The sequence below is a fragment of the Photobacterium sp. SP02 genome (genome assembly GCF_038519165.1).
Taxonomy (GTDB): Bacteria; Pseudomonadota; Gammaproteobacteria; order Enterobacterales; family Vibrionaceae; genus Photobacterium; species Photobacterium halotolerans.
Genome location: NZ_JASJOJ010000028.1, coordinates 1 through 57671 on the forward strand (window position 1 = coordinate 1; position 57671 = coordinate 57671).

Below are 57671 nucleotides of genomic sequence, written 5' to 3' on the forward strand. Positions count from 1 at the left end.
GGGCCATCAGTCGCAGCAACAACCAGGATACCACCGTCCATCTGAGCAGCACCGGTGATCATGTTCTTAACGTAGTCAGCGTGTCCTGGGCAGTCAACGTGCGCGTAGTGGCGAGTCGGAGTATCGTACTCTACGTGAGAAGTAGAGATAGTGATACCACGCTCACGCTCTTCTGGCGCATTATCGATAGATGCGAAGTCACGTGCAGCACCACCGTATACTTTAGCCAAAGTAGTACAGATAGCAGCAGTCAGAGTGGTTTTACCGTGGTCAACGTGGCCGATAGTACCAACGTTAACGTGCGGTTTCGTACGTTCAAATTTTTCTTTAGACACGATCGTGTTCCTTCCTAGTTGTGATTCGCCCCACATATTGGCGGGACGCGTCAGAAGTTGTATTTTATGCGGCAACCGAAGCTGACGCAATATTTCTGCTAATGTTTAGCCGCGTTCAGCGATGATTCCATCGGCGATATTCTTCGGAACTTCAGCATATTCGCTGAACTCCATCGAATAGGAAGCACGGCCTTGGGTAGCAGAACGAAGATCCGTTGCGTAACCAAACATCTCAGAAAGCGGAACATGGGCACGGATAATCTTCAGCCCAGCCGGGCCTTCATCCATACCGCCAATGATGCCGCGACGACGGTTCAAGTCGCCAACCACATCACCCATCCAGTCTTCCGGAGTGGTTACTTCAACTTTCATCATAGGTTCAAGAATGACAGGTTGCGCATCAAGTGCACCCTTCCTGAACGCCATAGAACCGGCGATCTTAAACGCCATTTCGCTCGAGTCAACATCGTGGTATGAACCATCGAACAGCGTCGCTTTGACGTCCAGTACCGGGTAACCGGCAAGAACACCATTTTTCATCTGCTCTTCGATACCTTTGGCAACTGCACCGATATATTCTCTCGGCACTGTGCCACCGACGACTTCGTCTACAAAGACGAAACCTGCATTCGGCTCGGAAGGCTCAATCTTCAGCCAGACGTGACCGTACTGGCCGCGACCACCAGATTGACGTACGAACTTTCCTTCCACTTCCGTTTTACCACGGATAGTTTCACGGAAAGCAACCTGAGGCTTACCAACGTTACATTCAACGCTGAACTCACGCTTCATACGGTCAACGATGATATCCAGATGAAGCTCACCCATACCCGAAATCAGGGTTTGGCCAGATTCTTCATCGGTTTCTACCCGGAATGATGGATCTTCTGCAGCCAGTTTACCCAGCGCAATACCCATTTTTTCCTGGTCGGCTTTCGACCTTGGTTCAACAGCAATCTGAATCACTGGCTCTGGGAATTCCATCCGCTCCAGAATCACTTTGTGTTCTGGATCGCAAAGAGTATCACCGGTAGTAACGTTCTTCAGGCCAATTGCTGCCGCGATGTCGCCAGCTCGAACTTCTTTAATTTCTTCACGCTTATTGGAATGCATCTGAACGATACGGCCAAAGCGCTCACGCTTATCTTTCACCGTGTTGTAGACGCTATCGCCTGAATTCACAACACCGGAATAAACACGCATAAATGTCAGGGTGCCTACGAACGGGTCAGTTGCGATCTTAAACGCCAGCGCAGCGAAGGGTTCTTCGTCGCTTGAGTGGCGGATCACTTCATTGCCATCCATATCTTCACCACGGATTGCTTTTACTTCCGTTGGCGATGGCAAGAATTCCACAACCGCATCCAGTACAGCCTGAACACCTTTGTTCTTAAATGCAGAGCCACAGGTTGCCAGTACGATTTCATTATTCAGCGTACGTTGGCGCAGACCGGCTTTGATTTCATCTTCTGACAAGGTACCTTCTTCTAGGTACTTATCCATCAGCTCTTCTGTTGCCTCAGCCGCTGACTCAACCAGATTAGTGTGCCATTCTTCGGCCAGCTCTTGCATGTCTGCCGGAATGTCTTCATAAGTGAAGCTCATGCCCTGATCGGCTTCATTCCAGTTGATCGCTTTCATTTTAATCAGGTCGATCACACCTTTGAATTCTTCTTCCGCACCAATATTCAGTTGAATAGGTACCGGATTTGCGCCAAGACGAACTTTGATTTGCTCAATCACACGCAGGAAATCAGCGCCTGCACGGTCCATCTTGTTTACGAAGACCATACGCGGTACTTCGTATTTGTCAGCCTGACGCCATACTGTCTCAGACTGAGGTTCAACACCGGATGAGCCACAGAAAACAACCACTGCACCATCAAGTACGCGTAGGGAACGCTCTACTTCGATAGTGAAATCAACGTGTCCTGGGGTGTCGATAATATTGATGCGATGCTCAGGAAACTGAGCGTCCATACCACGCCAGAAGGTTGTAGTGGCAGCAGAGGTTATGGTGATCCCACGCTCCTGCTCCTGTTCCATCCAGTCCATGGTAGCTGCACCATCGTGTACTTCACCAATTTTATGGGAAAGACCTGTGTAAAACAGGATACGCTCGGTCGTGGTTGTTTTACCGGCGTCTACGTGAGCGCAAATACCGATGTTACGGTAACGCTCAATAGGAGTTTTGCGAGCCACGGTTGAATCCTCTTACTAAGGTTATCCTTAGAAAATGGTACGGGCGCAGCAGGCCAAGCCTGCTGCGCCCATTCGCTAATAATGAAATTACCAGCGGTAGTGTGCGAACGCTTTGTTCGCTTCTGCCATACGGTGAACGTCTTCACGTTTCTTAACAGCAGAACCTTTGTTGTCGGCAGCATCCAGCATTTCAGCAGCCAGGCGAGCAGCCATAGATTTTTCACCACGCTTACGCGCAGCTTCAACCAACCAACGCATAGCCAGAGCATTACGACGCACAGGACGTACTTCTACTGGTACCTGGTAAGTTGAACCACCTACACGGCGAGATTTAACTTCTACCGCTGGGCGAACGTTATCAAGAGCTTTTTCAAAAATTGACAGGTGCTCTTCACCAGAGCGCTCAGCCATTGAATCCAGTGCAGTGTAAACAATTTTCTCTGCAGTAGATTTCTTACCGTCAACCATCAGGATGTTGACGAATTTTGCCAGCAATTCAGATTTGAATTTAGGATCTGGAAGGATCTTACGCTGACCAATTACGCGACGACGTGGCATGGAAATTCTCCGTTGTCTTCTTCAGGTTTTATCCAAAACTTTTCAGTTTTTTCAAAATTACAAATAATTTAGTGTTTGGCCTTACTTAACGGATTCCATTAAGACTTAGGACGCTTCACACCGTACTTAGAACGACCTTGTTTACGGTCGTTAACACCCGCACAGTCAAGTGCACCACGAACAGTGTGGTAACGAACACCTGGAAGGTCTTTAACACGACCACCACGGATAAGAACAACACTGTGCTCTTGCAGGTTGTGGCCTTCACCGCCGATGTATGACGTTACTTCAAAACCATTGGTCAGACGTACACGACATACTTTACGCAGTGCGGAGTTTGGTTTTTTTGGAGTAGTAGTGTATACACGAGTACATACACCACGTTTTTGTGGACACGCTTCTAGCGCAGGCACGTTGCTCTTAACAACTTGCTTTGCACGTGGTTTGCGTACCAGCTGGTTAATAGTTGCCATTAAATAGCTCCTGATTATTTACTTTCGTAAAGGTGAAAAATCTGCCTCCCAACAACAGGAGGACGCGAAATTTTAGGCGTCGGACTATAAGGTGTCAAGATATATACAGCGATCACATCTATGATCATTTCTTAACCACCCTCTTTCCGGCCGGTTGAATCCTTTTTAACCGCGTTTATTCAGGCCCATTTCATGCAGTTAGGATGGCGGACCGTCAACGCCACCAACATGTTGTGATCTATCACTTCCACATCCGCGGTAACCCGCCCGGCCAGGCCTCTCGCCAGTAAATCCGTCTCCAGTACGTACACGGCCGCCGCTTGCTTGAAGGCAGATTCAAGTTGTCCCGGCGAGGTGGCGGCGACAACGCCATCTTGCAGCAACACAATTTCATCACCGGGTAAAAGTTGAGCAACGCACTGCTGTAATGCCCGATTTTGAAAAGGAGAAGAAAAAATCATGTGTAACATAGGCAGTCCTGAAAGCTGCACGCAGCTTGAGTCGCTGAAAAACTAGTAACTGAGAATTTTCTGACAACGGTGAAGTTTGGCGGTCAGCTCCTGCGGCGAAAGCAACTCCGCCTCGATCAGCAAATCATCCAGTGTGAGCCCGCGCTCTGCCATGGACTCGCGGCACACAAACACCTCTTCAAGATCATACAGTGGCAGCATTTTAAAGGCGGCGCTGTATTCACGCCCCAGCACCGCTGCACCCTGCTGGCCTTTGAGCAGTTGCCATACTCCATCGCCAATAAAGAACAGTTGCAGCTCTTCGCTGTAAGCAGAAGTTGCCAGTACGGCATCTAACCCTTCACGGCCGCTGTTGAGACCGTGCGGCACAGTGGTGAAAACAAATCCGACAGACATAATACTTTCCGGCACAGTTAAAACTGAATCACGCGATCGGCGCTCAATAACACTTCGGCCAATCCGCCCAGCCCGGCCTGTTCAAAGCCAGCGGCCAGATTATGACCCGGCAGTGCATTCTGGCTGGCTTCGAGTTCGCTGACCACCCCGCGGCGCAACGCGGCGGCCACGCAGGTTTGCAACTCGACCTGATGCTCACGGCCCAGTTGCTGCCAGGCGGCCAGTAAGTCAAACTCATCCGACGCCGGCGCGGCCAGCACAGAGCCGTTGTGAACCCCATCCTGATAGAAAAATACCCGTTGCAACCTGTGCCCATTGGCGATGACGGCCTGAGCAAACTGATAGGCACTGCGCGCATTCTGCGACCCGTAGGCCGGCCCATCGACCACCAGGGCAAACGTCAGGCTCATTTTTCGCCATCCTCCGTTTTACGCTGGCGTATATATAGGTAGACAGTGTGTTTGGAGATATTCAGGCGGTCAGCAACCCGGTTGATGGCATCTTTAATATCGAAGATCCCTTTGTCGTACAGCTCCATCACTATCTGACGGTTTTTGGCATTATTCGAGACATTCTTGTCGGCATTGATTTCTTCGATCGTGCGCTCAACCGTCTGATCCACCAGCTCATCAACGTCGCTGGCAAAATTCACGCTGGAAGCGGCCTGCTTGGCCTCATCGGTCGGCATGAAAGATTGCAGAATCTGGGAAAAAGGGGCATCCAGGTTAACGTTGATACACAGCAAACCTATTATATTGTCATCGGCATTGCGAATCGCAATGGTGATGGACTTCATCAATGCGCCACCCTTGGCACGGGTGAAATAGGCGCGGGAGAAATTGCGCTCTGACCCTTCAATGTCACGCAGCATACGCAATGCCAGATCAGTGATCGGCGAGCCCACTTTGCGGCCGGTATTTTCGCCATTGGCAATTTTGATCGCCGAGGTATTCAGATCGGCCAGTGAATGCAGCACAATTTCACAAAAAGGCCCTATCAGGGTGGCCAGTCCATCAACCACGGCTTCGTATGAGCGCAATATAACAAAGTCGTGCTCAGTAAAAGTACGGGTCTCTATTAAGTCACTTTCCACCATGACGTCAGTGCCAAAGTTATCGGTCGATACCACTTTCAGTCTTCCTTGCTTGTTCCCGCTCCACTGATGTTGAAGGCAAGCTTCGATTTAAACGAAACGGGGAAAAATTCAATTCTTGCTTGCAAGTTTATCAGAATATGGAAACAGGTCTTCAGAAAATGAAATTTGCAGCGCACAAAAATGATCCTAAATCAGCGCTATAAATGCAAAAAGCCCGGCATTTGCCGGGCTTGGGTGTCTTATTAACGCAAGGCTTACTGTTCAGCCGTGGCTTCTGCGTCCTGATCCGCTTTGACGATTTCCAGCAGCTCAACCTCAAACACCAGGGTAGAGTTGGCCGGAATACTTGGGTTGGCTTGCGAACCGTAAGCCAGCTCTGGCGGGATAACAAACTTGAACTTAGAACCGACCGGCATCAGCTGCACGCCTTCCGTCCAGCCCGGAATCACCTGATTCAGCGGGAAAGTGGCCGGTTGATTGCGCTTGTATGAGCTGTCAAACTCCGTGCCGTCAATCAGCGTACCGCTATAGTGCACCTGCACTGTATCGGTTGCTTTTGGCATTTCGCCTTTACCTTCAGTCTCGACCTGATACAACAGGCCGGATTCAGTTTTCTTCACGCCTTCCTGTTGTTCGAAATCAGCACGGAAATCATCGCCAGCTTTGGTGTTCTTTTCCGCTTCTTCTTTGGCTTTGCTCGCCATCATGTCAGAGACACGCTGATCCAGATCCTGCAGCGCCTGCTGCGTTTCTTCCTGGCTCATACGGCTGTTACCGGCAAAGACATCGCTCACCCCAGCCAGTACATCTTCTTTTTTCAGATCCAGACCCAGCTCTTTTTGCTGTTCCAGGTTAGCTGACAGGTATTGCGCCAGTGAAGCCCCGATAGCATAAGCCGCTTTCTGATCATCAGACTCGAATGCCTTTGCATCTGTCGCAGCCTGCTGCTCAACTGCCACTGGTTCAGCCGTCTCTGCCGGTGCTGACGTTTTCTCATCCTGACAGCCTACCGCCAGCAGAATCGTTGCTGCCAACACAGACATTTTTAGAACTGGTTTCAGAACTGGTTTCATGTATCTCTCCATTTATTCAGAGTCTAAGCTCTTAATTTTACGCAAGGTTCTACACAGCTATGTTAAAACCATGCCATATCAATATACTAATACCAACTATTTTCTTACCGTCATTCACTGCGTCGGACACAAATGCGCCACAGTCGGGACGCAATAGTCTTAAAACGGAAAGTACGATCCATGCGCCAATCATTTTTAGCAGCAACTTTCATTCTGGCACTCTTTACGCTGGCCGGTTGTGATATTTCCGGCCCGGAGCGCCAGCGCTGGGATCTGGCCGCTGACGGCGCCACCACATTCAGCCTGAGCCGGGATGGTCGCTTTGCGTTATTTTATTCAGTCCAACAAGGTATCGTGCTCTGGGATCTACAGCAAAACAAAAAGTTAGCTGATTTAGGTTCTCAAGATCCACATCACACAACGGTGACAAACAGCGAGATATCCGACAATCAGCGGTTTGCCATTACCGTAACCGCACAAAACTTTGCGGTCTGGGATCTGGCCTGGAGCCAGGCGCAGGGACTATGGTCAGTCTCTGACGGCATCATACGTGATGCGGCGATCGCCAATGACGGCAAACAGGTACTGCTGGCTCTGTCAAACGGCAAAGCGCTGTTCGTCGACTTGGGCAGCGGAAGACGGCTGGAGTTCCTTGCCCACAGAGAAAAAGTCAATGCCGTCGCCCTCTCCCCCAACGGCCGTTATGCCCTTTCAGGCGGCGATGACAACCTGGCCTACCTCTGGGATACGGACAGCGGCCAGATTCTGTACCGGTTTGAGCACCCGACGCGAGTCAACCAGGTCGCCCTGCAGCGAGACGGCAAGCTGGCTTTCACCGCAGACAGCGGTAACCAGGCGGTTCTCTGGGATCTGTCCGACGGCCATCAACAGTCGGCACTGACCATACGCCTGAGACAGCAAAACTTTTCCAGTGCACGTTTTTCTGATGACGGCAGCTATCTGGCAACAGGTACCCCTTCCAAACGGGTAGAACTGTGGAACACCTCAACCGGCGAGAGAGAAGCTTACTGGCAAGCCGCCACACAAGAAAACGAGCGCCCGGGGTCGGCGGTGGTGTATGATGTCGCCATCACACCAGACGGTGACGTTCGCTCAGGCAGCTCAGCCGGCATCGCCCAGGACTGGTATCTCACTGACTGAACACAGTAAACAGCAGCCGACATTGACAATGACAGATATCGAACAAAAGCTACAGGCTCAGATTGATGAGCTGGAAATGAAACAGGCTTTTCAGGAACAGACCATTGAAGAGCTGAACAGCGCATTGACCCAGCAGCAGTTTCTGCTCGACAAGCTGCTGGTACAGGTACGCTATTTAGCGGGCAAAGTGCAAGGCTCTCAGGTGTCCAATCTCGCCAGTGAAAGTGAAGAGACCCCGCCACCGCATTACTGATGCCGCGCAGAAGGCACTGATAAACTGATGATACAAAAACGGGAAGCCCAGGCTTCCCGTTTTGTCGTCATGACAAGATGACTTAGTGGTTGCAGCAACCGCCATCATGATCATGGTCGTGATCATGGTCATGACCACAACCGCCTTCCTGATGGATATGGCCGTGAGCAACCTCATCTTCGGTCGCCGCACGGGTAGCAACGATTTCAACGTTGAAAGTCAGTGTCTGACCCGCCAGCATGTGGTTACCGTCAACCACCACTTCATCACCATCCACTTCGGTGACTTCAACAGGGATAGGGCCCTGATCCGTATCTGCCAGGAAACGCATTCCCACAGTAATTTCATCCACACCCTGGAAGACTTCAGCCGGTACACGCTGAACCATTTCGTCATGGTGCTCGCCGTAAGCATCTTCTGGCGCCACAGTCACTTCGAATTTGTCGCCAACTTCACGACCTTCCAGTGCATTTTCCAGACCAACGATCAGGTTGTTGTGGCCGTGCAGGTAATCAAGCGGCGCCTCAGTGGTTGACTCGTCAACAACGACGCCCTCTTCAGTTTTCACTTGATAAGCCAGGCTTACTACTGTGTCTTTAGCGACTTTCATGTTTACTCCGAATTTGAGCAGGGATTTAATCCGCCATCATACCGGATCTGCCCGCTATGACGCCAATTTTGTTCGCGCCGACAGTTTTATTCCGGCTTGAAAATGCCGATCACCTGCTCTGATGTCGAGCCCGCAACATGTTTGCTGTCTTCAACCGATTTAGGCAGGCGCGTGTCGGTATGATGGCAAGCCACACACTCGACTTTCTCTACCTCATTTTCCAGCCACCAGCGAAGAGTGTCTTGCTGCTGGCATGCCGGGCATACCGCCCCGGCGATAAAACGTTTCTTACTCATGGTTCCTTTCCTGCTACTGCCAGGTTCTGTTAATCCGAGGGCCGGTCAGTCCCAGCCATTGTGCCGCTCGCGTTCGCCCCGCATTTCCCGATCGAAGATCTCTTCCAGCTCTTTACGGGCTTCTCTGGCCCGGGTGGCTAAGTGGACATCTTCCGAGTGCTGGGGTAACAAGTCCCGCAAAGCGGTGGTATCTAATTTGCGAAAATGTGCCTCTGCCCGTTTGGCTTTGTAGGGGTGCATGCCCAGTGCAACCAGTGCCTGGCGTCCCAGATCCAGCGCGCCGGCAAAGGTCTCACGCGAAAACCTGTCCACGCCGTGGCTGAGCAACTGGTGCGCTTCCACCCGGCTGCGGGCGCGTGCCAGTATTTTCAGGCGCGGGAAATGTTGCTGACAAAGGACCACCACCTGCATCACCTCTTCCGGATTGTCGGTACAGATAATGATAGCTTCTGCTTTTTCCGCCCCGGCCGCGCGCAGTAAATCGAGCTGGCTGGCATCGCCATAATACACCTTATAGCCAAACTTACGCAGGAACTGAATCTGACTTGGATCCCGTTCTAATATAGTGACCCGGATTTTATTGGCAAACAGCAGCCTGCCGACGACCTGACCAAAACGGCCGAACCCGGTAATGATCACCCTGGGTTCGCGATCGACCACATCGGATTCCGGTTCATCGCTGGCTTCAGCCTTAAAAGTGCGTACGAACCATTTGTCCTGCAAACGTAAGATCAAAGGCGTGGTCATCATAGACAGACTCACCACCACCAGCAAAAAACTGCTCAGATCCGCCTCTAACAGCCCTTCGCTGCGTGCAGCAGTAAAGAGTACAAAAGCAAATTCACCGCCCTGACTGAGAATGGCCGCCATCTGGCTGCGCGACTTGGCCTGAATACCGAACAGGCGGGCCAGCAGATACAGGATTAAGCCCTTAACCGTCACCAAAGCCACAACAGCTCCGAGAATTTGTAACGGGTATTCCAGCAGCAGGCCGAGATTGACCGCCATACCGACTGAGATAAAGAACAGCCCGAGCAGCAGCCCTTTAAACGGCTCGATGGCAATTTCTAGCTCATGGCGGTATTCGCTTTCCGCCAGCAGCACCCCGGCCAGAAAAGTGCCAAGCGCCATAGACAGGCCGAGAATTTCCATGCCCAGTGCAATCCCTATCACCAGCAGCAAAGCCGTGACGGTAAAGAGCTCGCGCACCCCGGACATCACGACCCAGCGAAACAGCGGCCGCAGGAGAAAATGACCGCCGACCAGCAACACGGCTATACCTGCCACCATGGCGCCTAAATCGAGCCAGGTGCCGCCATCACTGCCCGCCAGCAGAGGCAACACCGCCAGCATAGGGATCACGGCGATATCCTGAAACAGCAGTACCGCAAAGCCGGATTGCCCGGTCTGCGAGCCGCCGATGCCCTGCTCTTCAATGATCCGCAGTGCTATCGCGGTGGAAGATAACGCCAGCCCCATCCCTATCACCAGGGCGACCCGCCAATCCACCGCCCCGACAAATTGGCCGCACAAGAGTACCAAGGAGGCAATCACTAAACTGGTCAGTACCACCTGACTGCCGCCTAAGCCCAGAATAGGTTGTCGCATCTGCCAGAGTTTGCTGGGGTTCAGCTCCAGTCCAATCAGAAACAGCAGCAGAACGACCCCAAACTCGGAAAAATGCAGCACTTCCTCCACATCATTGATCAGCCCCAGCCCCCAGGGACCAATGCCGATCCCGGCCAGCAGATAGCCCAAAACCGATCCCAGCCCGAGACGCTGGGCCACAGGCACAGCCACAACGGCCGCCGCCAGAAACACCACACCGGCACTCAATACATCAGACGCCATAACGCTTCTCCCTGTCGGCGCCGGTCTCGGCCAATGGCGAGAGCAGCCACTCCCGGTACAACTGCGCATGTTCGCGCCGTTCGGCATCCGGCACCCGCCGTGCCCAGTGCAGCACCAAAGGCGGCATCCAGTGCATCTGGCACAGCTCGGCAGTGAGCTCAAACGGTTTGAGGATGTCGCCCACACTACTGCGGTTATAACCATCCGGCGTGTAGGCTTCGGCCGCCCCGCCCGTAGTGATCACTGAACGCCAGTATTTGCCCTTGGTGGCCTTGCCATCCCCGTGGGCGAACCCTTTGCTGAGGACCACATCAATCCATTCCTTGAGCAGCGAAGGGCATGAGTACATATAAAGAGGGTGCTGAAAAACCAAAATATCATGCTGGGCCAGCAAGGCACGTTCATAAGCGATATCGATGAAAAAATCCGGGTACTTGCCGTACAGATCGTGAAATGTCACATGAGACAGGTTAGCCACTGCCGATAGCATGGCTTTGTTGGCAACGGACGCATCGGGGTCCGGATGCGCGTAAATCAGCAGAATGCGTGGTGGGGCGTGCTCCATAGGCCTGGTCCTCATTTCCCTGAGTAACATCATGAGCATTAACGGGATGTCCCGGCTCTTGAAACATCATACCGAATTCTGGCGCCAAAAGATCGCTTAATTCCTGAGATTTCAACAGCAAAATAAAGCGCTGCCCGTTTCTGGGTCTTCGGCCTTGTTCGCAGTTAACCGAGGTTTAGTATAGACTGCCGCACCAGAAACCTATTTGTTGTGGAGCGGCAACAGCCGGTAGTAACAGGCGATGATCACTTTTTCTGATATTCAATTACTCAGGGGCGGAAATGTCCTTTTAGATCAGGCAACTGCCACTATTCATCCTGGCGATAAAGTCGGACTGGTGGGCAAGAATGGCTGTGGTAAATCCACCCTGTTTTCGCTGATCAAAAACGAGCTGACCGTCGATGCCGGGCAACATTCTGTCCCATCGCACTGGGAGCTGGCCTGGGTGGCACAGGAAACGCCGGCGCTAGTACGCACCGCGCTGGATTATGTGATTGACGGTGACCGGGAATACCGCCAGCTGGAGCAGGCACTGCAGGCGGCAGAGCTGGCCGATGACGGCAACAAGGTGGCCCTGCTGCACGACAAGCTAGACGCCATTGGCGGTTACAGCATCAAAGCCCGGGCATCCGAGCTGCTCGATGGTCTGGGCTTTTCGCAGGCCCAGATGGAGTGGAACCTGACGCAGTTTTCCGGTGGCTGGCGGATGCGCCTTAATCTTGCCCAGGCCCTGCTGTGCCGTTCCGATTTGCTGCTGCTCGACGAACCTACCAACCACCTGGATCTGGATGCCGTGCTGTGGCTGGAAAAATGGCTGCAGAATTACCGGGGCACCCTGGTACTGATTTCGCACGACCGCGATTTTCTCGATCCTGTGGTCGGTCGTATTATTCATGTCGAAAACCAGCGCCTGAACGAATACACAGGCAACTACTCATCGTTTGAAAACCAGCGGGCGGAAAAACTGGTTCTGCAGCAGTCGATGTATCAGAAGCAGCAAAAGCAAATGTCGCACATGCAGTCCTATATCGATCGCTTCCGCTATAAAGCCAGCAAGGCCCGGCAGGCACAAAGCCGGATCAAGGCACTGGAGCGGCTGGAAAAAGTGCTGCCGGCCCAGTTCGACAACCCGTTCAACTTTGAATTTCGCGAACCGGACTCGCTGCCTAACCCGATTATGATGATGGATCAGGTCGCGGCCGGTTATGGCGAGACCCCGATCCTGGATAAGATCCGCCTTAACCTGGTACCGGGCAGCCGGATTGGTCTGCTGGGCCGTAACGGTGCCGGTAAATCGACCCTGATCAAATTACTCTCAGGTGAACTGGCGGTACAGGCCGGCGAGCTGACGTACTCGCAAGGGGTGAAAATCGGTTATTTTGCCCAGCACCAGCTGGAAACCCTGCGCCTGGATGAAACCCCACTGCAGCACATGAACCGCCTGGCACCGGAAGCCACAGAGCAGCAACTGCGCGACTACCTCGGCAGTTTTGGCTTCAAAGGCGACAAGGCACTGGATCTGGTCGGCCCCTTCTCCGGGGGAGAAAAAGCCCGCCTGGTACTGGCACTGATCGTGTGGCAGCGCCCGAACCTGCTGCTGCTCGATGAACCGACCAACCACCTAGATCTCGACATGCGCCAGGCGCTGACGCTGGCCCTGCAGTCCTTTGAAGGGGCGATGGTCATCGTCAGCCACGACCGCTATCTGCTGCGCGCGACCACAGACGATTTGTATCTGGTGCACGACAGAAAAGTCGAACCGTTCGACGGCGATCTCAATGATTACCACAAGTGGCTGGCAGAGCAGCAGCGCAGTGAACGCCGCGAGCAGCAGGCCGGCAAACCGGACACCGCCAGTAAAGACCACAGTGCCGCGTCACGCAAAGAGCTCAAACGCCTGGAAGCTGAGTTCCGCAAACAAACCGCGCCACTGCGCAAGCAGGTTGACAAACTGGAAGCGAAGATGGAAAAGCTCAGCCAGTCACTGGCGACAGCGGAAGCCGCCTTGTCTGATGCCAGCATCTATGAAGCGGACAACAAAGCCCAACTGAACCAGACCTTGCTTGACCAGAGTCAGGCCAAAGCTGCACTGGAAGAGGTTGAGATGGAATGGATGGAACTGCATGAGCAGTTGGAAAGTATGGAACAGGAATTCAATGTCAAATTCTGAGCACTCCGCCCGACAGCCTTTTCAGCCGGATCAGTTCTGGCGCTTCTGCCTGCAGCACTACAGCCTGGGCGGCGTCAGCCAGGCCTGCCTGCAGCTTCAGGACGATTTCCGGGGCAACGTTAATCTGGCCCTGTTACTGCTCTGGCTCGACAGCCAGCAGTACGCCTTGTCAGAGACAGAAATCCGCCAGCTGAATAAGGCGCTGGCCGCGAGCGACAGCCAGCTCAAAGCCTACCGTCAGTTGCGCCGCGCGCTGAAACCTCAGCTGGATCAGCCCGGTTATCAGCAGATGCTGGACTTTGAGCTGCTGCTGGAACAAAGCCAGCAGCAGGATCTGATTCGCTGTCTGAACCATCAGGCGCAGCAGGCCAGAGCCGCGCTGCCGCCGCCTGCCGACAACCTGGCCCAGTACTGCCAGCATTTAAATGCCGCCAGCCTGACAGCAGCGATTCGCGGCTGACCACCGTGGTGAAAGCAAGATGATCAAGGCAGCCTGGCTGCCTTACCATATCATCACCACGCAACCCGCGGTCAGCGCTCCCATCACCAGATTGAAAATCCGTCTGGCTTTCGGCTGGTTGAGCCAGCGGCCAATCATAGTGCCAAATCCGGCCCAGAGTGAGACGCAGGGAAAGCCCACCACAAAGAAGATCAGGGCGACCGCCGCCGCTGACAGCCAGTACCCTTCCCCGCTCATAGTAAAGGTGCTGATCGCGGTCACCGACATCATCCAGGCTTTAGGGTTAACATACTGGAACATGGCCGCCGCGAAAAAAGGCATGGGTCTGGCGTCATTGTCTTCAGCCTGGACCCTGCCCCCGGAAGCGGCAATCTTCCAGGCCAGATACAGCAAATAGCCACTGCCCAGCCAGCGCAGGACTTCATGCAGCACAGGATAGCGCACAAAAAGCACCCCCAGCCCGGCCGCTACCAGCAGAATCATACTCACCAGGCCCCCGCCAATGCCCAGCATGTGCGGCACGGTGCGCCAGTAGCCAAAATTAGCCCCTGAGGCCGTCACCATCATATTGTTCGGTCCGGGAGTTCCGGTCATAGTGGCCGCAAATGCGGCCAGAGACATCAAAAATTGCCATTCCAGGTTCATCTGCCACTCCGTGATTCACACCATAATTGTATCGGTACAATTTTAATTTTCACTTGCTTTAACCCCACCAAAGCGGTCAAAATGCAGACTATCAAGGGTGGAATTTGCAATCAAAGGATTTATTGTCACCATGACAATCGAGACCATTCAGCAAGATTTCTTTGAAAGGTGTGACGATGGGCTGCCAAAATACCGTCGCCTGGCCGAAACCATGGCACATCTGATTGAATCCGGCCTGCTGACAGCTGGCAGCAAGCTGCCGACGCACAGAGCCATGGCCGATAAACTGCAGGTCACGGTCGGGACCATTACCCGCGCCTATGCCGAAGCCGAGCGCCGGGGGCTGGTGGAGGCCAGGGTGGGCGCTGGTACGTACGTCTGTCAGAGTAACCGTCCGGGCTGGGTATTCAGTTACCCCACTCAGGCACCCGATGAGTACAATTTCGGCTATAACATCCCGCCTTATCTCGACCGATCAGCGCCGCTGGCGCAGGCGATGCAGACGCTCGCCCAGCAGGCGGATCAGCTCAACCACCTGATGCTGTATCAGGATCCGCAAGGGCTGAGCGAACACAGAGAGGAGATTTGCCGCTGGCTCAACCACCATGGCATTCAGCTCGACCCGGCGCGTATGCATTTTACCTCCGGCGCGCAGCATGCCATTCAGCTGGTACTGTCGGTGTTCTGCCGCAGCGGCGATACTCTGCTGACCGAACAAGTCGTCTATCCCGGCTTTCTCGGGCTGGCCCGTCAGATGCAGCTCAATGTCAAAGCGGTGGAGATGGATCAGCAAGGCCTGATCCCCGAGAGCCTAGATACCGCCTGCCGCCTGTACCAGCCGCGAATGCTTTACTGCACGCCCACCCTGCAAAACCCGACAACAGCCGTCATGAGCCGGGAAAGGCGCGAAGCGATTCTGGCGGTGTGCCGCCGCCATCAGGTGCTGGTGATTGAAGATGATGTCAATGGCCTGCTGCCGGTCGACGCCCCGCCGCCGCTGGTCAATCTCGACAGTGAACAGGTGATCCACTTCGGCAGCCTGTCGAAATGCCTCGCGCCGGGCTTGCGGCTGGGTTACATCCAGGTGCCGGGCAAGCATCAGGACAGACTGAACACGGCGCTACACCATCACTGCCTGATGATCAGTCCGCTGCTCAGTGCTCTGGCCTGCGAGCTGATCCACCAGGGCGATGCCGATCGGCTGCTGACCGCGATCCGGCAAGACATAGCCCAGCGACAGTTGTTGCTCGAGCGCTATCTGCACCCTTATCACATTCAGCATCACGCGCAGAGCTTCCATGCCTGGCTCACCTTGCCGGACCACTGGCGCTTGAGTGATTTTGTCGCCGCGGCACAAGCCAGAGAGGTGGTAGTCAAATCGGCCGAGCTGTTTACGCCGCCGGGCAGCACTATACCCCAGGCGGTACGTCTGGCCATCAGCGCGCCGCACAGTCATGATAAACTTGAACAAGGTCTGGCGATCCTGGCTGAGCTGCTGGCTCAGGAGCCATACCCTGATTTTCCGCTGTGAGAGAGAAGCTGATGCATCATTTTGAGCCCGCCGCTGGCCTGCGTAACGCCCATATACAAACCATTCTGCCGCGGATCATCCGCCGTCAGGCCCGGTTCGAGCCGCTGACAGAGCGCATTCAGACCCCGGATGATGATTTTCTCGATCTGGCCTGGACCGGCACATCGTCTCACCATCCGGCGCACATGCCTGTCATGATCCTCTTTCACGGCCTGGAAGGCAGTTTTCGCAGTCCCTACGCCCACAGCCTGCTGTTTGCCGCCAGACAGCAGGGCTGGCTGGGAGTGATGATGCATTTTCGCGGCTGCAGCGGCGAAATTAACCGTCAGGCGAGAAGCTATCATTCGGGGGAAACTTCTGACGCCACCTTTTTTATCCGCCATCTGCGTGAGCGTTTTCCCCACAATCCCCTGCTGGCGGTCGGTGTCTCGCTGGGCGGGAACATGCTGGTCAATTATCTTGCCGAAACCGGCGCCGCGTCGGAACTCACTGCCGCTCAGGTCATCTCACCCCCCTTGGATCTGGCGGCCTGCTCTGACCGGATACAGCAAGGATTTTCGCGGATCTATCAGCGCTACCTGCTCGATTCCATGAAGAAAAACATGCTGAAAAAAATGGCGTCATTACCTGGTCTGCTGCCCTTGCAGAGCGAGCAGATCACTGAAATCCGCTCGCTGCGCCAGTTTGACGATGCCGTCACCGCGCCCCTGCATGGTTTCAGCAATGCCGAGGATTACTACCAGCGCTGCAGCGGACTGGGCAAACTGGCCCAGATCACGACGCCGTTGCGGGTGATTCATGCCGCCGACGATCCCTTTATGACCGAGGCCGTGATCCCCAGGCAACCGCTGCCGCCGCACATTGACTATCACCTGACCCGGCATGGCGGCCACGTCGGATTTGTCAGCGGCACCTGGCGGGCGCCGAGCTTCTGGCTGGATCACACTGTGCCGGCCTGGTTCCGGGACAAACTGGGGGCATAACACAACAACGCCTGCAAACAGGCGTTGTTGTGTCGTCAGTATTAACCGATCTTGCCGGTGTCAATTAACTGCTGGATGAGTGGCCGCATGATCAGCTCCATCGCAAAGCTCATTTTACCGCCCGGCACCACCAGGGTATTGTGGCGCGACATAAACGAGCCCTGAATCATCGCCAGCAGATACGGGAAGTCCACGTTCTTGATGCCGCGAAAACGGATCACCACAAAACTCTCGTCCAGACTGGGGATCGCTTTGGCACTGACAGGGTTCGAGGTATCGACTGTCGGCACACGCTGAAAGTTGATATGGGTACGGGAGAACTGCGGCGTGATGTAATTCAGGTAATCATCCATTGAGCGGACAATCGACTCCATCACCGCCTCGCGGGAATGGCCGCGATCCCGGGTATCACGGACGATCTTCTGGATCCACTCCAGGTTGACAATAGGCACCATGCCAATCAGCAGATCCACATGCTGTGCCACGTTGACATCGCCGTCCACCACACCGCCATGAAGTCCTTCATAAAACAGCAGGTCGGTATTTTCCGGCAAATCCTGCCAGGGGGTGAATGTGCCCGGCATCTGGTTATACGGCACAGCCTCGTCAAAGGTGTGCAGGTAACGGCGAAACTTGCCGCTGCCGTCTTCGCCATACTGGCGGAAAAAGTTGCCCAACTGAGCAAAGTCGTTGGCCTGCGGGCCAAAATAACTGATATGACGGCCTTGCTCTTTGGCTTTGCGGATCTCCACATCCATTTCAGGGCGGGTGAACCGGTGGAAGCTGTCCCCTTCCAGCCAGGCCGCATGAATGTTCAACATGTTAAACATCTTACGGAAGGCTTCTGAGGTGGTGGACGTTCCTGCTCCGGAGGAACCTGTTACTGCAATGATCGGGTGTTTTGCAGACATGACATACCTTGTCGTTAATCCTAACGGAATCAGTTAGTAACAGGGCCAGAGAAAGCAGTCAAGTTTCACGGGCCCGTGCATCGGCGTCAGCTTCCGTTTTCTGCTGCCGCTTTTCATTATGGCAGCTTTATTCTGCGCTCAGTGAACGGCGCAGTTTAATATCAACCGTTTCATGGAGTTCAGAGAACATAATCACTGCCTCGCCACTATCCAGTTGCTGCCTGACTCTGGCGACCTTCTGCGCCAGACTCAGCTCGCGCTCGCCATAGTCCGTGCCTTCGCGCAGGACAAAGTGTTCTATCAAATTATCGAGTGTCTCTGAGTCCAATTCTTGCCAGGGGATGATCATACTGCTCACCGAAAAATAAGGGGGAAAACCGGCGCGGCTTTCCCGAAACACCATTAAGCGGCGACGATTTCATAAGAATGTGTCAGCGTGACACCTTTGCCCAGCATCAGGCACACAGAGCAATATTTTTCCAGCGAATCACCGACCGCTTTGGCCACCAGCGCTTCATCAAGATCATGGCCAGTCACCACGAAATGCAGATTGACCGAGGTGAAATAACGCGGCGCCTGCTCGCGGCGCTCTGAGGTCATGTTGGCTTCGCAGGCCGTGATGGCCTGGCCGGCACTTTTCAGGCCGTCGACCACATCGACAGAGCTGCAACCGCCGGCTGCCATCAGCACCAGTTCCATCGGACTCGGCGCCGTTTTGCCGCCGTTACCGTCCATGACCACACTGTGGCCCGAGTTTGACTGGCCGACAAAAGTCAAACCTTCTACCCATTTAACACGTGATTGCATGCGATGCTCCTTACTACTCAAACCCGCATTTAAAAACTAAGTCACAACTGTGTGATCATGTGCACAGTAATGCGTCCAAAATGTGCATTTATCGTCACCCAATATCAAGCAATGCGTGTCGAAAAAAGTTAAACTCTTGGACTGAATGTTCACATGCGCTTGCAGCCCAGCCGTTGACTGAATATCCTAGTTGGCAAACAATGATATTGTTATACCCAACCCCAATTCAAGGAATGACGTTGTTGGGCAATACACTGCAGAGGAAGTTAGTAATATGGTTCCAGGTAAACCGCAAACAGATCCAACCTTGGAGTGGTTCCTTTCTCATTGCCACATTCATAAGTACCCTTCAAAGAGTACACTGATCCACGCTGGCGAGAAAGCAGAGACCCTCTACTACATCGTTAAAGGCTCCGTTGCCGTTCTTATCAAGGACGAAGAAGGCAAAGAGATGATTCTGTCCTACCTCAACCAGGGCGACTTCATCGGTGAGCTTGGCCTGTTTGAAGAAGGCCAGGAGCGTACTGCCTGGGTTCGTGCAAAAACACCATGTGAAGTGGCAGAGATTTCCTTTAAGAAATTCCGTCAGCTGATCCAGGTCAACCCGGATATTCTGATGCGACTGTCTGCTCAGATGGCGCGCCGTCTGCAAGTCACCAGCCAGAAAGTTGGCGACCTGGCGTTCCTGGATGTGACCGGTCGTATTGCCCAGACGCTGTTAAATCTGGCCAAACAACCTGATGCCATGACCCACCCGGACGGGATGCAGATCAAAATCACCCGTCAGGAAATCGGTCAAATCGTTGGCTGTTCCCGTGAAACCGTTGGCCGCATCCTCAAGATGCTGGAAGAGCAGAACCTGATTTCTGCCCACGGCAAAACCATAGTGGTTTACGGCACTCGCTGATCACTCAGCTGTGATGCAGCCAATGTGAGTATCAGAAAAGCCGCCCGTGCGGCTTTTCTTGCATTTGCACACCATCCCCCGGCTTTGCATCAGGTTCCTCTAGTCACCTCACAGTTTTTCAGTTGCCTTCCTCATTCCTATTGCTACATTTGGCATATCAGTTTTATGTGGATGTCGCGATATGGATATCGAACGTTTTGCCCCGAATGCGCAGCACAGCCAGCTGCCAACCCGCCCTGTGGTCACTATGGGCCGTTTTCTCACAGCATCAGTGGAGATGACAGGGTTTCAGTCGCCGCGCCAGTTACTGGAACAGGAAGCCGGTCTGCACGCCGGGATCCTGAGTCGTGACAGTGATGCCTGGATGCTGCCTTTGGATCAGCAGCACTGACACCAAGATACCAGAGCTAAAAAAACAGCGACCAGAAGGCCGCTGTTTAAGGTGTTTGTCAGCCAGGCTGCATCACATATTGGTACTTTCGAAGATTTTGTCGGCTGAGGCTTCGACAAAGCCCGGATAGAGTTCCCCGTCTGCCTGATGGTAGCGCTTGGCGAACTCATAAAAACCGCCTGGAATAGTACGTACGCCGTCGGTGAAGGACACATCCACACGATCAGCCATAGTGGATGACTGCTCCAGCATCACTTCCGGATTGCCTTTCACTTCGCCGCCGGCTTCATTGATGCTGAACCCGTTGTGGCGCAGCAGGCTGTTAACCGCCGCCACTTCCGTGAACTGCTCCAGCTGATTGACACTCACCGTAAAGTGATTGGCACCGTAACCGTGAGCGGCCACCCAGCCGGCATACTCGCTTTCCGCGGCCAGCATTTCATAGGTCGCAAAATCCAGCTCCCATAAACGGCCGTTATAGAGGAAGGACGCATCATTCATTGCCCCGTCAGGGATCTGCTTGACCAGCGCACGTACCGTGTTCTGCAATTGTGCAGAGCACTGACCGACCAGCAGTTCGCTGATGAACACTTTCGGGGCAGCCGGATTCGGGTGCTCGAAGTGCTCAGCGTACAGTTTCTTCTGCTCGAAATGGTAGGTGCCGCACGGCTTGTAGCCGATGGCAATAAAAGGCGCAGCCAGAACATCCAGGCTGACCCCAGGCAGATTAAAGGTACGCAGCGCAATATGATCATTTTGCAGAGGCTCTTCCTCTGTCAGCAGATCGTGTACCTGCGCCGCCGACGGGCAAAGACGGGTAGTAAAGTCCTGCCACAGGGCCTCAAACAATTTTTCCACTCTTTCCATGATGCGGTTCCCCTTCGAAAATACGGGTTAAGTATGAGTTACAGTTGGATCCCTGGAGACAGCTGTGCCGGCAATTCGGTTGCCTCACCTTCCATAGATGCCATTGGGTATGCACAATAATCCGCCGCGTAGTAAGCACTCGGACGCAAGTTACCCGAGGCACCCGGACCACCGAACGGCGCATCGCCGCTGGCACCGGTCAACTGGCGGTTACGGTTGACGACACCCGCACGGATATGATCGATAAAGTATTCCCACTCACTGTCGTCAGTAGAGACCAGACCGGCTGACAAGCCGTAACGGGTGTTGTTGGCCATCTCGACCGCCTGAGGCAGCTCCTGGTAACGTGCCACCTGCAGCAATGGTCCGAAGTATTCTTCGTCCGGCAGTTCGGCAATCTTACTGACTTCAATGATGCCCGGGGTCACGATGGCGCCCTGGCCGCGTTCGGCTTTGAGCAGCGGCTCACCGCCCATATCAATCAGACGCTGCTGGGCTGCCACGATGTTATCGGCGGCCAGCGTCGAGATTTGCGGGCCCATGAAAGGTTGCGGCTCGGCAAACGGGCCGTCCACCTTAATGGCTTTGGCCGCTTCGACCAGCGCCGCAATCAGGGCATCCCCTTCTGCCCCTGCAGGGACATAGAGACGACGGGCACAGGTACAACGCTGTCCGGCACTGATGAAAGCCGACTGGATAATGGTGTACACAGTGGATTTCAGGTCGCCGTAGGCCTTGGAGATGACCATAGGGTTGTTGCCGCCCATCTCCAGTGCCAGCATTTTGCCTGGCTGACCGGCAAACTGACGGTGCAGGATATGACCTGTATTGGCGCTGCCGGTAAACAGCAGGCCGTCGATACCGGCCGACTGTGCCAGGGCTTCACCGGTCGCCCGCGCGCCCTGAACCAGATTAAGCACACCGGCTGGCAGACCCGCCTGTTCCCACAGCTTGATGGTTTCTTCCGCCACTTTCGGCGTCAGATCAGAGGGCTTAAACACCACAGTGTTACCCGCCAGCAGCGCAGGTACGATATGGCCATTTGGCAGGTGGCCGGGGAAATTATACGGACCGAATACCGCCATCACGCCCAGCGGACGGTGACGCAGTACGGCTTTGGTACCGGCCACGTCTTTTTCACGCTCACCGGTACGCTCATTGTAAGCACGCAGAGAAATCGCAATCTTACCCACCATGGCGCCGGCTTCAGTGCGCGTTTCCCACAGCGGTTTGCCGGTTTCTTCGGCGATAGTGCGGGCAATGTGCTCGCTGTTGTCTTTGACCAGGGCAGCGAAGCGCTCAACGATAGCCTGACGCTCTTCCAGGCGGGTATGACGCCAGGTCACCAGTGCCTGACGTGCGCTGGCCACAGCCTGCTCAACCTGCTCGGTTGTGGCACTCTTACCTTCCCAGATCACTTCACCGCTGAATGGGTTCAGCGACTGCATCGCTTCGCCCTGACCGGCTTGCCAGTTGCCTGCAATCCATTGTGTCATTTTGTATTCCACCCTAGTTATTGAGCAATCAGGCGAACCTGATCCCCGTTTTTCACTTCTAACACCTTGGCCATTTCCGGAGAAATGATGGCCAGATTACGTTCACCATCCAGTGCCGCTTTACCTACCGTTGCACGGAAACCGGCAAAACGGGTATTACTGATGATGTAATTATGCGAGCTGTGATGTTCGCCGATCTCAACCGTACAGCGCTGAGATGCACGGACCGACTCGATATGGCGAAGATCGCACTCCACCGTGGGGCCGGCATCAAAAATATCGACATAGCCACGGTTGACGAAACCTTCCGCTTCCAGCAATTTTAGCGCCGGGCGCGTATTGTCGTGCACCTGTCCAATCACGGCCTGGGCCTCTTTGCTCAGCAGGTTGACGTAAATGGGCAATTTCGGCATCAGATCGGCAATAAATTCTTTCTTGCCGATCCCTGTCAGGTAATCGGCCTCGACGAAATCAATCGAGAAAAAGTGCTCTTTCAGCCATTCCCAGAACGGGGAATTTCCCTGCTCATCTGATACACCGCGCATTTCGGCAATCACAGTGTCAGAAAAACGGTGGCTGTGCTCGGCCAGCATAAGGAAACGGCACTTGGACAGCAGCTTTCCGTTCAGTCCCTGACGCCACTGAGGACGCAGGAATAAGGTGCACAGTTCACTCACACCCGTGTAGTCATTACCGAACGTCAGTACCTTCAGCACTTTGTGCACATCCAGATGATGTGAATTATGGACCAGGGTGCTGAGGTGATAAGTATAGAATGGGTTATCCAGTCCGACTGCCGCTTCCAGGGCGGTCGTACCAGCAATTTCGCCTGTCTCAGTGTCTTCCGCCACCATGAGGTAGCCTTCCGGACCCGGTGCAGTGACGTCTTTATTAAAGCTTTCCACTGAATGCGCAATCCGATTGCTGAGGATCTCCTCATTAACCGGCAATGATGTGAAGCCGTGACCTGATTCGTCGGCGCACATCATCAGTGCAGGTAAATCAGCTTTTGTAATTGGACGTATAACCAGCATCGAACTCCCTCCTGATGCAGGTAGCAACACAGGTTGCTAACTCTGAATATCTGTTATTTCTTTCTCTTCTAAAAACTACCCCGGGTGACACCCGGGGCAGCAAGCAGGGCAAGCGATGGTGCCTGCCCTTGTCTTATTATTGGTTGTAAAGCTTGGCGATGGCACGTTCCAGACGGGCCAGACCTTCTTCGACATCCGATTTTTCAATCACCAGAGAAGGCGTGAAACGCACGACATTGGTACCGGCTACCAGCACCATCAGACCTTCTTCGCCGGCCGCCAGCAGCACATCACGTGCACGGCCCTGCCAGTCAGCATTCAGGGCTGCGCCCAGCAACAGGCCCTTACCGCGTACTTCGGAGAAGATAGGGTACTGGGCATTGATTTTCTCAATCCCGTCGCGGAACCATTGCTCACGCTCTTTGACACCGGCCAGCACTTCCGGCTTGCTGACTTCCTCAACCACAGCCTCGGCCACGGCACAGGCCAGCGGGTTACCGCCGTAGGTAGAACCGTGGGTACCGATTTTCAGGTGCTGTGCCAGCTCAGTGGTGGTCAGCATGGCGCCAATCGGGAAGCCGCCACCCAGCGATTTCGCTGTGCTCAGGATGTCAGGCGTCACGCCCAGCCCCTGATACGCGTAGAACTCACCGGTACGGCCGTTACCTGTTTGTACTTCATCGAAAACCAGCAGTGCGTTGTGTTTGTCACACAGCTCACGCACGCCCTGGATAAATTCCTGGGTCGGAGAGACGATACCGCCCTCGCCTTGCAGCGGCTCCATCATCACAGCACAGGTGCGGTCAGAGATGTGTGCGGCCAGCGCGGCCAGATCGTTGTAAGGCAGGTGCGTCACCGCCTGAGGCTTAGGACCGAAACCGTCAGAGTAGGCCGCCTGGCCACCTACGGTCACGGTAAAGAAAGTACGGCCGTGGAAACCTTGTTTAAAGGCGATGATCTCGTCTTTTTCCGGACCGAATTTGTCGGCCGCGTAACGGCGCGCCAGCTTCAGCGCGGCTTCGTTTGCTTCGGCGCCAGAGTTGGCAAAGAAGACTTTCTCGGCAAAGCTGACTTCCGTCAGTTTTTTCGCCAGGCGCAGTGCCGGCTCATTGGTCATGACGTTGCTCAGGTGCCAAATTTTCTCACCCTGCTCTTTCAGTGCTGACACCATAGCCGGGTGACAATGGCCCAAGCAGCTCACCGCGATACCACCGGCGAAATCGATGTACTCACGATCATCCTGGTCCCACACACGGGCACCTTTACCTTTCACCGGGATGATTTGCATTGGGGCATAACAAGGTACCATGACCTCATCAAAGGTTTGACGTCCTACTTTTTGATCCGTCGCCATTATACTTTCCTTCTGTGTATATCGCTTTGCGCATAGTATTTACATAATTTTAACCGATTCCAATAGCAGAAAATGTTTTTCCTTTGCGGAAAGTGCGTCATATAACTGCGATGGATACATATTTATGCGCGAGTAAGGAAAACTTATTAAGACGATTTTAAGGAAAGGTGTTTTTCCCTGTAGGAATCAATGCCCCTGTTCATGATTTGGCCAAGTGCATAAGCTTGCGACAAAGGACGGATGAATATTTTTCGGCCAATGTTAAGAAAAGTGATGCAGATCGCGCTTGTGAGACAGCCAAAATCGCCAAAAACACCCATTAGAAAGACTAATGACTCATTAGCCAGGCCACATTTGACAAGGCCTGTCAGCGAAAAAAGAGAAAGAAAGGGACAGGTAACAGGAGGGATAAAAGCCGGTTTCAACGACGCAGAAAATTGGCCAGCAACTGATGACCCTGCTCAGTAAGAATACTTTCCGGGTGGAACTGGACACCTTCCAGCGGCAGAGTGCGATGGCTGATACCCATAATCTCATCCGGCTCGCCGTCTTTTTCTGTCCAAGCCGTGACGTCGAAACAGTCAGGTAAGCTATCGGCCTGCACCACCAGCGAGTGATAACGGGTCACCGTCAGGGGGTTATTCAGGCCGCGGAACACACTGTGGTTATTGTGCCGCACCGGGGAGGTTTTGCCGTGCATCACTTGCCGGGCGCGCACGACTTTGGCACCAAAGACCTGCGCCATCGACTGATGCCCCAGGCAGACCCCGAGGATCGGCAGTTTGCCAGCAAAATGGGCAATCGCCGCCAGGGAAATACCGGCATCATCCGGGGTGCACGGGCCGGGGGAAATTACCAGATGGGACGGTGCTAGCGCGGCAATCCCCGCCAGATCAATTTCGTCATTACGGACCACCTTCACCTCAGCACCCAGTTCACAGAAATACTGATACAGGTTGTAGGTAAAAGAGTCGTAATTATCAATGATCAACAGCATAAGTCTCCCTGCCCTGGCAAAATCGGCGCCCTATTTTGCAACAGGGAGGGAGAAAGGCAAGCAGGATTGCCTCCTGCCGGCCTTTTTCACGTCAAAAGCGCGGGATCAGTGCTTCATCTGACAGCTGTCACCGTTATACACCGCTTTCAGGCGGCCGGTTAAGCGCAGCGGCGTGTAGCTGCAAGGCACTTCGAACACCCCGTAAGCCAGCAGGCTCAGGCTCACCTGATCGCCGGCAGCAATGCCGACATGGTTTAAGAACACATTGTCCTCACGGTAGCGACGCTGCTTGCCCGGCATCAGCCATGTTTGCGTGCTGTCCCAGTACCAGCGATTAAATACCGGATAGACAGGATGGGCACTCTTGTTTTTGAAGGTCAGCTGGAAACGGCGGGGGTCCGGCTGTGGATAGCGCAGGCTGACCACCACAGGATCATGGTCTGAGGCAGAATAAGGCCCGGCCGATTTCACCAGATCCCCTGTGTGCTTATCTGAGTATTCAAACAAGGTACTTTCGAGTGAATTGATGTGCCACTCTTCGATACCCGCCACTTTCCCGGCCAGCGACAGGTTAGCCAGCGCGTGATCCAAACTGCCCAGCTCGCCCTCATAGCTGTAGGAATAAGCCGGCGCGTCATGGCCTTTGTCGGCCAGATTCACCAAGCCCAGCCCTTTGCCCGCTTCGACGCCCTGCTCATGCAGCACTTTGCCGGCCACTGAGGTGCCGGACGCCGACAGTATCTTGCGCTCTGCGCTGGCCGGATCATAGTCGGTCAGGACACGGATAGGATCTTCCTTGGCGTACGCATTCATATCGCCCAGCACCAGCAGATCGCCGTCGATAGTATTCAGCGTCTCAGCCAGCACCATAGCGGCAGAGACCCGGAACGCATTACAGTGGCCCTGCAAATCCGCCGGATCGCTGTCAAACTCGCCATTGATCCAGTCTTCATAGCAACCTGAGCATTTGGATTTCAGGTGATTCACCACCACGGTTAATGGCTGCGCGTCCACCGCGCCTTGCACCGCAAAAGTCTGCATCAGGCTGTCACGCTGGTACTTATCCAGCTGTTTCGTCTCGCCCTGAGGATTCACCCCGGACAGGTGCTGCTCCGGCATGCGGATCACCTGCGCCGCTGACGCCGGCTGTACTTTGCCCGGACGGTAGATCAGCGCCACTGTGATGGCATCCGAGCCCAGAAACCGGCCCTGGTGCATGTCAGCCTGCTCAATAGTGATGAAGCTATAGTGATCCGCCGGATCACTGAACTGCTGGTTCAGCGTAGTGACCAGATTGGCCAGCGCACTGTCATCACCAAAACCGTTATTTTCCACTTCCATGATACCGACGATATCGGCATTCATGGCCGTCAGCGCATTGACTATCTTGCTGCGCTGCAGCTGGAAATCACTCAGGGTTTTAGCACCGCGGTTGCAGCCACTGGCCGCATCGGCATCGGCCTGATCTTTACACATCGCATTCAGCGCGCCGCCTATGTCACTGTCACTGGTAAAGAAATTGAGCACATTGAAACTGGCGACTTTCAGCTGCGTATCCGGCACCGCCTGCGGGGCCGGGGTACGATCCTCATGATGGATAAAATCCGCCGCCGACAGGGTATTGGTGGGCAGCAGACGGTACTCGCCGTAGCTGTAGCCAATCACCCCTTCAAGATTCACGACAGTATCGCCCACCCGAATATAGCCCTGCTCGGCATCCAGTGCCGGGAAATAAGGCATCACGCCATCCGGTGCCTTGGCATCCGTATCAATGTAGAGCTGATTACGGTCATTCGCTGCCGCCAGGGCTTTGGCTTGCTCGCTGCCGGCCACATAGAGCTGAGTGGGTTTCATTAACGGCGCCGCGTGTGACAGCACCATATTGTTACGGTACGAGGAGTAATCGAAACCAAAATTGCGGGTCACTTTCAGCTGGCTGTCTGTTACCAGCCGGACACGCATGCCTTCATAGCGCTCCATGGCATCGGCCAGCTGCTCACCGTCTCTGACGCTAATGGCAACCGGTGCCGGTACAACGCCCGGGGCCTCAATCGCCAGCTGGTCCTGCTCGGCCAGCAACTGCGTCAGGTCGTAATGCTCTTTAACCCTGGCTTTGAGGCACACCGTCATGCCCGGCTGCACATCCGCCGCCACCTTAGTGCCGGTGTAGACAAAGATACCGTCAGAAGTGTCAGGGTTGTCATCACCCTGCAGATCCTGCATGAAGAAGCCTTTGTAAAGGCTGGTCGCTTTGGCCGTCACCACCCCGCGCACGTAATAAGCCTCCGGGCTGGTGTACTGGCCCTCAGGGATCACTGGGCTCTTGAGGCCGTCTCCCTGAAGCTGATAAATCGGGGTCAGGGTTTGCGTGTCACAGCTAAAGGTGTCGGCCATTGCCGGCACAGGCAATAAGCCCATGGCAGCCGCCAATGGCAAAAGTGTGGTTCGTAACATGTCTGCAATCCTTTACATTTATTGAGAGCTATATGTAAAAAGGAATGCATTATTTAACACTTATACATCTCATAAATGTGACAGCATTAACAAACACCACACATATGCATCATGTGACGTCATTTTAGTGATCTTACTCTAAAAATCAGCAGGGGGAATTTGCGGCAAACGGAGACAAAAAAAGCAGAAGGTGCTGCCTTCTGCTTACATTTGTACGCTTAATGAGATTGGCGATTACGGGCGGGTGACAAAACCCACGGCCTGGTAGACTTTCTTCAGCACCTCGGCGGCACGCGCAGAGGCTTTCTCGGCACCGGTTTTCATTACCTGATCCAGGAAAGCGCGATCTTCACGGTATGCGTGATAACGCGCCTGTAGCGGCTCCAGCATCGCCACCACCGCTTCAGCAGTATCTTTCTTCAGATGGCCATACATCTTATCGCTGTACTCGGCTTCAATGTCGGCCAGGCTCTTGCCTGTCACACCCGACATAATGCCCATCAGGTTCGACACCCCTGGCTTGTTCTCGATATCAAACACCACACGTGGCGGTTCTTCAGAATCGGTCACCGCGCGCTTGATCTTCTTGGTGATCGCTTTCGGATCTTCCAGCAGACCAATCACATTGTTGCGGTTGTCGTCTGACTTGGACATCTTCTTCAGCGGATCCTGCAGGCTCATGACGCGCGCACCAACAGGCGGGATGTAAGGTTCTGGCACCACAAAGGTATCGCCATACAGATTGTTGAAGCGAATCGCGATATCACGGGCCAGCTCCAGGTGCTGCTTCTGGTCATTGCCCACAGGCACCTGATGCGCGCCGTACAGCAGGATATCTGCCGCCATCAGCACAGGATAAGAAAACAGGCCGGCATTGATGTTTTCCGAATGACGCTGCGACTTGTCTTTAAACTGCGTCATACGGTTCAGCTCACCCATCTGGGTGTAGCAGTTCAGCACCCAGGCCAGCTGCGCATGCTCAGGAGCATGAGACTGCACGAACAGCGTGCTCTTTTCCGGGCTGACGCCCACCGCCAGACACAGCGCCAGCGCATCCAGCGTGGCTTCACGCAGCGCGACCGGATCCTGACGGACTGTGATGGCATGCAGGTCCACCACACAGTAGTGGCAGTTGTACTCATCCTGCATTTGTTCCCACTGACGCAGCGCACCCATGTAGTTACCAATACTTAACTCACCGGAAGGCTGTACGCCACTAAATACAATGGGTTTACTCATGATGGGATATTCCTGTTGTCCTAAACATATCCGGCGGCACCTATGCCGCCTGAAAACAATAAGTGACCGGCTAAACCTGACGCCGATCGGGTCCACGCTGCGATTAGGCGATAGCCACCACATTCAGCAACTGGCTGAACTGATCCAGTACCCGGTCCGGGTGACTGTCACTGATCGGCAGGCCATAGTTGTAGCCATAAGTCAGGCCGACAACATAGCATGAGGCCGCCTGAGCCGCCAGAACATCGTTGCGGGAGTCGCCGACCATCAACATCTCGCTGCAACTCAGGCAATGTTTTTCCATCAGCCAGTGCAGCGCGTAAGGGTCCGGCTTTTTCTTCGGGAAGGTATCGCCGCCGATCACATCGGTAAAATACTGGCTGATCCCGTACTCTGCAAGAATGTGCGGCACGAACTGTGAGGGTTTGTTGGTGACAATCGCCATAGGGATCCCTGCCTGATGCAGGGTTTCCAGCGTTTCTGTCACCCCCGGGTACAAGACTGTCTTTTTGTGACCGCCTTCTTGATAAAAACGGTTAAACATCACCAGTGCTCTTTGATGCAGCTCGGGATCCAGCGCCGGGTCCAGCTCAATGCTCTGACTCAGGGCGCGGCCAATCAGCGTCTCAGCACCATTGCCTATCCAGGTCTGGGTCTGCGCTTCGGTCACCCCGGGTAAGCCCAGCGCTTGCATGGTTTTATCGGCTGCGTCGGCAAGATCCGGTACACTGTCGAGCAAGGTGCCGTCCAAATCAAACGCGATAAATGTAATGCCTTCAATTTTCATTAACGCGTCACCTTAGCCAGTTCTGCCCGCATCTCGTCAATCACGGTTTTATAATCCGGCTGACCAAAAATCGCCGAACCGGCCACAAACATGTCGGCACCGGCCTGAGCGATTTCGCGGATATTCTCCACTTTCACCCCACCGTCGATTTCCAGCCGGATTTCACGGCCAGAGGCCTCAATCCGCTCACGCACCATACGCAGCTTTTCCAGCGTATGCGGAATGAAAGACTGCCCGCCAAAACCCGGATTGACTGACATCAGCAAAATCATGTCCAGTCTGTCCATCACATGATCGAGATAATGCAGCGGCGTGCCCGGATTGAATACCACCCCGGCCTGACAGCCGTGGTCTTTGATCAGCTGCAGGCTTCGGTCCAGGTGCTCTGTTGCTTCGGCATGAATGGTGATCATGGTCGCGCCGGCCTTGGCAAAATCCGGAATAATGCGATCCACCGGCTTAACCATCAAATGCACATCAATCGGCGCAGTAATGCCATAATCACGCAGCGCTTTACAGATGGGGGCACCAAAGGTGAGGTTAGGGACGTAGTGGTTATCCATTACATCAAAGTGGATAACATCGGCACCGGCGGCCAGCACTTTTTCAACCTCTTCGCCCAAACGGGCAAAATCGGCAGACAAAATGGAGGGAGCGATCAGAAAATCCGTCATGTTCAGCCTCTGTACTTGAATGGGTTCCCGCGCGGTATACCTATACGGGGCAGTAAATGGGCAAAATTCTACCCGATCTCCACCCCGATGTCTTACCGATTTGTTCCGCGGCCCTCTCTGGGTTTACAGGCTAAGCTAAAGCATAAGGAAGCGCAGACGACAGGAGTCTGAAATGAAGGACAAGCCAGTGCCGAAGAAAACTAACCTGTGGCGTAGCGTGGGTGCTGCTCTGCTGGGAGTGCAGTCCGATCACAGCCGGCGACAGGATTTCAGCCAGCCCAGTGCCCTGCCCTTCATTCTGGCAGGACTGGCTGCGATTGTGTTGTTTGTCGGGATGCTGGTGATTATCAGTCGTTTTGTGGCGGGCTGAACAGTGCCAGCAGCTCGTCCACTTTATTGCGGCCACCGCCGTTTCGGCTGATCGTGCGCTTTACCCGCACCACGGACAAATCCGCACCGTGATACAGGCGGCGGGTCAGTGTGGTGTCGTGATTGGAAATCAACACCGGGATCTGCCTTTCTGTTGCCGCTTTTTCTGCCACATCGGCCAGTGCTGCCTGGTCGTCCAGGCTGAACCCATTGCCAGAATAAGAGGTAAAATTGGCCGTGGATGACAGCGGCGCATAAGGCGGATCGCAATAAATCACACTGCCTTTGCGGGCGCGGGAAAAGGTCTGGTGATAGCCTTCACAGATAAAGGTCGCTTTTTTGGCCTTTTCTGCAAAATGGTACATTTCAGCTTCCGGGAAGTAAGGCTTTTTATACGAACCAAACGGCACATTAAAGCCGCCTTTCTTGTTATAACGGCACAAGCCATTAAAGCCATGGCGGTTCATATAGAGAAAATACAGGGAACGCAGGTAGGTATCCTGAGTCTGGTTAAACGCTTCGCGGATAGCCAGATAGGCACCTTTCTGGTTGTATTCCGGGGTGAAATACTGCCGGGCGTCTTCGATATAACGCTCGGGCTCATGCTTAATCACATTGTACAGGTTGATTAAGTCCGGATTGATATCAGCCAGCAGATAGTCGTCGTAGTCCGTGTTCAGAAACACAGAACCCGCACCGACAAAAGGTTCAACCAGTTTTCGTGCAGGTGGCAGATGTCGTCTGATGTCCTCGACCAGAGAAAACTTGCCTCCGGCCCATTTCAGAAAGGCACGCTGCTTTTTCATTTGGTTAACCTACCACCCATAACGACTGTCTTTTCAAAGGTGGCGGATTGTAACCTATTTCTCACCTGACCCATACTGCTTGGGGACAATTATCCCCCCAACAACTGAATTACTGCCGACCGGGCACCATGCGGTTACTGAACCCGGTCGATTTCACGGTGGATCTGAGTAAAAGACTTTACCCAAGGCTGCACCGATTGCACTTTCGCCGGCAACTGCGCCTGTGCCCGGCGGGCGGCAGCTACGCTGCTGTAATCGCCGGTGACCACAATATACCAGCGCACGCCCTGCCGCTGGGTCTGATACACCTGAGCAATATCTTCAATCCCGTATTCATTGAGGAAACTGCGGGTGGCTTCCAGCGAATGCATAGCGGCCAGCTGCAGCGCATAATGACGGCTATTGACCGACTTGAGCGTTGCTTTATCTGCGGCCATAGCCGCCTGCAGGCCGGTCAGTTGCGGTGCTGTTGGAGCCGCTTCTGCCGGTGCTGTGCGGACAGGTTCAGCACCTTGCGTTTGCTCGGGCGCCGAAGCCGCGCCGGGGATGCCGGTTTCTCCACCCTCAGCCGCCTGACTGAGCGCATCCTGAGCAGCCACTGCCAGCTCGCCTGAGCCACCTGTTTCCTGCTCGGTAATCATGGCATCCACCACATCCGAGGGCACCACCACGCGCTGGCCTGCGGTATTACTGCGGCCAACAGTCAATCCTTCAATCTTGACCGGCTCGGGCAAGATCTCCGCGTTTGCCTCAGCAGATGCGGACGACTCCGTTTCTGCGACCTGGCTGTCACTCTTGTCAGTGAGGTCAACGGCTACGCTGTCCGTTTCAAGGGGCAGCCCGGCATGCTCATCCGGTGACACAGCAAGGCCATCAGCCGATTGCGCCAGCACTTCATCTGCTGCTGTCGTATTCGGGCTGAGTGATTCCGTATCAGATTGAGATGATGCCGGCTGATCAGGAAAGTACCAGAACACCAGGCCGGCCGCCGCAATAACTAACAACAACAGCAAAAGTGCGGCTGGGGAAAAGGTTCTGGAGCTTGTATTGGCCATATTCGCCACCTCCGTGTGATTGAGTGCCGATAAAGCGCCGGGTGTCGGTGTGACCTCAGCCGCCTGCGCTTTGAGTGCCCGACGTTGATTGGCATCAAGTGAATGGGTGGCCAGAACCAATTCCAGAAACGCCTGTACTTCCTGTTCAGGCAACAAGGGAATTTCCAGCTCCAGCGGCGCCTGTCCCTGACCGTGAGAGACCTGCTGCAAGGCTTTGGTTAACCGGCCGGTCTGACTAAAGAGTAGTACATTCACCTGCCAGTCTGCTGATTCTTGTGCTTTTACCACCAAAGCCCACAGCTCGCCAATCAGTGCCGGACTGAGCATATGTGCATCATCGATCACCAGCAGCAGCTCAACCGGTTTCCCGGCCAGCAAACGCTCGACACTCTGGTGCAGGGGATCATTGTCGTTAAACACGGCGCCCGGAATCAGCTGGTTCAGCAATATGGTTCTGTGCTGACTGTCATTCTGTGCCGGGTGACACATCAGCAAGGCCTGTCGGGTATGGTTAATACCGTCCGAGTCGGCCCATTGTTCAAGATACCGTTGCGCCAGCCAGGATTTACCGGCCCCGGGTTCACCGCTGATTTGGATCAAATGGGAGCTGAATCGGGTCAGAAACTGTACCCGGGAAAGCAGTTGGATCTGGCTGTCCAGATCCAGAGACGTCAGAGAAGCGGCTATCGTCATGTATTATTACAACATCAGGGTTCTATCACCTGACGCAGGATGTCATTCGGTACATCAGAAACGACCTCAGCACGACCAATTCCAGTCGGTAATACCAGCCTGAGCTTACCTGACAACACTTTCTTATCCCGCATCATGTGCTTGATATAATGGTCAAAGTTCATAGTTTCCGGTGCAACGACCGGCAGGTCAGCTTGCACCAGCAATGAACGGATTTTTTCCACTTCTGCTGATGTCATCAAACCTAACAGACAAGCCGTTTGTGCCGCTTGTACCGTACCGGCAGCAACAGCTTCACCGTGAAGCCAATTACCATACCCCATCTCAGCTTCAATCGCATGACCAAAAGTGTGACCTAGATTCAGCAGCGCGCGCACACCTGACTCTTTCTCGTCAGCCGCAACCACATCTGCTTTGATCTGGCAGCATCGGGCAATCGCCTGGCTCAGTGCATTGGCATCCAGCGCACGCAGTTGATCCAGATGTTGTTCCAGCCACTGGAAGAAATCCTGATCAACGATAATGCCGTATTTGATCACTTCCGCCATGCCGGCAGCAAACTCGCGGGCAGGCAGGCTTTTCAGACAATCGGTATCAATGACCACCGCCTGAGGCTGATAAAATGCCCCGACCATGTTTTTACCCAAAGGGTGATTGACGGCCGTTTTACCGCCGACCGATGAGTCCACCTGCGCCAGCAGGGTGGTCGGAACCTGAATAAAATCCACCCCACGCTGGAAACAGGCAGCGGCAAAGCCCACGACATCGCCAATCACGCCACCGCCCAGTGCTACCAGCACCACGTCGCGGCCGTAACTGCCTTCCAGCAGAAATGTCATGATTTGATTAAAAGTATCGAGGGTTTTGTACTGCTCGCCGTCAGGGAGGTTGAGCAGGGCCACGTCCTTTGCCAGTGGACTGAGCGTGGCCTGCAGTGTGTCGGCATAAAGAGGGGCGACAGTGTCATTACTGACAATAACAACCCGTCGACCAGTCACAGAGGTGAAATAGTCCGGATCAGACAGTAATCCGGTGCCAATTGAAATATCGTAACTTCTCTCACCCAGACTGACTGTAATCCGCTCCATGACTCGTTGTTTCTCCGTCGTTAACGCTCTTCCAGCATTTTGATAATTTGATTAGCAACGACCTTAGCACTCTGGTCGTCGGTACGTACTGTGTAATCCGCTACTTCTTCATACAATGGATTACGCTCTTCTGCAAGCGCTTCAAGCACTTCACGAGGTTGATCGGTTTGCAGCAGAGGGCGCTTCTTGTCACGCTGAGTACGTGCCAGCTGTTTCTCAATGGTGGTTTCCAGATACACCACGATACCACGAGCTGACAGACGGTTTCGGCTCTCTTTGCTTTTCACCGAGCCTCCCCCGGTCGCCAGGACTATGCCTTGCTCCTGGGTAAGATCGTCGATGACCGCTTCTTCACGGGCACGGAAGCCTTCCTCGCCTTCTACGTCGAAGACCCAGCTGATGTCGGCGCCGGTACGCTCTTCGATCACAGTATCTGAGTCAAGAAACTCCATATGTAACTGCTGTGCAAGGTGTCTGCCAATGGTGCTCTTACCGGCCCCCATTGGTCCTACCAAGAAAATATTTCGTTTTTCAGCCATGTTTAGCAAATATACGCGCGATTAAAAAATAGACAAAACCGCCCACAGGCTATTGATTTGCAAGCCTGAGGCGCCAACTTCCTCACATTTCATTCGTGATAAGACCGAAAATTATCTCAGGACTCACTGCTGTTTGGCAATAGCCAGTCTCAGTCAAGCGTCTAATCTCAGCAAAATAAACACCCCCTGCGCCTGCGCCTGGCCTCACTATCGGAGGATTTTCGGGGTCACGAAAATTAATAATTCACGTCGGGTATCACGTTCGAGCTCTTGCCTGAACAGACTGCCCAGCAGGGGGATATCCCCCAGCAAGGGAACTTTGCGTACGGCCTGACTGAACTGGTGCTGGAAAATGCCGCCCAGGACTATGGTCTCGCCATTGTCCACCAGTACCTGGGTGCCAATCCGCTGGGTATCAATCGCCACCGCTTCCCCTGTGCCTGTCATCACCGTCTCGCCGGGCTTGTTCTGCGTAACTTCAAGATCCAGCACCAGTTTGTCATCCGGGGTGATCTGCGGCGTCACCATCAGGCTCAGCACCGCTTTCTTGAAGGAAACAGACACAGCACCACTTGACGAAGCTTCGAGATAAGGGATCTCTGTCCCCTGCTCAATATAGGCCATTTTTTTGTTCGTTGTGACCAGTCGGGGGCTGGAAATGATTTCTGCTTTCTCCTCGGCCTGCAGGGCCGACAATTCCAGATCCAGCAACTGATCCCCCCATCTTGCCACCTGAAAGGCGATTCTGGCAGCGCCAGCCTGAGCGCCGAGGTTCACATTAAGATAATCACTGACATCCGGCTCAAGGTTATCGGCTCCCAACGCCGCCAGGTTTCCTTCAATGGAACCCCCGAGCGTCACGCTGCCACTGGTGTCTAACATCCCCCAACGTACGCCAAGATCCGTGATATCCTTTTCATTCATGCTGACAATGCGCGCCTCTATCTGCACCTGCTTGACCGGTTTATCCAAGGCGTCAATGATGGCAAGCAAGGTCTCCATGCTGTCCGCCACTTCCTTGACCACCAGGGCGTTCGTTCTGTCATCCACATGCAATGCGCCATACTCGGTCAGCAGCCCCGACTGACCGGGTTTACCCGCCAGCATGTCCGCTAGATCCGTGGCTTTGGCGTAACGGATTAGAATCACTTCGGTTTTAAGTTCCCCGCCCTGCAAAGGCTGGCGGATAGTCTGCGGCTCCTGAGCGGCCATTGCCTCTCTTGGCGCCACCACCATAATATTGCCATGGCGCTGGTAGGCCAGCCCTTTCATCTGCAGCACAATATCCAGCGCCTGAGACCAGAGCACATCTTTGAGGTTCAGGGTAATATTGCCCTGTACTTCATCGGAAACCACCAAGTTATGCTGCTGATGATCGGCCATCACCTGTAACAACTGACGCACCGGGACATCCTGAAAGTTAAGCGACAATCGCTTGTCATTCGCTGGAGATGCACCCTCTGCCATTGCCGGGGCAGTACCAAGCACAGAGATCATGCAGTATGTCAGCATGAACAGTGCACAAAAAATCTGCATGTTTTTCTTTCCTGAATAATTCTGCTCAGACCGGGGTCAGGAGAGGCTGTCTGGCGCGATCAACCGCCTGCCGCTGAGACAGATGAAGAATGTGATGAGTCACAACAGGGCAGCCGGGCACGCCGCCGGTCTGTAAAATCAGCCCTGTTTGCCCGGCATCCACGCTGAGCACCCTGACTCTGGGCCCGAGAACCTGATCTGGCCTGGCTTTGAACAGCCGCCCGTCCTCAGCGCTCAGCAGCGCCGCCCATCCGTGTTCATCCTTGACGCTGCCCTTCATCCTCAGCCCCTTAACCAGCATGTCTTTAGCCGATCCCTGACACGCTCCAGCTTCGGCCTCAATCAGCTCAAAGCGCTGAAACGGAGAACCAAGCGGACTGACGTTGAACACAGGTGCGTCTGCCAGGCTGAACCCTGTGGCGGGCACAGCCACCAACAGCAAGACAGAGCTGCCCACGCAGTAAAAAAAGGGGCAGTAAAAAAACGGACGAAAGGAAAAATGACGGCGGAAATAAGTGATCATTGGTATCTCTCCTGTCCCTGGTCATCAGTCAGAATCGGGCCACCGGGCGGCACCGGCATCTGATACAGCTGCGCACTTCCTGTGACCCGCAACTCAGCCGATTGCCCGTCGACAGGCTGGATCGTCAGCTCATTGACCACCAGCAGCCAGTGCATGGATGCCAGCCGGGCTAACAATGTCCCTGCCGAGTCATAGTCGCCCTGCCAGGCAAAGCGCAAAGGCTGCACACTGTACCACGGGTGATTTTCCCTTTTCCCCCAGCGAAGATGCTGCAAGGCTACGCCGGCCTCCACACTGAGAGTTTCGATTTCCGCCAGTACTTGCGGCCAGGCCGATTTATCGGGCAACCGGGCCGATTGCTGCCGGTAAATGGCCATCATCTGATCTGCCCGCGCCGACCACTCAGGCAATAACTCCGCCTGTGTGCGCTGCCGGGTAAGCTGCGCCCTCAGTGACAGGACTTGCTCTTGCAACTCATGCTGTTGCTCGATCACCGCTTTAATGCTCCAATGCCAAAACACCAGACTTAGCATCCCCAGCAGCCCCAGACAGGCAGCCAGCTGATAACGCAGTGGCCAGTTTGGCATCGACTCCAGGGTCAGATCCCGCCAGTCAGTCATGAACAGCCTCCAACAGCGGCGATACTAGAGTCATAGTGACTGAAAATCGCTGAAAGGCTCCATCGCCAACTGTGAGCGGCTCGCCAGGTCCCGCCGGGTTATCGCGTTGCACCGAATGCAGCTGGCTGTGGCTCACCCATTCCTGGCGCTCGATCCGGGCCAGAAAGTCTGGTAACGCCGCCAGTTGCCGGGTCTGACCGGCCAGCACTATGGCATTGTCTTTCAGTGTCAGCCTCTCCAGCTCGGCGGACAGCGGCAGGAGATCTGGCAAGTCATTGAGCAGATAAATCACGGGAAAACGCGCATGATGCCAGCGGCTAACCGCCGCCAAGCGAGACTGGTACATCTGATGCTGGCGCTGATAATCAGCCAGCTTGGCAAGATCGGGCGCCAGCGCAAGTATTTGCTGCTGAATGCGCTCGTTACTGCTTTTCTGGCGCGCCAGCCGTTCCCCGTGATAAAGCCGCAAGCTCCCGATGATCAGCACTGCCAGCACCACAGTCGCCGCCAGGCAGTACCAAAACCGGCGGGCATGCGCGATGAACTGTGCTTCACGCCAGGGCAAGAGATTAACCGGGATCAGCATGATAGCGCCCCTCTGATTGCCAAAGCCGCCGCTCTGGCCCAGGCAGTATCGTGCGGCACAGCCACCGCCGGCGAGCGGTGCAACAAAGGAAACACCTGCCCTGGGGTCAAAAAAGCAACAGGCAACCCGCACGCTTGCTGCCACAAAGCCAGATCTTCGTCAGACAAAGAGCGGCCAGTCAGCCACAGCCCGGTTAACGGCGACAGGGAATGATAATGCTGCAGCTGCCGGAGCAGTTCCGATGAGGGCGCATTACCAGAGCGGCTCAGCATAAAGGTGCGATGCAGTGGCAGACTGTGCGAAAAGCCGGCGGCCAGATCCGCTTCCTCAGTTCCCAAACAAACCAGCGCCGGATTCGCTCCCATGGCCGTGATTGCCTGGCGGTGACAGTATTCCAGCAGCCACAAGAGTGCGCGCGCCTGCAATTCCATGATCACAGGCTCAAAACCGGCCTCACGCACACTCTGGGTTCTGGCGTCAACTAGGTGAGTTTTGGCCGCAAAGACCTGAAAACGCAATCCGCTGTCTGTGGTCCCCTGTCCGGGCGTCGGAGATGGATAATAGTCCAGGCTCAGCGCCTCGGGCTCCATCGACAAGGTACCCGCCAGTATCTTTGCCAGTTCGGTTCCGATATCCTGACCCCAGCGTTGTTCCAGCGTAAGTTCTTGCTGCACCACCTCACTGTCAGGCAGTGACAGCACAGTACGAACAGAGCGCTTTGGAAGCAGCGTCCGTATTTTACGCAAGGCTGACAACAAGATAGGTCCGGAAAGGCTATTGTGATGGAGCCCGCCACCGGGGGACGCCCCGGCATGTCCGACAGGAGAGAAAGCGACTTCAGCGTAATGCAATAACGCAAGCCGCCCTTTATTTTGCTTAAGCACGACCGCCTTTACACTATGGTGGCCGATATCTATCCCGGTCCAGACTGGCTTGTGCAACATGGCGTGGTATGCTCCCCTGGTAAAGACAAGGCAAAATTATTCGAATAAACACCTCTGACGGCGTTAAATTTATTTGAGTTATCTTTATACTACTGACTGAAATAGCGCGGATGGCCAAACGAAGGTGTAACGGGAATTCTCAAGTGAAGTTCATAAAGCGATTATTTATTTTTGCAATCATTTGCATCATTCTTGGAGTCAGCACGATTTTTGGTTTCTACCTGTATCTGAAACCGGATCTCCCTGATGTAGCAACGCTTAAAAACGTTGAGTTACAGACACCTATGCAGGTCTACAGTGCTGACGGCGAACTGATTTCCCAGTTTGGCGAAAAGCGCCGTATCCCACTGACTCTGGATCAAATTCCTCAGCAGATGATCAACGCGGTAATCGCGACTGAAGACAGCCGCTATTATGACCACCCGGGGATTGACCCTATCGGCATCGCCCGTGCGGCCTTTGTGGTGGCGACCTCAGGATCGGCCAAGCAAGGCGCCAGTACCATTACCCAGCAGCTTGCGCGTAACTTTTTCCTCAGCAATGAGAAAAAAATCATGCGTAAAATCAAAGAGATTTTCATCGCCGTTCACATTGAACAGTTGCTGAGCAAAGATGAAATCCTGGAACTGTACCTGAACAAAATTTACCTGGGTTACCGGGCGTATGGCGTCGGTGCAGCGGCACAGGTCTATTTTGGTAAAGACGTCAGCCAGCTGACGCTGAGCGAAATCGCCATCATTGGCGGCCTGCCGAAAGCACCTTCTACCATGAACCCTATCTACTCGCTGGATCGGGCAACCACACGCCGCAATGTAGTATTGAGCCGTATGCTGGATGAAGGCTACATCACTCGCACTGAATTCGAACAGGCCAAAGCAGAGCCCATCGTAGCCCGGTATCACGGTGCAGAGATTGCGCTCAATGCCCCTTACTTTGCCGAGCGCGCCAGAGCCTGGATGCTGGATCGCTACGGCGAAGATGCCTATACCTCCGGCATGAAGGTCTACACCACTGTCAATCCCAAATTGCAGCGGGCGGCGCAACATGCCGCCATACAAAACCTGATGGATTATGACCAGCGCCACGGTTTCCGTGGTGCGGTGGCCACCCTGTGGATGCCGGAACAGGCGGTGTGGGATGAGCAGATGATCCTGGATCATCTGGCCAAGCAGCCAAGCTACGGCGAGCTGGAACCTGCCGTGGTGGTTAAAGTTGACCCGAAAAACGCGGAGGTCATCCTGCGCAGCGGCCAGCATCAGAGTCTGGACTGGGACGGCATGAAGTGGGCACGCCGCTTCATTACCGACTCCAGCCAGGGCCCGGCACCGAAGTCGGCCACTGAGATCCTGGCACCCGGCCAGCAAATCTGGGTACAGCACAAAGGCGAGCGCTGGGTGCTGAGCCAGGTGCCCGATGCCAACACCGCCTTTGTCGCCATTTCACCATACAATGGCGCCGTGCAGGCCATGGTGGGCGGGTTTAACTTCGTACACAGCAAATTTAACCGTGCCACCCAGTCCATCCGCCAGGTAGGTTCCAGCATCAAGCCGTTTATCTATTCGGCCGGTCTGAACTCGGGCATGACGCTGGCGACCCTGATCAACGATGCACCGGTGAACAGCTGGGATAAAAGCATGGGCACCGCCTGGCGTCCGAAAAATTCACCGCCGACATACAATGGCCCTACCCGCCTGCGTATCGGTCTGGCGCAGTCGAAAAACGTCATGGCGGTCCGCGTCCTGCAGGATGTCGGGCTGGACGACACCATCAGCTACCTGACCCGCTTTGGTTTCAAGCGTGAAGATATCCCCCGGGCAGAAGCCATTGCTCTGGGTGCCGGCAGCCTGACTCCGCTGGAAATGGTGCAGGGCTTCTCTGTGTTTGCCAATGGCGGCTACTTTGTTGAGCCCTATTTCATCGAACGGGTGGAAGATGCCTACGGTAATCTGGTGTATCAGGCCCATCCGAATGTGGTCTGTAATGATGATTGCCAGCGCAAAGAACAGCTGGCCGGTAACCATGTGGTGGCCAGCCGCGCAGTGATGCATGACATCGCCATCAGTGAAGAAGAGCTGGGCCCGACGGGCAATGCCACTGAAGCCGATCAGCAACCGATTCGCATCGCACCACAAGTTGTCACCGAGCAGAACGCTTTTCTGGTCCGTGAAATGCTGGAAAGCAATATCTGGGGCGGCGGCGACTGGCGCCACGGCAGTGGCTGGAACGGCACAGGCTGGCGGGGTCAGGTACTGAAACGCCGTGACATCGGGGGTAAAACTGGCACCACCAACGATTCCAAAGATGCCTGGTATACAGGGTTCGGGCCGGGTGTCGTCGCCACCGCCTGGGTCGGCTTTGATAATCACAGCCGCGAGCTGGGTCGCACCAGCGCTAACCCTAACATTACTGATGATCAAACGGCCGGCGCGGAAGCCGGCGCCAAAACGGCGCAACCCGCCTGGATTGGCTTTATGGAGCAGGCGCTGCAGGATGTGCCTGAACAACGCAAGCAGTTACCGCCCAACATTGTTCAGGTGCGTATCGACCGTGACACGGGCAAGCTGACCAAGAAAAATGACTTTACCTCTATGTTTGAGTACTTCATTCAGGGGAGTGAACCGAAAGATTATGTCGGTGAAGGGGGCAGCGACAGCGGCCTGTTTGAATCCGACAGCTCGGACGAGCTGTTCTGACCCTCTGTGCTGAACAGGGATTCTGAACAAGAAAAAACAAGCGCGCCTCTGGGCGCGCTTGTTTTTTGTGAATTAGCTGTCCAGATGCAGGCTGATACTGCGCCTGATTTGCTCCGCCAGCTGCTCATAACGCCCTTTCAGCGGTGAGCCGGGACGGTAGGCCAGCGTAATCAAACGGCTCGGTTCAGGATCACAGGCTTTCAGGTAGCACACGCCATCGCGTTTGGCCGTGTGAGGCGTTGCCAGCTTAGGCAGCAAGGTAATGCCGCTGCCGGCCGCCACCATATTGCGCAGGGTTTCCAGACTGGTCGCCTTGAAACTGCCGTCTTCCTTCGCACCGGCAGCAAAGCAAAATCCCATCGCCTGATCGCGCAGGCAGTGCCCATCCCCCAGCATCAGCAGGGTATGGCCATTCAGCTCCTGCATTGACAGCTCACTTTTGTCCGCCCAGGGATGCCCTTCTGGCACCGCCAGCACCATAGGCTCATGGTAAAGAGACAGCTCTTTGAAATGTTCGCTTTCTTTTACCGCGGCCAGAATGATGCAGTCCAGCTTGCCTTCTTCTAATTGCTGCACCAGCACCTGCGTCTGCGCTTCATGCAGATACAGCTCTAACTGGGGAAACGCCGCTTTAAGCGCCGGGATAATCAGGGGCAGCAAATACGGCCCGACCGTGGGAATAAAACCGACATGCAGCGGGCCGGCCATGCTTTCCCCCTGCTGACTGGCCATTTCTGCCAGCACCTTGACCTCGTGCAGTACCTTTCTTGCCTGAGTCACCAGACTGAGCCCGACATCCGTAAACAGCACCTTGCGGCTGGTCCGCTCCAGCAAAGACACCCCTAACTCGGTTTCCAGCTTACGGATCTGCCCGCTCAGGGTCGGCTGACTGACAAAGCACGCCTCTGCCGCTTTACGAAAATGACGGTGCTCTGACAGCGCCACCAGATATTCGAGATCTCGGATATTCATCAATCGGTTCCCATTTCATTTAATAGAAATTAACGATTAATAAGATAACAGCAAACGATTAGAGCTATCAATCCAAATTTCGCATACTAGCTCCATCAACAGGAACAAGACAAAAATGTTCCACAAAATATTGAAATCAAAACATCCATCAGGAGAACAACATGTTTACATCAAAAGAAGGTCAAGCGATTCCACAAGTTACTTTCCGTACCCGCCAGGGCGATCAGTGGGTTGATGTGACAACCGATGAGCTGTTCAGCAACAAAACCGTGGTGGTGTTCAGCCTGCCGGGTGCGTTCACGCCGACCTGCTCATCAAGCCACCTGCCGCGTTACAACGAGCTGGCATCCGTCTTTGCCGCGCACGGTGTGGATGACATCCTGTGTGTCTCGGTCAACGATACCTTTGTGATGAATGCCTGGAAAGCCGATCAGGATGCGGACAACATCACTTTCATCCCGGACGGCAACGGAGAGTTCACGCAAGGCATGGGGATGCTGGTGAAGAAAAACGATCTGGGCTTCGGTGACCGTTCATGGCGCTACAGCATGCTGGTGAAAAACGGCGTGGTCACAAAAATGTTTATCGAGAACGACGAGCCGGGTGACCCGTTCAACGTTTCTGACGCTGATACTATGCTGAACTACATCGCCCCTGACCATAAACTGCAGGAGTCGGTCACCATTTTCACTAAACCTGGCTGTCCTTTCTGTGCCAAGGCGAAACAGAACCTGATTGACAAAGGCTTGCAGTTTGAAGAAGTGATCCTGGGCAAAGATGCCACCACGGTAAGCCTGCGCGCTGTCTCTGGCCGCAGCACTGTGCCTCAGGTCTTTATTGGTGGCAAGCACATCGGTGGCAGCGAAGAGCTGGAAGCCTACCTGGGTTAATCCGCACCCCGAGGCAGGGCTGAGTGCCCTGCCAGATTGCACACCCCTGAACTGAATGTCGTTGGAGAGAAAAGATGAAAACCTTAACCGTGGATGTGGCCGTCATTGGTGGTGGTACGGCAGGTCTGGGCGCTTACCGCGCCGCCAAAGCGCACACAGACAGCGTGGTCATGATAGAAGGTGGCCCTTACGGTACCACTTGTGCCCGTGTAGGCTGCATGCCCTCAAAATTGCTGATTGCGGCGGCCGAAAGTGTCCACAACATTGAAAAAGCCCCCGCCTTTGGTATTCATCCGCAAGGCGAGATTCAGATCAACGGCCGTGAAGTCATGGCGCGGGTCAAGCGCGAACGTGACCGCTTCGTCGGCTTCGTGCTGGAGAGCGTCGATGAGATTGCTGCAGAAGACAAAATCAGCGGCTATGCCAGGTTTATCAATGACACAACGCTCGAGGTCGATGGCCACACCCGCATTGAAGCCCAGCGGATTGTGATTGCCACCGGCTCCCGTCCGGCCTATCCGGGCGTATGGCATGAGCTGGGTGATCGCCTGGTGATCAATGATGATGTCTTTGACTGGGACGATCTGCCGGCCTCGGTGGCGGTATTCGGTCCGGGTGTGATCGGGCTGGAGCTGGGTCAGGCACTGCACCGCCTCGGGGTTGAGGTCAAGATCTTCGGCCTCGGCGGTCAGGTCGGCCCGCTGACCGACGATGAAGTCATGGCGTATGCCAACCAGAGCTTCAATGACGAGCTGTACCTGGATGCCGATGTCAAGGTTGAAAGCATGAAGCGCGTGGGTGACAGGGTTGAGATCCAGTTCCTCAACAAATCGGGCGAGCTGGAAACCCAGACGTTTGACTATGTGCTGGCTGCGACGGGCCGTCGGCCGAATACCGACAAGCTGGCGCTTAACAACACCAGTGTGGCGCTGGATGAGCGCGGCGTACCGATTGCCGATCATTTCACCCTGCAAACCTCGGTGGCGTCGATTTTCATTGCCGGTGATGCCAGCAACCAGTTGCCTCTGCTGCATGAAGCGGCCGATCAGGGCCGGATCGCCGGTGACAACGCCGGCCGCTTCCCGGATATTCGCGCCGGACTGCGTCGCTCGAAAATTTCTGTGGTGTTCACCGAACCGCAAATTGCCATGGTGGGGGAAAGTCGCCGCGAGATTAGTGAGCGGCTGGGCAACTGCGGCTGCTTTGAGGTCGGAACTGTCTCGTTTGAAAATCAAGGCCGTTCGCGAGTGATGCTGCGCAATAAGGGCATACTGAACCTGTACGGCGAACATGGCACAGGCCGTTTTCTGGGTGCTGAGATGATAGGGCCCAACGCTGAGCACCTGGCGCATTTACTGGCCTGGGCGCATCAGAGCAAAATGACAGTGGCGCAAATGCTGGACATGCCCTTCTATCATCCGGTGATCGAGGAAGGTGTCCGTACCGCGCTGCGTGATCTCAACGCCAAACTGCATCTGGGACCGGAAATGATCAAGCACTGCATGGACTGCGGCCCCGGCTGTTGATTCATCCTCGACACTGACGGGGAAACAATCACCACCGCCCATAGGCGGTGGTTTTGAAGATGACAAAAAAGCGCCGGATCACCGGCGCTTTTTTTATGTTTCATTCAAACACCTGACGATCAGGCGACGTTGACGCTTGGAATCACGTGCTGCTGATCCAATCTGACCTCCAGTGCCACCTCATCGCAAGCATGCTGACGCGGACACATATCGCAGTCTTTCATCACTTTCTCAGGCAACAAGGATTTTGAGGTCGGAATAAAGTCCTGCTTCATGAAAAATTCAGGCACACGGGTCAGCACAAACACCCGCTTAATCGCCATCTGGCTGGCTTTTTCCAGTAAATGCTGGATCAGAGCCTTGCCCTGCCCCTGGTGCTGCCAGCCGGCCTCAATCCCCAGCGAGCGGATTTCCGCCAGCCCTGAGTCGTAGACATACAGCGACGCACAGCCTGTGACCACCCCCTGCGTTTCTGCCACCGCAAATGAGCCGATATCACGCACCAGTTCATTACGCGGCCGCGGCAGGTTCTCGCCCAGTCCGGCCCAGTAAGCCACCATGCCTTCAATGGCATCCAGATCGGTCAGCCGCGCACCCCGTACTTTCACGCCCGGCGCATGGCGTTTCGACAGCCGTTTTTCCGTCTGCGCAATCGCGTGATCGACCTGATTGGGCGCCACACCGCCCAGCGCGCAGCGTTTCTCCAGACAGGACTCAATGGTCAGAATCGGATACACATCCTCAGCAATCACAGGTGAGAAGGCTTTCATCTCCTCCAGCGACAGCTCTTCCAGTGCACAGCCTTTTTCAATCGCCGCCACGACTGCCACGCCGACGATATGGTGTGCTTCCCGGAACGGAATGCCTTTGGCCACCAGGTAATCGGCCAGCTCGGTGGCATTCGAATAGCCCTGCATCGCCGCTTCCAGTGTCCGGTCTTTGTTGACCTTGATACCGTCAAAGCACAGTGCGGCCATTTCCATGCATTCGTGCCAGGTGTCCAGTGCGTCGAACAAGCCTTCTTTGTCTTCCTGCATGTCTTTGTTGTACGCCAGCGGCAGCGCTTTAACCGTCATCATCATGCCCGCCAGTGAACCATAGACCCGGCCACACTTGCCGCGGATCAGCTCCAGCGCATCCGGATTCTTTTTCTGCGGCATCAGCGATGAGCCTGAGGTGACGGTATCGGCCAGCTCAATAAAGTTGGACTCGCCCGAGTTGTAGAAAATCATGTCTTCTGCCAGACGGGACAGATGCAGCATGGAAATCGACGCCGTCGACAACAGCTCCATCACATGATCACGGTCAGACACAGAATCCAGACTGTTGCGCGTGGCCCGATGGAAACCCAGACTGTGCGCCAGGGCTTCCCGGTCAATCGGATAAGCCGTACCGGCCAGCGCACCGGAGCCTAAAGGACAGGTATCTAACCGATGCAGCGCATCACTCAGACGTGAATGGTCACGCTCGAACATTTCCACATAAGCCAGACACCAGTGGGCAAACGTCACCGGCTGGGCACGCTGCAGATGGGTGTATCCCGGCAGCACAGTAGCCTGATGCTCACGGGCCACTGCGGTCAGCTGGCTTTGCAGGTGATCCAGCATCATGAGTAACTGGTGTCCCTGCTGACGGCACCACAGCTTGAGATCGGTCGCCACCTGATCGTTACGTGAACGGCCGGTGTGCAGCTTTTTGCCCAAATCCCCCACACGGTGGATAAGCTGCTGCTCAACCCAGCTGTGGATGTCTTCGGCATCAGACTGGAGGATCTGTTGCGGATCCTCCATCACAGCCAGCTTAAGCTCATTGAGTGCCAGCTCCAGCTTCTGCTGCTCCTCTTCGGTCAGAACCCCGACCTGACGCAGTGCTTTTGACCAGGCCACCGAGCCAACGATGTCTTGCTCCGCCAGGCGGTAATCAAAACGCAGGGAATCGTTAAACTGCTTGAACCGAGTATCTGCTGCCTGACTAAAACGTCCGCCCCATAGTGCCATGGTACTTCTCCTTTGCTGTACGACCGACTTGCTCACATGTCTTATTAGTAATGCGCTTTACGCTAGTTAGATTATTTTTTCTGTTCGTTCAGGGCACGGATACGGCTTGCCAGCGAGTACAGGCGGATAAAGCCACCCGCATGGCTGTGGTCGTACACTTCGTCTTCACCGAAGGTGGCGAACTCTTCCGAGTACAGGCTGTTCGGCGAACGTTTCTGAACGGCCGTCACCTGGCCTTTGTACAGTTTCAGCACCACTTCGCCATTGACGTCCTGCGCCAGCTCATTGGCCGCGGCCAGCAGTGAACGGCACAGAGGCGTGAACCAGCGACCATCGTAAATCAGGTGCGAGGCTTTCAGGCCGATACTTTCACGAAATTCAAACGACTCTTTGTCCAGTACCAGCTGTTCGACGGCACGCAGGGCTTCCATCATGATGGTGCCTCCCGGTGTCTCATAACAGCCACGGGATTTGATACCGACCAGACGGTTCTCGACGATATCGATACGGCCGACACCGTGCTCGGCACCTTTCTTGTTCAGGTACACCAGAGCTTCATACGGCGACATGGATTTGCCGTCTACCGCCACAATTTCACCTTTTTCGATCAGTACAGACACTTCTTCCGGGGTGTTCGGCGCATCTTCCGGATCTTTGGTCCATACCCAGCACAGCTCATTGGACTGGTTCCAGGTGTTTTCCAGTACGCCGCCTTCGGTTGAAATGTGCCAGGCATTCGCGTCACGGGAATAGATTTTTTCCAGCGTTGCCGTGGTTGGAATCTTACGCTCGGCCAGATAATCCAGCAGGGCTTCACGGCTGCGCAGATCCCATTCACGCCACGGGGCAATCACAGTCAGTTGTGGTGCCAGGGCCGCGTAGGCACTTTCAAAACGCACCTGGTCGTTGCCTTTACCGGTACAACCGTGGCACAGGGCATCCGCGCCCACTTCCAGCGCACATTCCACCTGGGCTTTGGCGATAATAGGACGGGCCATTGAGGTACCCAGCAGGTATTTCCCTTCATAGACAGCGCCGGTTTTCAGGCTTGGATAGATATAGTCTTTGACCATTTCTTCTTTCAGATCGGCGATATAACAAGCCGATGCACCTGACGCCAGGGCTTTCTCTTCAATGCCGACCAGTTCCTCTTCGCCCTGGCCCACATCGGCGACGAAGGCAATTACTTCACAGTCATAGTTCTCTTTCAGCCATGGAATGATGGCCGAAGTGTCCAGACCGCCGGAATATGCCAATACAACTTTACTCACCTTGCTCATTGTTACTCTCCTTTGTTGCCTGCTCGACGGTCTACCCGTTCAGGCGATATCAATCTTTACTGTTTGAAACATCAAACAAAATAAGGGTAATTTTTATATCCAAACGCCGGGTTACCGCCAGCGTTTGTACTCAATTCTGCTGGTTCAGAGCACAAATCGGGTGCCGATTTGCTCACCGTCAAACAGATTCACCAATTGTTCCGGGTAGCGCCAGCCGGCAATTTCGACTGCACGTCCCAGCCCTTTGGCTGCCTCAAATGCCGCTTTGACTTTGACAATCATGCCGTCGGTAATCACGGCCTGCTGGATCAGCGCATCTGCCTGAGGCTCGCTCAACGAGGCAATCAGATGCCCTTTGCCATCCAGTACGCCACTGACATCCGACAGCAACACCAGCTCGGCATCCAGCGCCGCGGCCACGGCCACCGCCGCCTGATCGGCATTGACATTCATCAGCTCACCGTCAGCCGTCAGGCCAATTGAGCTGACAATCGGCAGATAGCCTGCCGCTATGATGCCGGATACTAAGTGGCTGTCGCCCGGTGCGGCTTTGCCAACCGCACCCAGCTCAGGGTCCAGCTCAGTGACCTGACACAGACCACCGTCTGCCAGGCTTAATCCCACCGCTTTCACCCCGGACTTGATGGCCTGGCCCTGCAGCATTTTATTGGCCGTACCCGCCAACGCGCCGGCAATCACGCCGATCTGATCAGCCGGAGTCACACGTAACCCCTGTTTTTTCACTGTAGGCAGGTTCAGTTGCTTCATCAGGTCATCAACCAGATAGCCGCCGCCATGGACCAGTACCAGAGGCCGGTTGGCCTTGGCCTGATAGGCATTGATGGCACCAAATACTTTTTCCAGCGTGTCGGTGCACGACAGCACTGCTCCACCCAATTTGATTACTAACGGCGACTGTTCCATCCCGGTTCTCCTCTCAACAGCCAGACTTAACCAACCAACGCAGTCAATGGCGCAAAACCATTACGAATATTTATGCATTGCATCGCCTGAGACGATGCGCCTTTTAATAAGTTGTCGATAGCCGACGTGAGGATCACATGCTGCCCCTGCACTTTCCAGCCAATATCACAGAAGCAAGTATTAACGACATCCTGCAAACGTGCTGCGTTATTGCCCAGCAGACGCACCGCCTGCTGGCCCGGCTGGGTATAGGCCGCTTCCATCGCTTCTGTCACCGCTTGCGGGGTGACCCCAGGCGCCAGCTTGGCCGTAATAGTGGCCAGAATGCCCCGTTTGAAATTGCCCAGATGCGGGGTAAAGATGACATCAGTACCCAGGTGCGCGGCAATTTCCGGCTGATGACGGTGGGTAAAGACACCGTATGCCATCAGGCTGACTTCGCAAAAACTGTTGGTCATGCTGGCTTTACGGCCAGCACCAGACACACCGCTGACCGCATTGATCACAGGCCATTGCTGGGTATCGAGCAGTCCCGCTGCCAGCAGCGGTTTCAGGGCCAGTTGTGACGCGGTCGGATAACAGCCGGGTACGGCCACCAGCTGGGCTTTGGCTATCGATTCAGCATTCCACTCCGCCAGACCGTATACCGCCGCATCCAGCCAGTTCGCATGCTGATGCGCGAAGCCGTAATACTGAGTATAAAAGTCATCGCCCTTCACCCGAAAAGCACCGGACAGGTCAAAGACCTGACAACCCGCCGCCAGGAAAACAGGCGCCAGGTCATGGCTGACTTCATGCGCTGTTGCCAGCAGCACAATATCGGAAGCCTGTGCCACCGCGGCCACATCCGTCAAAGGTTGCAGTGGCAGATCAACCTGCCCGCGCAGCTGGCCGTGCAGCTCACTGATCGCCTTGTTAGCGTCCAGGCTGTTTTCAGACACATAAAGTCCGGCCAATTGCAGATGCGGGTGTTTGTGGACCATAGCGGCCAGCTCTGCGCCGGTATAACCGCTGGCACCTATGATAGATGTGTTCAACATATTGGATCCCGTTGTCATCGTTGTGAAATTCACTATCAAGAAAATATAACTGCTGTGTTCAGCGTGTGGCGCCGGGCAGGCGCAATAGAAAGGTGCCAGAGGCACCAGGCGATAGAGACTTAGCGTCGTCGGAAGGAATACTGCTTGTAATTCATCGCCTGGTTCATACTACTACTGATGGCCTCTGGTCATTCGGATAAAAGGGTTGTTAAACCTGATTCTCTGCCGGGAAAGGTTCGAGCGAACCCCAAAACCGCAAAGAATATTTTTATTCACTTATTATGAATTTTTATATTTACCTTTTCCTGCCTTTTGTGTCAAGAGAAGCAGAAGAAAAAATGCCTTTCCTGACGCGGAACCAGTGTTAAAGCGCACGCTAAAACGGTAAAGGTAAAGAAAGTAAATTACAGGAATGAGACACACAGCGGCCTTATGCAGGATAAACTGGCGGGATTTTGGTCTAAAAAGGGTGCACTTATTGACCTTTCGCCCCAATGAAGGCTAGATTGTTGGCTACGCCTTGGCGATTGGATGTAACAAAATTACGATATGGATGCGATATGAACGAAAAGTACAGTGCGTTAAAAAGCAATGTCAGTATGCTTGGTCACTTGCTGGGTAATACAATCAAGGACGCCCATGGCAGCGAACTGCTGGAGAAAGTAGAAACCATTCGGAAACTGTCTAAATCGGCCTGCGCCGGCAACAGCGATGACCGGGAAAAGCTGATCACAGAGTTGCAGAACCTGCCGGACGATCAGTTGCTGCCTGTGACTCATGCGTTCAGTCAGTTCCTCAACCTGACCAACATCGCCGAGCAGTACCATACCATTTCCCGCCATTGCGAGGAGCTGGTATGCAATCCGGATGAAATGGATTCGCTGTTCGCCAAGCTGAAAGACGAAAAGATCGGCGAGCTCGACTCGTTGCAAGCGGTCCGCGATCTGAATATCGAACTGGTGCTGACAGCCCACCCGACCGAAATTGCGCGTCGCACCATGATTCACAAGCTGGTGCAAATCAACAAATGCCTGTCCAAACTCGAGCTGAGCGAGCTGTCCCACAGTGAGCGCCAGAAAGCCGAGCGCCGCCTGGAGCAACTGATCGCTCAGGCCTGGCATTCCGATGTGATCCGTAAACAACGCCCCAGCCCGCTTGACGAAGCCAAGTGGGGATTTGCCGTGGTGGAAAATTCACTGTGGCAGGCAGTACCGGAATTTCTGCGTCAGTTTGATGAGAAACTGCACCAGCACCTGGGCGAAAGCCTGCCGCTGGATGCGGCGCCGGTCAAGTTCTCGTCCTGGATGGGCGGCGACCGTGACGGTAACCCGTTTGTGACGGGCGAAATTACCCGCGAAGTCTTGCTGCTGTCGCGCTGGAAAGCGGCCGACCTGTATCTCAATGATATCCAGGAGCTGGTCAGCGAACTGTCTATGGTGGAGTGCAACAGCGAAGTGCGTGAACTGGCCAATGGTGCCCACGAACCGTATCGTGAAATCATCAAAGGCCTGCGGACTTTACTGACCCAGACCCGCGATGTGCTGGATGCTCAGATCAAGGGCAGCGACAGCGTACCGAAAGTGGCGATCCTGGAAGACATAGATCAACTGTGGCAACCGCTGCACGCCTGTTACCGCTCACTGCATGAGTGCGGCATGTCTATCATTGCTGATGGCTTACTGCTGGATACCCTGCGCCGTATTCAATGTTTCGGCGTCCACCTGGTGCGCCTGGATATCCGTCAGGAAAGCACACGCCATTCGAATGCCATTTCTGAGCTGACCCGCTATCTGGGCCTGGGCGACTACGATCAGTGGAGCGAGCAGGACAAAGTGGCTTTCCTGGTTCGTGAACTGGCGTCAAATCGTCCTTTGCTGCCCCGTAACTGGCAGCCATCGGAAGCGGTACAGGAAGTGCTGGATACCTGCCGTGTCGTGGCTGAGCAGCCGCGTCAGGCGCTGGGAGCCTATGTGATTTCCATGGCGCGTACCGCCTCGGATGTGCTGGCGGTCCATCTGCTGCTCAAAGAATCCGGCTGCACCTTCCGTCTGGATGTCTGCCCTCTGTTTGAAACTCTGGACGACCTCAATAATGCAGAGTCTGTCATTACCCAGCTGATGAACATCGACTGGTACCGCGGTTTCATCCAGAACCACCAAATGGTGATGATCGGCTATTCCGACTCAGCCAAAGATGCCGGTGTCACCGCCGCTGGCTGGGCGCAATACCGCGCCATGGAAGCTCTGGTCAATGTGTGTGACGAGGCCGGTGTTGAACTGACTCTGTTCCACGGTCGTGGCGGTAGTATTGGCCGTGGCGGTGCGCCTGCGCACGCCGCCCTGCTGTCTCAGCCGCCGCGCAGCCTCAAAGGCGGCCTGCGGGTGACCGAACAAGGCGAGATGATCCGCTTTAAGCTGGGTCTGCCTGATGTGGCCGTCAACAGCCTGAATCTGTACGCCAGTGCCATTCTGGAAGCCAACCTGCTGCCGCCGCCGGCGCCTAAGCAGCAATGGCGTGATGTGATGGACGTGCTGTCAGATGTTTCCTGCGAAGCCTATCGCTCGGTGGTCCGCGGCCATGACTCCTTCGTGCCTTATTTCCGTGCGGCAACGCCAGAAATGGAACTGGGCAAACTGCCATTGGGTTCACGTCCGTCCAAACGAAACCCGCAAGGCGGCGTAGAAAGCTTGCGCGCCATCCCGTGGATTTTCGCCTGGAGTCAGAACCGTCTGCTGCTGCCGGCCTGGCTGGGCGCCGGTAAAGCGATTCAGCATGTCATCGATCAGGGCCATTCTGAGCTGCTGGAAGAAATGTGCCGTGAATGGCCATTCTTCTCAACACGACTAGGTATGCTGGAAATGGTGTACAGCAAAACCAACATCCAGATTGCCGAATACTATGATCAGCGGCTGACCGATAAGAGTTTATGGCCGCTGGGACAGGAACTTCGCGATCAGCTGCAACACGATATCAAGGTGGTGCTCAACGTCGAGAACAGCGACCACCTGATGGAACAGGATCCCTGGGGGGCAGAATCTATCCGGCTGCGCAATGTCTATGTTGAGCCACTCAACATGCTGCAGGCGGAATTACTGCACCGTACCCGCCAGCTGGAGAGTGAGTCGCCGATTCTGGAAGAAGCCCTGATGGTCACCATTGCCGGTATTGCCGCCGGAATGCGCAATACGGGTTAATTTTTCGCCTCTTCGCAACATCAAACAGGTCACCGGCAGGTGGCCTGTTTTTTTGTTCACAATTTAGACAGCATGACTTTTTTCATTTCAACTAAGGTCTATATGAGTGCTGTGAATCAATTTGATTGAAACTTTGTGCACTGCGCGCAGTCTACATAATTGGACGAGCGTCACAAGATAGGTAATTGCTCACTGTTCATCATAGAATATTTATGCTTCCAGTGGTTGCAGAGAATAATTTGATGATATCCTATGTGATCTCGACCGGGCACTGCAACAAGACGATTATAAAAACGCCTGAGAGCGGAAGGGTAACGTTACGCCTGGTCGGTTTATTTTTTTGTAGTATTTTAACGGATAGAAGAGATGTCACTACCACACGTCATATTGACCGTGCTGAGTTCGCGCGATGCGACCGGCTACGACATAACAAAAGAGTTTTCTCACAGTATCGGCTATTTCTGGAAAGCCAGTCATCAGCAGGTTTACCGTGAGCTAAACAAAATGGCCACCAACAATCAGGTTACCTGCAAACTGGAACCTCAGGAAGGCAAGCCGGATCGCAAGGTCTACTCTATCACTGATCTGGGCCGTCAGGCGCTGTTTGAGTGGTTCCAGGAGCCAGCCCGCAATCCGACCATTCGTGATGAATTCTCTGCCAAACTCCTGGTTTGCGGTGTTCACAACTCACTGCCTATGCAGCGCCAGTTGGAAGCACTGATCGAGGAATCACACACCCTGATGAACCATTACCACGAGCTGGAAAAAGTCCATTTCGCCAATTACAAAGAAATGGACAGACAGTCGCGTCTCGATCGCCTGACACTGCGTCGCGGGATCCATAACCGACAGGCTTGGATCGACTGGGCGGAAGAAGTCCTGGTGGAACTGCAGGATATCGACAGCGCCGACAGCAACGTCGCCATGGCCGCTGAGTAACCCTGCAGACCCCAATGCACTGGCATCAGTGACCTATCGGCTCCTCAGCCACTCAAGGGCCGATTCGTCATGTGCCAGCCAGATACAAAAAAAGCCGCAATGCGGCTTTTTCTTTTTCCTGTCCGATACCGCCATCAGGCAATGACGTCAGCTTCGGCACGCACACCTAAAGTGTGGCAGATAGCATAAGTCAGCTCAGCGCGGTTAAGGGTGTAGAAGTGGAAATCTTTGACCCCCTCGCGGCTCAGTACCCGCACCATATCAATCGCGTTACTGGCTCCCACCATCTGACGGCTCAGTAAATCGTCATCCAGCCCCTGATATTGTTTCTCTAACCAGTTCGGGATTTTCACATTATTGGCCTGCGCGAAGCGCTTGGCCTGCTTCATGTTCACCACAGGCAGGATACCCGGGACGATTTCAACATCAATACCGGCGGCCACGCAGCGGTCGCGAAAACGCAGGTAGCTTTCAACATCAAAAAAGAACTGAGTGATTGCACGGCTGGCACCGGCATCGACTTTACGCTTGAGGTTAATCAGGTCAGCCTGGGCACTTTTCGCTTCCGGATGCACTTCAGGGTAAGCCGCCACTGAAATATCGAAATCCGCTTCCGCACGCAGCAACTCGACCAGATCGACCGCATACATGTCCGGCTTACCGCCCTGTGGCGGCAAATCGCCCCGCAGCGCCACGATATTGCGGATCCCGCTTTTCCAGTAATCGCGGGCGATGGCACGCAGTTCATCACGCGTGGCATCGATACAGGTCAGGTGAGGCGCGGCCAGCAGGCCAGTCTGCTCTTTGATGTCTTTGATGATAGAGTGGGTACGGTCACGCTCGCCTGAGTTGGCACCGTAAGTCACAGATACAAATTTCGGCTTGAGCGTTTTCAGGCGATGGATGGACGACCAGAGGGTTTCTTCCATCGCAGGCGAACTTGGCGGAAAGAATTCAAATGATACATTGATGGCACCGTTCAGATCGGCGATGTTTTGATTTAACGCATCCAAGTGACTGGCGTAAGAATAACCCATAATTGAAACCTTCCTGCTGCTGGCCTGCGGCCTTCCCTCTGAACCCTGACGCCAAACAACCATTTAGACGTCTATATGTCCACAGAATGTCTTGTAACCAAATTAATGTCAACCGCGTGAACATGAATTTTTCTCAACATCAAAACCCAGTTTATTCAAGTCCAGAGTTTTACTGTGCCGATTGCCCGCCAGGCAGCACCAATGCGGGGAAAAAACAGAATCAAGAAACAAAAAGGGCAGCTCACGGCTACCCTTTGGATCTATCTCATAACGGGAAAATCTTACAAAAGCCGCGCCAGCCGGTTCAAATCCGACAATAACGCCCCTGCCGTGACATCCCGGCCCGCGCCAGGGCCGCGGATAACCAGCGGATTGTCCCGGTACCAGCGGCTTTCAATCGCAAAGATGTTGTCGCACGGCAGCAGGTTCGCCAGCGCATGCTCAGGCTCCAGCGCTTCCAGGCCCACCACGGCGTGACCGTTTTTGTCCAGCCGCGCGATATAGCGCAGCACTTTTCCCTCGCGCTGCGCTTTGCTCAGGCGTGCCTGCAAACGCTCATCAAGCACATCACTGTGTTCAAAAAAGGCGTCCAGACTCAAAGCTGCCAGCTCTTCGGGCACCAATGACTCGACTTTGACCTGCTCAGGCTCCAGTGCCAGTCCGGATTCACGGGCTAAAATCACCAGCTTTCGCATTACATCGCTGCCGTCCAGATCGTGGCGCGGATCCGGCTCCGTCAGCCCCTGCTGCCAGGCCTGTTCAAGCAACTGACTGAAAGGCAGGCTGCCATCGAACTGCTGGAACAGCCAGGACAGAGTGCCCGAGAAAATGCCGGATACGGCAATAATCGTATCCCCGCTGTCGCGCAAATCTTTGACCGTATGGTTGACCGGCAATCCGGCCCCCACAGTGGCGTTATACAGCCAGTGGCGGCTGCTTTTATCGAACGCATCCACCACAGCGCGGTAGACTTTGCCTTTTGCAGAACCGGCGACTTTGTTGGCCGAGATCAGATGCAAGCCGTGGCTGGCAAATTCCGGGTAACGCTCTGCCAGTGCTTTGCTGGCGGTGACATCCAGTACCACCAGCTCATCATAGTCATGCTGCCCCAGAGCCGGCAGCCAGTCCGTGCCGTCTGTGGCTTCATCATCAAACCGGGTCAGTGCCTGAACTGGCTCAATGCCCTGCAGATCCAGCCAGTAGCGCCGGCTGTCGGCCACCCCTATCAGGGTAAAGCTCATGCCGTGACGCTTTTCCAGCGCCACCTTTTCTTCTTCCAGCAGCTCCAGCCAGCGGCTGCCGATATTGCCCTTGCCACACAAGATCAGACCGATACGCTTTTGCGCCTGGAACAAATTTTGGTGAATCAGCTGA

At 54.6% G+C, this 57671-nt stretch carries 55 protein-coding genes and 1 pseudogene (1 of these 56 running past the window's edge); 14 read left to right on the forward strand and 42 right to left on the reverse strand.

Annotated features, from left to right (window positions below; all coding sequences use genetic code 11):
- From P0Y67_RS13120 to fkpA, 9 genes are all read right to left on the reverse strand, one after another.
- Positions 1-335 (reverse strand): GTP-binding protein (locus P0Y67_RS13120; protein ID WP_342392221.1); only part of this gene is annotated, 335 nt, incomplete at its 3' end.
- A gap of 105 nt (positions 336-440) precedes the next feature.
- Entirely contained in the window at positions 441-2537 is a 2097-nt protein-coding gene (gene fusA, locus P0Y67_RS13125) for an elongation factor G (RefSeq protein WP_337112696.1), read from the reverse strand.
- 87 nt (positions 2538-2624) lie between these two features.
- On the reverse strand, positions 2625-3095 hold the full coding sequence (gene rpsG, locus P0Y67_RS13130) for a 30S ribosomal protein S7 (protein ID WP_027250668.1): 471 nt from the start codon (positions 3093-3095) through the stop codon (positions 2625-2627).
- A 98-nt stretch (positions 3096-3193) separates the two neighbouring features.
- A complete protein-coding gene (gene rpsL, locus P0Y67_RS13135; RefSeq protein ID WP_004399892.1) occupies positions 3194-3568 on the reverse strand; it encodes a 30S ribosomal protein S12 in 375 nt (124 codons plus the stop codon).
- Positions 3569-3747: 179 nt separating this feature from the next.
- Positions 3748-4038 (reverse strand): sulfurtransferase complex subunit TusB, encoded by a 291-nt coding sequence (tusB, locus tag P0Y67_RS13140; RefSeq protein WP_342392222.1) that lies wholly within the window; start codon positions 4036-4038, stop codon positions 3748-3750.
- A 42-nt stretch (positions 4039-4080) separates the two neighbouring features.
- On the reverse strand, positions 4081-4437 hold the full coding sequence (tusC, locus tag P0Y67_RS13145; RefSeq protein ID WP_342392254.1) for a sulfurtransferase complex subunit TusC: 357 nt from the start codon (positions 4435-4437) through the stop codon (positions 4081-4083).
- A 14-nt stretch (positions 4438-4451) separates the two neighbouring features.
- Positions 4452-4844, reverse strand: a complete 393-nt coding sequence (tusD, locus tag P0Y67_RS13150) for a sulfurtransferase complex subunit TusD (RefSeq protein ID WP_342392223.1) — start codon at positions 4842-4844, stop codon at positions 4452-4454.
- On the reverse strand, positions 4841-5530 hold the full coding sequence (locus P0Y67_RS13155; RefSeq protein WP_202602059.1) for a helix-turn-helix transcriptional regulator: 690 nt from the start codon (positions 5528-5530) through the stop codon (positions 4841-4843). The genes tusD and P0Y67_RS13155 overlap by 4 nt, the downstream gene beginning before the upstream one ends.
- Before the next feature lie 254 nt (positions 5531-5784).
- Positions 5785-6591 carry an FKBP-type peptidyl-prolyl cis-trans isomerase gene (gene fkpA / locus P0Y67_RS13160; RefSeq protein WP_342392255.1) on the reverse strand — a complete coding sequence of 269 codons (807 nt, stop codon included), beginning with the start codon at positions 6589-6591 and terminating at the stop codon, positions 5785-5787.
- Between the two features lie 192 nt (positions 6592-6783).
- Here fkpA and P0Y67_RS13165 point away from each other — a divergent pair, with 192 nt between their 5' ends.
- Together P0Y67_RS13165 and P0Y67_RS13170 are read left to right on the forward strand one after the other, a co-directional pair.
- Entirely contained in the window at positions 6784-7764 is a 981-nt protein-coding gene (locus P0Y67_RS13165) for a WD40 repeat domain-containing protein (RefSeq protein WP_342392224.1), read from the forward strand.
- A 28-nt stretch (positions 7765-7792) separates the two neighbouring features.
- The gene (locus P0Y67_RS13170) at positions 7793-8017 is read left to right on the forward strand and encodes a SlyX family protein (protein WP_342392256.1); all 225 of its coding nucleotides are present in this window, start codon (positions 7793-7795) and stop codon (positions 8015-8017) included.
- 91 nt (positions 8018-8108) lie between these two features.
- On the opposite strand, the pseudogene slyD reads toward P0Y67_RS13170, so the two are convergent.
- The 4 genes and pseudogenes from slyD to kefG form a co-directional block, all read right to left on the reverse strand.
- Positions 8109-8627 (reverse strand): annotated as a pseudogene (gene slyD, locus P0Y67_RS13175) (peptidylprolyl isomerase); the annotation flags it as partial.
- Positions 8628-8713: 86 nt separating this feature from the next.
- Positions 8714-8923, reverse strand: a complete 210-nt coding sequence (locus tag P0Y67_RS13180) for a YheV family putative zinc ribbon protein (protein WP_027250660.1) — start codon at positions 8921-8923, stop codon at positions 8714-8716.
- 45 nt (positions 8924-8968) lie between these two features.
- Positions 8969-10774 carry a glutathione-regulated potassium-efflux system protein KefB gene (gene kefB, locus P0Y67_RS13185; RefSeq protein ID WP_342392225.1) on the reverse strand — a complete coding sequence of 602 codons (1806 nt, stop codon included), beginning with the start codon at positions 10772-10774 and terminating at the stop codon, positions 8969-8971.
- Positions 10764-11339: a glutathione-regulated potassium-efflux system ancillary protein KefG gene (kefG, locus tag P0Y67_RS13190; RefSeq protein ID WP_342392226.1), complete on the reverse strand. Its 576-nt coding sequence runs from the start codon at positions 11337-11339 to the stop codon at positions 10764-10766. Before kefG ends, kefB begins: the two co-directional genes overlap by 11 nt.
- Before the next feature lie 241 nt (positions 11340-11580).
- Here kefG and P0Y67_RS13195 point away from each other — a divergent pair, with 241 nt between their 5' ends.
- Together P0Y67_RS13195 and P0Y67_RS13200 are read left to right on the forward strand one after the other, a co-directional pair.
- Entirely contained in the window at positions 11581-13509 is a 1929-nt protein-coding gene (locus P0Y67_RS13195; RefSeq protein ID WP_342392227.1) for an ABC transporter ATP-binding protein, read from the forward strand.
- Positions 13496-13969 carry a TIGR02444 family protein gene (locus P0Y67_RS13200; RefSeq protein ID WP_342392228.1) on the forward strand — a complete coding sequence of 158 codons (474 nt, stop codon included), beginning with the start codon at positions 13496-13498 and terminating at the stop codon, positions 13967-13969. Before P0Y67_RS13195 ends, P0Y67_RS13200 begins: the two co-directional genes overlap by 14 nt.
- Before the next feature lie 42 nt (positions 13970-14011).
- Here the strand turns inward: P0Y67_RS13200 and P0Y67_RS13205 are convergent, their stop codons facing one another.
- Positions 14012-14614 carry a LysE family translocator gene (locus tag P0Y67_RS13205; protein ID WP_342392229.1) on the reverse strand — a complete coding sequence of 201 codons (603 nt, stop codon included), beginning with the start codon at positions 14612-14614 and terminating at the stop codon, positions 14012-14014.
- A 130-nt stretch (positions 14615-14744) separates the two neighbouring features.
- Between P0Y67_RS13205 and P0Y67_RS13210 the strand changes: the two genes are divergently transcribed.
- Both P0Y67_RS13210 and P0Y67_RS13215 read left to right on the forward strand, forming a co-directional pair.
- Entirely contained in the window at positions 14745-16145 is a 1401-nt protein-coding gene (locus P0Y67_RS13210; RefSeq protein ID WP_342392230.1) for an aminotransferase-like domain-containing protein, read from the forward strand.
- An 11-nt stretch (positions 16146-16156) separates the two neighbouring features.
- Positions 16157-17128 carry a hydrolase gene (locus P0Y67_RS13215; RefSeq protein ID WP_342392231.1) on the forward strand — a complete coding sequence of 324 codons (972 nt, stop codon included), beginning with the start codon at positions 16157-16159 and terminating at the stop codon, positions 17126-17128.
- Between the two features lie 41 nt (positions 17129-17169).
- Here the strand turns inward: P0Y67_RS13215 and P0Y67_RS13220 are convergent, their stop codons facing one another.
- From P0Y67_RS13220 to P0Y67_RS13230, 3 genes are all read right to left on the reverse strand, one after another.
- The gene (locus tag P0Y67_RS13220) at positions 17170-18039 is read right to left on the reverse strand and encodes a phosphoribulokinase (protein WP_027250653.1); all 870 of its coding nucleotides are present in this window, start codon (positions 18037-18039) and stop codon (positions 17170-17172) included.
- Between the two features lie 127 nt (positions 18040-18166).
- Positions 18167-18388 (reverse strand): YheU family protein, encoded by a 222-nt coding sequence (locus P0Y67_RS13225; protein WP_027250652.1) that lies wholly within the window; start codon positions 18386-18388, stop codon positions 18167-18169.
- Between the two features lie 53 nt (positions 18389-18441).
- Positions 18442-18846 carry an OsmC family protein gene (locus P0Y67_RS13230; RefSeq protein ID WP_342392232.1) on the reverse strand — a complete coding sequence of 135 codons (405 nt, stop codon included), beginning with the start codon at positions 18844-18846 and terminating at the stop codon, positions 18442-18444.
- Between the two features lie 274 nt (positions 18847-19120).
- Between P0Y67_RS13230 and crp the strand changes: the two genes are divergently transcribed.
- Together crp and P0Y67_RS13240 are read left to right on the forward strand one after the other, a co-directional pair.
- Positions 19121-19753, forward strand: a complete 633-nt coding sequence (crp, locus tag P0Y67_RS13235; protein WP_027250650.1) for a cAMP-activated global transcriptional regulator CRP — start codon at positions 19121-19123, stop codon at positions 19751-19753.
- Positions 19754-19934: 181 nt separating this feature from the next.
- Positions 19935-20144 (forward strand): hypothetical protein, encoded by a 210-nt coding sequence (locus P0Y67_RS13240; protein ID WP_027250649.1) that lies wholly within the window; start codon positions 19935-19937, stop codon positions 20142-20144.
- 72 nt (positions 20145-20216) lie between these two features.
- Here P0Y67_RS13240 and P0Y67_RS13245 read toward each other — a convergent pair whose 3' ends face one another.
- The 9 genes from P0Y67_RS13245 to rpe form a co-directional block, all read right to left on the reverse strand.
- Positions 20217-21011, reverse strand: a complete 795-nt coding sequence (locus P0Y67_RS13245) for a DUF1338 domain-containing protein (protein WP_027250648.1) — start codon at positions 21009-21011, stop codon at positions 20217-20219.
- Positions 21012-21049: 38 nt separating this feature from the next.
- A complete protein-coding gene (gene astD / locus P0Y67_RS13250) occupies positions 21050-22507 on the reverse strand; it encodes a succinylglutamate-semialdehyde dehydrogenase (RefSeq protein ID WP_027250647.1) in 1458 nt (485 codons plus the stop codon).
- Positions 22508-22524: 17 nt separating this feature from the next.
- Positions 22525-23541, reverse strand: coding sequence for an arginine N-succinyltransferase (gene astA, locus P0Y67_RS13255; protein WP_027250646.1), 1017 nt, complete (start codon positions 23539-23541; stop codon positions 22525-22527).
- Positions 23542-23677: 136 nt separating this feature from the next.
- Positions 23678-24895, reverse strand: coding sequence for an aspartate aminotransferase family protein (locus tag P0Y67_RS13260; protein ID WP_342392233.1), 1218 nt, complete (start codon positions 24893-24895; stop codon positions 23678-23680).
- 421 nt (positions 24896-25316) lie between these two features.
- Entirely contained in the window at positions 25317-25892 is a 576-nt protein-coding gene (locus P0Y67_RS13265; RefSeq protein WP_027250644.1) for an aminodeoxychorismate/anthranilate synthase component II, read from the reverse strand.
- Between the two features lie 105 nt (positions 25893-25997).
- On the reverse strand, positions 25998-28346 hold the full coding sequence (locus P0Y67_RS13270) for an ExeM/NucH family extracellular endonuclease (RefSeq protein WP_342392234.1): 2349 nt from the start codon (positions 28344-28346) through the stop codon (positions 25998-26000).
- A gap of 234 nt (positions 28347-28580) precedes the next feature.
- On the reverse strand, positions 28581-29585 hold the full coding sequence (gene trpS, locus P0Y67_RS13275) for a tryptophan--tRNA ligase (protein WP_027250642.1): 1005 nt from the start codon (positions 29583-29585) through the stop codon (positions 28581-28583).
- Positions 29586-29688: 103 nt separating this feature from the next.
- Entirely contained in the window at positions 29689-30372 is a 684-nt protein-coding gene (locus tag P0Y67_RS13280) for a phosphoglycolate phosphatase (protein ID WP_342392235.1), read from the reverse strand.
- Complete coding sequence (gene rpe / locus P0Y67_RS13285; RefSeq protein ID WP_342392236.1) at positions 30372-31046, reverse strand: ribulose-phosphate 3-epimerase; 675 nt, start codon at positions 31044-31046, stop codon at positions 30372-30374. Before rpe ends, P0Y67_RS13280 begins: the two co-directional genes overlap by 1 nt.
- Before the next feature lie 172 nt (positions 31047-31218).
- On the opposite strand from rpe, the gene P0Y67_RS13290 reads away from it, so the two are divergent.
- The gene (locus P0Y67_RS13290) at positions 31219-31416 is read left to right on the forward strand and encodes a DUF2970 domain-containing protein (RefSeq protein ID WP_337112672.1); all 198 of its coding nucleotides are present in this window, start codon (positions 31219-31221) and stop codon (positions 31414-31416) included.
- Here the strand turns inward: P0Y67_RS13290 and dam are convergent.
- From dam to pilM, 9 genes are all read right to left on the reverse strand, one after another.
- Complete coding sequence (dam, locus tag P0Y67_RS13295) at positions 31394-32221, reverse strand: adenine-specific DNA-methyltransferase (RefSeq protein ID WP_337112671.1); 828 nt, start codon at positions 32219-32221, stop codon at positions 31394-31396. The two genes, P0Y67_RS13290 and dam, sit on opposite strands and share 23 nt — an antisense overlap.
- Positions 32222-32355: 134 nt before the next feature.
- Entirely contained in the window at positions 32356-33969 is a 1614-nt protein-coding gene (locus P0Y67_RS13300; RefSeq protein WP_342392237.1) for an SPOR domain-containing protein, read from the reverse strand.
- Positions 33970-33983: 14 nt separating this feature from the next.
- Entirely contained in the window at positions 33984-35057 is a 1074-nt protein-coding gene (gene aroB / locus P0Y67_RS13305; RefSeq protein WP_342392238.1) for a 3-dehydroquinate synthase, read from the reverse strand.
- A gap of 20 nt (positions 35058-35077) precedes the next feature.
- Entirely contained in the window at positions 35078-35596 is a 519-nt protein-coding gene (aroK, locus tag P0Y67_RS13310) for a shikimate kinase AroK (protein WP_342392239.1), read from the reverse strand.
- A 207-nt stretch (positions 35597-35803) separates the two neighbouring features.
- Entirely contained in the window at positions 35804-37132 is a 1329-nt protein-coding gene (locus tag P0Y67_RS13315) for a type IV pilus secretin PilQ (protein WP_342392240.1), read from the reverse strand.
- A 25-nt stretch (positions 37133-37157) separates the two neighbouring features.
- Complete coding sequence (locus tag P0Y67_RS13320; protein WP_342392241.1) at positions 37158-37655, reverse strand: hypothetical protein; 498 nt, start codon at positions 37653-37655, stop codon at positions 37158-37160.
- Positions 37652-38275 (reverse strand): type 4a pilus biogenesis protein PilO, encoded by a 624-nt coding sequence (locus tag P0Y67_RS13325; RefSeq protein ID WP_342392242.1) that lies wholly within the window; start codon positions 38273-38275, stop codon positions 37652-37654. The genes P0Y67_RS13320 and P0Y67_RS13325 overlap by 4 nt, the downstream gene beginning before the upstream one ends.
- Complete coding sequence (locus tag P0Y67_RS13330; RefSeq protein ID WP_342392243.1) at positions 38268-38861, reverse strand: PilN domain-containing protein; 594 nt, start codon at positions 38859-38861, stop codon at positions 38268-38270. The genes P0Y67_RS13325 and P0Y67_RS13330 overlap by 8 nt, the downstream gene beginning before the upstream one ends.
- A complete protein-coding gene (gene pilM, locus P0Y67_RS13335) occupies positions 38855-39805 on the reverse strand; it encodes a type IV pilus biogenesis protein PilM (protein WP_342392244.1) in 951 nt (316 codons plus the stop codon). Before pilM ends, P0Y67_RS13330 begins: the two co-directional genes overlap by 7 nt.
- 143 nt (positions 39806-39948) lie before the next feature.
- Here pilM and P0Y67_RS13340 point away from each other — a divergent pair, with 143 nt between their 5' ends.
- Positions 39949-42498, forward strand: coding sequence for a penicillin-binding protein 1A (locus tag P0Y67_RS13340; protein WP_342392245.1), 2550 nt, complete (start codon positions 39949-39951; stop codon positions 42496-42498).
- Between the two features lie 72 nt (positions 42499-42570).
- Here the strand turns inward: P0Y67_RS13340 and oxyR are convergent, their stop codons facing one another.
- Positions 42571-43470 carry a DNA-binding transcriptional regulator OxyR gene (oxyR, locus tag P0Y67_RS13345; RefSeq protein ID WP_342392246.1) on the reverse strand — a complete coding sequence of 300 codons (900 nt, stop codon included), beginning with the start codon at positions 43468-43470 and terminating at the stop codon, positions 42571-42573.
- Between the two features lie 161 nt (positions 43471-43631).
- Between oxyR and P0Y67_RS13350 the strand changes: the two genes are divergently transcribed.
- Together P0Y67_RS13350 and P0Y67_RS13355 are read left to right on the forward strand one after the other, a co-directional pair.
- Positions 43632-44360, forward strand: coding sequence for a glutathione peroxidase (locus tag P0Y67_RS13350; protein WP_342392247.1), 729 nt, complete (start codon positions 43632-43634; stop codon positions 44358-44360).
- Between the two features lie 74 nt (positions 44361-44434).
- On the forward strand, positions 44435-45886 hold the full coding sequence (locus tag P0Y67_RS13355) for a dihydrolipoyl dehydrogenase (protein ID WP_342392248.1): 1452 nt from the start codon (positions 44435-44437) through the stop codon (positions 45884-45886).
- Positions 45887-46005: 119 nt separating this feature from the next.
- On the opposite strand, the gene argH is transcribed toward P0Y67_RS13355, so the two are convergent.
- The 4 genes from argH to argC form a co-directional block, all read right to left on the reverse strand.
- The gene (argH, locus tag P0Y67_RS13360; protein WP_161445606.1) at positions 46006-47883 is read right to left on the reverse strand and encodes an argininosuccinate lyase; all 1878 of its coding nucleotides are present in this window, start codon (positions 47881-47883) and stop codon (positions 46006-46008) included.
- 71 nt (positions 47884-47954) lie between these two features.
- On the reverse strand, positions 47955-49163 hold the full coding sequence (locus P0Y67_RS13365) for an argininosuccinate synthase (RefSeq protein WP_342392249.1): 1209 nt from the start codon (positions 49161-49163) through the stop codon (positions 47955-47957).
- A gap of 144 nt (positions 49164-49307) precedes the next feature.
- Positions 49308-50087, reverse strand: a complete 780-nt coding sequence (gene argB / locus P0Y67_RS13370; RefSeq protein ID WP_161445608.1) for an acetylglutamate kinase — start codon at positions 50085-50087, stop codon at positions 49308-49310.
- Positions 50088-50113: 26 nt separating this feature from the next.
- The gene (gene argC / locus P0Y67_RS13375) at positions 50114-51127 is read right to left on the reverse strand and encodes an N-acetyl-gamma-glutamyl-phosphate reductase (protein ID WP_342392250.1); all 1014 of its coding nucleotides are present in this window, start codon (positions 51125-51127) and stop codon (positions 50114-50116) included.
- Positions 51128-51687: 560 nt separating this feature from the next.
- Between argC and ppc the strand changes: the two genes are divergently transcribed.
- Both ppc and P0Y67_RS13385 read left to right on the forward strand, forming a co-directional pair.
- Positions 51688-54321, forward strand: coding sequence for a phosphoenolpyruvate carboxylase (gene ppc / locus P0Y67_RS13380; RefSeq protein ID WP_342392251.1), 2634 nt, complete (start codon positions 51688-51690; stop codon positions 54319-54321).
- Positions 54322-54687: 366 nt separating this feature from the next.
- On the forward strand, positions 54688-55260 hold the full coding sequence (locus P0Y67_RS13385; protein WP_120513767.1) for a PadR family transcriptional regulator: 573 nt from the start codon (positions 54688-54690) through the stop codon (positions 55258-55260).
- Between the two features lie 134 nt (positions 55261-55394).
- Here P0Y67_RS13385 and metF read toward each other — a convergent pair whose 3' ends face one another.
- The gene (gene metF / locus P0Y67_RS13390; RefSeq protein WP_342392252.1) at positions 55395-56297 is read right to left on the reverse strand and encodes a methylenetetrahydrofolate reductase; all 903 of its coding nucleotides are present in this window, start codon (positions 56295-56297) and stop codon (positions 55395-55397) included.
- Between the two features lie 281 nt (positions 56298-56578).
- Positions 56579-57671: part of a bifunctional aspartate kinase/homoserine dehydrogenase II coding region (locus P0Y67_RS13395; protein WP_342392253.1), annotated on the reverse strand (this coding region is incomplete at its 5' end). 987 nt of the annotated region lie beyond the right edge of the window; the window shows 1093 of its 2080 annotated nt.

Excerpts from the sequence above, each read along its gene's own strand:
- rpsG (WP_027250668.1), bottom strand. The coding sequence starts at position 3,095 with ATGCCACGTCGTCGCGTAATTGGTCAGCGTAAGATCCTTCCAGATCCT.
- rpsL (WP_004399892.1), bottom strand. The coding sequence starts at position 3,568 with ATGGCAACTATTAACCAGCTGGTACGCAAACCACGTGCAAAGCAAGTT.
- tusB (WP_342392222.1), bottom strand. The coding sequence starts at position 4,038 with ATGTTACACATGATTTTTTCTTCTCCTTTTCAAAATCGGGCATTACAG.
- tusD (WP_342392223.1), bottom strand. The coding sequence starts at position 4,844 with ATGAGCCTGACGTTTGCCCTGGTGGTCGATGGGCCGGCCTACGGGTCG.
- P0Y67_RS13155 (WP_202602059.1), bottom strand. The coding sequence starts at position 5,530 with ATGGTGGAAAGTGACTTAATAGAGACCCGTACTTTTACTGAGCACGAC.
- P0Y67_RS13165 (WP_342392224.1), top strand. The coding sequence starts at position 6,784 with ATGCGCCAATCATTTTTAGCAGCAACTTTCATTCTGGCACTCTTTACG.
- P0Y67_RS13170 (WP_342392256.1), top strand. The coding sequence starts at position 7,793 with ATGACAGATATCGAACAAAAGCTACAGGCTCAGATTGATGAGCTGGAA.
- P0Y67_RS13180 (WP_027250660.1), bottom strand. The coding sequence starts at position 8,923 with ATGAGTAAGAAACGTTTTATCGCCGGGGCGGTATGCCCGGCATGCCAG.
- kefB (WP_342392225.1), bottom strand. The coding sequence starts at position 10,774 with ATGGCGTCTGATGTATTGAGTGCCGGTGTGGTGTTTCTGGCGGCGGCC.
- kefG (WP_342392226.1), bottom strand. The coding sequence starts at position 11,339 with ATGGAGCACGCCCCACCACGCATTCTGCTGATTTACGCGCATCCGGAC.
- P0Y67_RS13195 (WP_342392227.1), top strand. The coding sequence starts at position 11,581 with ATGATCACTTTTTCTGATATTCAATTACTCAGGGGCGGAAATGTCCTT.
- P0Y67_RS13200 (WP_342392228.1), top strand. The coding sequence starts at position 13,496 with ATGTCAAATTCTGAGCACTCCGCCCGACAGCCTTTTCAGCCGGATCAG.
- P0Y67_RS13205 (WP_342392229.1), bottom strand. The coding sequence starts at position 14,614 with ATGAACCTGGAATGGCAATTTTTGATGTCTCTGGCCGCATTTGCGGCC.
- P0Y67_RS13210 (WP_342392230.1), top strand. The coding sequence starts at position 14,745 with ATGACAATCGAGACCATTCAGCAAGATTTCTTTGAAAGGTGTGACGAT.
- P0Y67_RS13215 (WP_342392231.1), top strand. The coding sequence starts at position 16,157 with ATGCATCATTTTGAGCCCGCCGCTGGCCTGCGTAACGCCCATATACAA.
- P0Y67_RS13220 (WP_027250653.1), bottom strand. The coding sequence starts at position 18,039 with ATGTCTGCAAAACACCCGATCATTGCAGTAACAGGTTCCTCCGGAGCA.
- P0Y67_RS13225 (WP_027250652.1), bottom strand. The coding sequence starts at position 18,388 with ATGATCATCCCCTGGCAAGAATTGGACTCAGAGACACTCGATAATTTG.
- P0Y67_RS13230 (WP_342392232.1), bottom strand. The coding sequence starts at position 18,846 with ATGCAATCACGTGTTAAATGGGTAGAAGGTTTGACTTTTGTCGGCCAG.
- crp (WP_027250650.1), top strand. The coding sequence starts at position 19,121 with ATGGTTCCAGGTAAACCGCAAACAGATCCAACCTTGGAGTGGTTCCTT.
- P0Y67_RS13240 (WP_027250649.1), top strand. The coding sequence starts at position 19,935 with ATGGATATCGAACGTTTTGCCCCGAATGCGCAGCACAGCCAGCTGCCA.
- P0Y67_RS13245 (WP_027250648.1), bottom strand. The coding sequence starts at position 21,011 with ATGGAAAGAGTGGAAAAATTGTTTGAGGCCCTGTGGCAGGACTTTACT.
- astD (WP_027250647.1), bottom strand. The coding sequence starts at position 22,507 with ATGACACAATGGATTGCAGGCAACTGGCAAGCCGGTCAGGGCGAAGCG.
- astA (WP_027250646.1), bottom strand. The coding sequence starts at position 23,541 with ATGCTGGTTATACGTCCAATTACAAAAGCTGATTTACCTGCACTGATG.
- P0Y67_RS13260 (WP_342392233.1), bottom strand. The coding sequence starts at position 24,895 with ATGGCGACGGATCAAAAAGTAGGACGTCAAACCTTTGATGAGGTCATG.
- P0Y67_RS13265 (WP_027250644.1), bottom strand. The coding sequence starts at position 25,892 with ATGCTGTTGATCATTGATAATTACGACTCTTTTACCTACAACCTGTAT.
- P0Y67_RS13270 (WP_342392234.1), bottom strand. The coding sequence starts at position 28,346 with ATGTTACGAACCACACTTTTGCCATTGGCGGCTGCCATGGGCTTATTG.
- trpS (WP_027250642.1), bottom strand. The coding sequence starts at position 29,585 with ATGAGTAAACCCATTGTATTTAGTGGCGTACAGCCTTCCGGTGAGTTA.
- P0Y67_RS13280 (WP_342392235.1), bottom strand. The coding sequence starts at position 30,372 with ATGAAAATTGAAGGCATTACATTTATCGCGTTTGATTTGGACGGCACC.
- rpe (WP_342392236.1), bottom strand. The coding sequence starts at position 31,046 with ATGACGGATTTTCTGATCGCTCCCTCCATTTTGTCTGCCGATTTTGCC.
- P0Y67_RS13290 (WP_337112672.1), top strand. The coding sequence starts at position 31,219 with ATGAAGGACAAGCCAGTGCCGAAGAAAACTAACCTGTGGCGTAGCGTG.
- dam (WP_337112671.1), bottom strand. The coding sequence starts at position 32,221 with ATGAAAAAGCAGCGTGCCTTTCTGAAATGGGCCGGAGGCAAGTTTTCT.
- P0Y67_RS13300 (WP_342392237.1), bottom strand. The coding sequence starts at position 33,969 with ATGACGATAGCCGCTTCTCTGACGTCTCTGGATCTGGACAGCCAGATC.
- aroB (WP_342392238.1), bottom strand. The coding sequence starts at position 35,057 with ATGGAGCGGATTACAGTCAGTCTGGGTGAGAGAAGTTACGATATTTCA.
- aroK (WP_342392239.1), bottom strand. The coding sequence starts at position 35,596 with ATGGCTGAAAAACGAAATATTTTCTTGGTAGGACCAATGGGGGCCGGT.
- P0Y67_RS13315 (WP_342392240.1), bottom strand. The coding sequence starts at position 37,132 with ATGCAGATTTTTTGTGCACTGTTCATGCTGACATACTGCATGATCTCT.
- P0Y67_RS13320 (WP_342392241.1), bottom strand. The coding sequence starts at position 37,655 with ATGATCACTTATTTCCGCCGTCATTTTTCCTTTCGTCCGTTTTTTTAC.
- P0Y67_RS13325 (WP_342392242.1), bottom strand. The coding sequence starts at position 38,275 with ATGACTGACTGGCGGGATCTGACCCTGGAGTCGATGCCAAACTGGCCA.
- P0Y67_RS13330 (WP_342392243.1), bottom strand. The coding sequence starts at position 38,861 with ATGCTGATCCCGGTTAATCTCTTGCCCTGGCGTGAAGCACAGTTCATC.
- pilM (WP_342392244.1), bottom strand. The coding sequence starts at position 39,805 with ATGTTGCACAAGCCAGTCTGGACCGGGATAGATATCGGCCACCATAGT.
- oxyR (WP_342392246.1), bottom strand. The coding sequence starts at position 43,470 with ATGAATATCCGAGATCTCGAATATCTGGTGGCGCTGTCAGAGCACCGT.
- P0Y67_RS13350 (WP_342392247.1), top strand. The coding sequence starts at position 43,632 with ATGTTTACATCAAAAGAAGGTCAAGCGATTCCACAAGTTACTTTCCGT.
- P0Y67_RS13355 (WP_342392248.1), top strand. The coding sequence starts at position 44,435 with ATGAAAACCTTAACCGTGGATGTGGCCGTCATTGGTGGTGGTACGGCA.
- argH (WP_161445606.1), bottom strand. The coding sequence starts at position 47,883 with ATGGCACTATGGGGCGGACGTTTTAGTCAGGCAGCAGATACTCGGTTC.
- P0Y67_RS13365 (WP_342392249.1), bottom strand. The coding sequence starts at position 49,163 with ATGAGCAAGGTGAGTAAAGTTGTATTGGCATATTCCGGCGGTCTGGAC.
- argB (WP_161445608.1), bottom strand. The coding sequence starts at position 50,087 with ATGGAACAGTCGCCGTTAGTAATCAAATTGGGTGGAGCAGTGCTGTCG.
- argC (WP_342392250.1), bottom strand. The coding sequence starts at position 51,127 with ATGTTGAACACATCTATCATAGGTGCCAGCGGTTATACCGGCGCAGAG.
- ppc (WP_342392251.1), top strand. The coding sequence starts at position 51,688 with ATGAACGAAAAGTACAGTGCGTTAAAAAGCAATGTCAGTATGCTTGGT.
- P0Y67_RS13385 (WP_120513767.1), top strand. The coding sequence starts at position 54,688 with ATGTCACTACCACACGTCATATTGACCGTGCTGAGTTCGCGCGATGCG.
- metF (WP_342392252.1), bottom strand. The coding sequence starts at position 56,297 with ATGGGTTATTCTTACGCCAGTCACTTGGATGCGTTAAATCAAAACATC.